Origin of the sequence: Marichromatium bheemlicum, from assembly GCF_012276755.1 — a bacterium.
Taxonomy (GTDB): domain Bacteria; phylum Pseudomonadota; class Gammaproteobacteria; order Chromatiales; family Chromatiaceae; genus Marichromatium; species Marichromatium bheemlicum.
The window spans coordinates 1-57,671 of the sequence record NZ_JAAXKX010000013.1 but is presented as its reverse complement, the minus strand read 5'-3'; the positions used below and the strand labels follow the sequence as shown (position 1 = coordinate 57,671).

The 57,671-nt window shown below is 68.3% G+C and carries 42 protein-coding genes, 3 tRNA genes and 1 pseudogene (1 of these 46 running past the window's edge); 24 read left to right on the top strand and 22 right to left on the bottom strand.

Annotated features, from left to right (window positions below; genetic code table 11):
* The 10 genes from HF203_RS10145 to HF203_RS10100 form a co-directional block, all read left to right on the top strand.
* Positions 1-490, top strand: the end of a protein-coding gene (locus HF203_RS10145) for a WecB/TagA/CpsF family glycosyltransferase (RefSeq protein WP_168669273.1). It extends 1,100 nt beyond the left edge of the window; only the last 490 of its 1,590 coding nucleotides appear in the window; the start codon falls outside the window, past its left edge; its stop codon occupies positions 488-490.
* The gene (locus HF203_RS10140; protein ID WP_168669271.1) at positions 487-996 is read left to right on the top strand and encodes an NUDIX hydrolase; all 510 of its coding nucleotides are present in this window, start codon (positions 487-489) and stop codon (positions 994-996) included. Before HF203_RS10145 ends, HF203_RS10140 begins: the two co-directional genes overlap by 4 nt.
* A gap of 4 nt (positions 997-1,000) precedes the next feature.
* Positions 1,001-2,296 (top strand): PP2C family protein-serine/threonine phosphatase, encoded by a 1,296-nt coding sequence (locus tag HF203_RS10135; protein ID WP_168669269.1) that lies wholly within the window; start codon positions 1,001-1,003, stop codon positions 2,294-2,296.
* Between the two features lie 5 nt (positions 2,297-2,301).
* A complete protein-coding gene (locus tag HF203_RS10130) occupies positions 2,302-2,676 on the top strand; it encodes an STAS domain-containing protein (protein ID WP_168669267.1) in 375 nt (124 codons plus the stop codon).
* Complete coding sequence (locus tag HF203_RS10125; RefSeq protein ID WP_168669265.1) at positions 2,666-3,076, top strand: ATP-binding protein; 411 nt, start codon at positions 2,666-2,668, stop codon at positions 3,074-3,076. The genes HF203_RS10130 and HF203_RS10125 overlap by 11 nt, the downstream gene beginning before the upstream one ends.
* A 361-nt stretch (positions 3,077-3,437) precedes the next feature.
* Entirely contained in the window at positions 3,438-6,965 is a 3,528-nt protein-coding gene (locus tag HF203_RS10120; protein ID WP_168669263.1) for a PAS domain S-box protein, read from the top strand.
* Between the two features lie 231 nt (positions 6,966-7,196).
* Positions 7,197-9,818: a CHASE domain-containing protein gene (locus HF203_RS10115; RefSeq protein WP_168669261.1), complete on the top strand. Its 2,622-nt coding sequence runs from the start codon at positions 7,197-7,199 to the stop codon at positions 9,816-9,818.
* A complete protein-coding gene (locus tag HF203_RS10110) occupies positions 9,815-10,189 on the top strand; it encodes a response regulator (RefSeq protein WP_168669259.1) in 375 nt (124 codons plus the stop codon). The genes HF203_RS10115 and HF203_RS10110 overlap by 4 nt, the downstream gene beginning before the upstream one ends.
* Before the next feature lie 78 nt (positions 10,190-10,267).
* Complete coding sequence (locus tag HF203_RS10105; RefSeq protein WP_246221731.1) at positions 10,268-11,932, top strand: diguanylate cyclase; 1,665 nt, start codon at positions 10,268-10,270, stop codon at positions 11,930-11,932.
* A gap of 631 nt (positions 11,933-12,563) precedes the next feature.
* Positions 12,564-12,983: a 3-phosphoshikimate 1-carboxyvinyltransferase gene (locus HF203_RS10100; protein ID WP_168669255.1), complete on the top strand. Its 420-nt coding sequence runs from the start codon at positions 12,564-12,566 to the stop codon at positions 12,981-12,983.
* Positions 12,984-12,990: 7 nt separating this feature from the next.
* Here the strand turns inward: HF203_RS10100 and HF203_RS10095 are convergent.
* Positions 12,991-13,199, bottom strand: a pseudogene (locus HF203_RS10095) (transposase); the annotation flags it as partial.
* Positions 13,200-13,437: 238 nt separating this feature from the next.
* Between HF203_RS10095 and HF203_RS10090 the strand changes: the two are divergent.
* The 4 genes from HF203_RS10090 to HF203_RS10070 all read left to right on the top strand — a co-directional run bounded on the left by HF203_RS10090 (position 13,438) and on the right by HF203_RS10070 (position 20,544).
* Positions 13,438-13,788 carry a S24 family peptidase gene (locus tag HF203_RS10090; protein WP_062271196.1) on the top strand — a complete coding sequence of 117 codons (351 nt, stop codon included), beginning with the start codon at positions 13,438-13,440 and terminating at the stop codon, positions 13,786-13,788.
* On the top strand, positions 13,788-15,497 hold the full coding sequence (locus HF203_RS16190) for an efflux RND transporter periplasmic adaptor subunit (RefSeq protein WP_246221730.1): 1,710 nt from the start codon (positions 13,788-13,790) through the stop codon (positions 15,495-15,497). The genes HF203_RS10090 and HF203_RS16190 overlap by 1 nt, the downstream gene beginning before the upstream one ends.
* A 36-nt stretch (positions 15,498-15,533) precedes the next feature.
* Complete coding sequence (locus HF203_RS10075) at positions 15,534-18,587, top strand: efflux RND transporter permease subunit (RefSeq protein WP_343043906.1); 3,054 nt, start codon at positions 15,534-15,536, stop codon at positions 18,585-18,587.
* 148 nt (positions 18,588-18,735) lie between these two features.
* Positions 18,736-20,544, top strand: coding sequence for an oxygen-binding di-iron domain-containing protein (locus HF203_RS10070; protein ID WP_168669251.1), 1,809 nt, complete (start codon positions 18,736-18,738; stop codon positions 20,542-20,544).
* A gap of 13 nt (positions 20,545-20,557) precedes the next feature.
* Here the strand turns inward: HF203_RS10070 and HF203_RS10065 are convergent, their stop codons facing one another.
* Positions 20,558-21,337: a c-type cytochrome gene (locus HF203_RS10065; protein ID WP_168669249.1), complete on the bottom strand. Its 780-nt coding sequence runs from the start codon at positions 21,335-21,337 to the stop codon at positions 20,558-20,560.
* 246 nt (positions 21,338-21,583) lie between these two features.
* Between HF203_RS10065 and HF203_RS10060 the strand changes: the two genes are divergently transcribed.
* The 5 genes from HF203_RS10060 (at position 21,584) to HF203_RS10040 (ending at position 27,804) form a co-directional block, all read left to right on the top strand.
* On the top strand, positions 21,584-24,448 hold the full coding sequence (locus HF203_RS10060; protein WP_425483209.1) for a ribonucleoside-diphosphate reductase subunit alpha: 2,865 nt from the start codon (positions 21,584-21,586) through the stop codon (positions 24,446-24,448).
* 111 nt (positions 24,449-24,559) lie between these two features.
* Positions 24,560-24,763: a tautomerase family protein gene (locus HF203_RS10055; RefSeq protein ID WP_168669247.1), complete on the top strand. Its 204-nt coding sequence runs from the start codon at positions 24,560-24,562 to the stop codon at positions 24,761-24,763.
* 50 nt (positions 24,764-24,813) lie between these two features.
* Complete coding sequence (locus tag HF203_RS10050) at positions 24,814-25,755, top strand: zinc metalloprotease HtpX (protein ID WP_168669245.1); 942 nt, start codon at positions 24,814-24,816, stop codon at positions 25,753-25,755.
* Positions 25,756-25,916: 161 nt separating this feature from the next.
* Positions 25,917-26,096, top strand: a complete 180-nt coding sequence (locus HF203_RS10045; RefSeq protein WP_168669244.1) for a PLDc N-terminal domain-containing protein — start codon at positions 25,917-25,919, stop codon at positions 26,094-26,096.
* Between the two features lie 46 nt (positions 26,097-26,142).
* Entirely contained in the window at positions 26,143-27,804 is a 1,662-nt protein-coding gene (locus HF203_RS10040) for a GGDEF domain-containing protein (protein WP_168669241.1), read from the top strand.
* Positions 27,805-27,810: 6 nt separating this feature from the next.
* Here HF203_RS10040 and HF203_RS10035 read toward each other — a convergent pair whose 3' ends face one another.
* From HF203_RS10035 to HF203_RS09990, 10 genes are all read right to left on the bottom strand, one after another.
* Positions 27,811-28,680: an aminoacyltransferase gene (locus tag HF203_RS10035; RefSeq protein WP_168669239.1), complete on the bottom strand. Its 870-nt coding sequence runs from the start codon at positions 28,678-28,680 to the stop codon at positions 27,811-27,813.
* 19 nt (positions 28,681-28,699) lie between these two features.
* Complete coding sequence (locus HF203_RS10030) at positions 28,700-30,460, bottom strand: vWA domain-containing protein (protein WP_343043905.1); 1,761 nt, start codon at positions 30,458-30,460, stop codon at positions 28,700-28,702.
* Positions 30,457-31,149: a sensor histidine kinase gene (locus tag HF203_RS10025; protein ID WP_168669237.1), complete on the bottom strand. Its 693-nt coding sequence runs from the start codon at positions 31,147-31,149 to the stop codon at positions 30,457-30,459. The genes HF203_RS10030 and HF203_RS10025 overlap by 4 nt, the downstream gene beginning before the upstream one ends.
* A gap of 47 nt (positions 31,150-31,196) precedes the next feature.
* On the bottom strand, positions 31,197-32,816 hold the full coding sequence (locus tag HF203_RS10020; protein WP_168669235.1) for a tetratricopeptide repeat-containing response regulator: 1,620 nt from the start codon (positions 32,814-32,816) through the stop codon (positions 31,197-31,199).
* Between the two features lie 263 nt (positions 32,817-33,079).
* A tRNA-Met gene (locus tag HF203_RS10015) sits at positions 33,080-33,156 on the bottom strand.
* A gap of 71 nt (positions 33,157-33,227) precedes the next feature.
* Positions 33,228-33,304 (bottom strand) — tRNA-Met (locus HF203_RS10010).
* A 74-nt stretch (positions 33,305-33,378) separates the two neighbouring features.
* Positions 33,379-33,455, bottom strand: a tRNA-Met gene (locus tag HF203_RS10005).
* Positions 33,456-33,563: 108 nt separating this feature from the next.
* Positions 33,564-34,976 (bottom strand): c-type cytochrome, encoded by a 1,413-nt coding sequence (locus HF203_RS10000; RefSeq protein WP_246221729.1) that lies wholly within the window; start codon positions 34,974-34,976, stop codon positions 33,564-33,566.
* Positions 34,973-36,085 carry a carotenoid 1,2-hydratase gene (locus HF203_RS09995; protein WP_168669233.1) on the bottom strand — a complete coding sequence of 371 codons (1,113 nt, stop codon included), beginning with the start codon at positions 36,083-36,085 and terminating at the stop codon, positions 34,973-34,975. The genes HF203_RS10000 and HF203_RS09995 overlap by 4 nt, the downstream gene beginning before the upstream one ends.
* Positions 36,085-36,873: a M48 family metallopeptidase gene (locus HF203_RS09990; protein ID WP_168669232.1), complete on the bottom strand. Its 789-nt coding sequence runs from the start codon at positions 36,871-36,873 to the stop codon at positions 36,085-36,087. The genes HF203_RS09995 and HF203_RS09990 overlap by 1 nt, the downstream gene beginning before the upstream one ends.
* A gap of 141 nt (positions 36,874-37,014) precedes the next feature.
* On the opposite strand from HF203_RS09990, the gene HF203_RS09985 reads away from it, so the two are divergent.
* Positions 37,015-37,407 (top strand): DUF3775 domain-containing protein, encoded by a 393-nt coding sequence (locus HF203_RS09985; protein ID WP_168669230.1) that lies wholly within the window; start codon positions 37,015-37,017, stop codon positions 37,405-37,407.
* A gap of 40 nt (positions 37,408-37,447) precedes the next feature.
* Here the strand turns inward: HF203_RS09985 and dapB are convergent, their stop codons facing one another.
* The 5 genes from dapB to hrcA all read right to left on the bottom strand — a co-directional run bounded on the left by dapB (position 37,448) and on the right by hrcA (position 43,439).
* A complete protein-coding gene (gene dapB, locus HF203_RS09980; RefSeq protein WP_168669228.1) occupies positions 37,448-38,263 on the bottom strand; it encodes a 4-hydroxy-tetrahydrodipicolinate reductase in 816 nt (271 codons plus the stop codon).
* A gap of 63 nt (positions 38,264-38,326) precedes the next feature.
* Positions 38,327-39,466: a molecular chaperone DnaJ gene (dnaJ, locus tag HF203_RS09975; RefSeq protein WP_168669226.1), complete on the bottom strand. Its 1,140-nt coding sequence runs from the start codon at positions 39,464-39,466 to the stop codon at positions 38,327-38,329.
* A gap of 124 nt (positions 39,467-39,590) precedes the next feature.
* Entirely contained in the window at positions 39,591-41,531 is a 1,941-nt protein-coding gene (gene dnaK, locus HF203_RS09970) for a molecular chaperone DnaK (protein ID WP_168669224.1), read from the bottom strand.
* Between the two features lie 89 nt (positions 41,532-41,620).
* Positions 41,621-42,301: a nucleotide exchange factor GrpE gene (grpE, locus tag HF203_RS09965; protein ID WP_168669222.1), complete on the bottom strand. Its 681-nt coding sequence runs from the start codon at positions 42,299-42,301 to the stop codon at positions 41,621-41,623.
* 82 nt (positions 42,302-42,383) lie between these two features.
* Positions 42,384-43,439: a heat-inducible transcriptional repressor HrcA gene (hrcA, locus tag HF203_RS09960; protein WP_168669220.1), complete on the bottom strand. Its 1,056-nt coding sequence runs from the start codon at positions 43,437-43,439 to the stop codon at positions 42,384-42,386.
* Between the two features lie 247 nt (positions 43,440-43,686).
* Between hrcA and HF203_RS09955 the strand changes: the two genes are divergently transcribed.
* From HF203_RS09955 to HF203_RS09945, 3 genes are read left to right on the top strand one after another with little or no spacing between them, the layout of a single operon-like run.
* Positions 43,687-44,580, top strand: a complete 894-nt coding sequence (locus HF203_RS09955) for an NAD(+) kinase (protein WP_168669218.1) — start codon at positions 43,687-43,689, stop codon at positions 44,578-44,580.
* Between the two features lie 34 nt (positions 44,581-44,614).
* Positions 44,615-46,306, top strand: coding sequence for a DNA repair protein RecN (gene recN / locus HF203_RS09950; RefSeq protein WP_168669216.1), 1,692 nt, complete (start codon positions 44,615-44,617; stop codon positions 46,304-46,306).
* Positions 46,307-46,366: 60 nt separating this feature from the next.
* Positions 46,367-48,808, top strand: coding sequence for a response regulator (locus HF203_RS09945; RefSeq protein WP_168669214.1), 2,442 nt, complete (start codon positions 46,367-46,369; stop codon positions 48,806-48,808).
* Between the two features lie 10 nt (positions 48,809-48,818).
* Here HF203_RS09945 and HF203_RS09940 read toward each other — a convergent pair whose 3' ends face one another.
* The gene (locus tag HF203_RS09940) at positions 48,819-50,465 is read right to left on the bottom strand and encodes a diguanylate cyclase domain-containing protein (protein WP_343043904.1); all 1,647 of its coding nucleotides are present in this window, start codon (positions 50,463-50,465) and stop codon (positions 48,819-48,821) included.
* A gap of 135 nt (positions 50,466-50,600) precedes the next feature.
* Positions 50,601-52,610: a methyl-accepting chemotaxis protein gene (locus HF203_RS09935; protein WP_246221728.1), complete on the bottom strand. Its 2,010-nt coding sequence runs from the start codon at positions 52,608-52,610 to the stop codon at positions 50,601-50,603.
* Positions 52,611-52,796: 186 nt separating this feature from the next.
* On the opposite strand from HF203_RS09935, the gene folK reads away from it, so the two are divergent.
* On the top strand, positions 52,797-53,318 hold the full coding sequence (gene folK / locus HF203_RS09930) for a 2-amino-4-hydroxy-6-hydroxymethyldihydropteridine diphosphokinase (protein WP_168669210.1): 522 nt from the start codon (positions 52,797-52,799) through the stop codon (positions 53,316-53,318).
* Between the two features lie 4 nt (positions 53,319-53,322).
* Here the strand turns inward: folK and HF203_RS09925 are convergent, their stop codons facing one another.
* The 3 genes from HF203_RS09925 to HF203_RS09915 all read right to left on the bottom strand — a co-directional run.
* The gene (locus HF203_RS09925; RefSeq protein ID WP_168669208.1) at positions 53,323-55,062 is read right to left on the bottom strand and encodes a BatD family protein; all 1,740 of its coding nucleotides are present in this window, start codon (positions 55,060-55,062) and stop codon (positions 53,323-53,325) included.
* Positions 55,059-56,840: a VWA domain-containing protein gene (locus tag HF203_RS09920; protein WP_168669206.1), complete on the bottom strand. Its 1,782-nt coding sequence runs from the start codon at positions 56,838-56,840 to the stop codon at positions 55,059-55,061. Before HF203_RS09920 ends, HF203_RS09925 begins: the two co-directional genes overlap by 4 nt.
* Positions 56,833-57,671, bottom strand: an 839-nt coding sequence (locus HF203_RS09915) for a VWA domain-containing protein (RefSeq protein WP_168669204.1), incomplete at its 5' end; no start/stop codon positions are given. The genes HF203_RS09915 and HF203_RS09920, both read right to left, overlap by 8 nt.

Genomic DNA, 57,671 nt, shown 5'->3' with positions numbered 1-57,671 from the left:
GCGCGCCGAGGGGCTAGAGCACACGCCGGTCGCGAGCCTGCTCAAGATGACGCGCACCTGGGACCTCTTCACCGAGCGCCATGACCAGCCGCCGCCCGCCCCCCAAGGCGCCGCCCGCTCGCAGGGCGCCGTGCTGCTCGAACCGGAGCGCCCGATCGACGGGATCGGCGTCGCCCGCCTGAGCGGCCGGCTGGACGCCGATCGCGCCGCCCGGCTCGACCTCGACGCCCTCGGCGCCGAGCTGGACGGGGCGGACCTGCTACTCGACCTGAGCGACCTGCAGTTCATCGACAGCACCGGGCTCGGGCTGCTGTTCAAGCTGCAGCGCCGTTTCGCCAGCCAGGGCAGACGCCTGGCCCTCTGCGGGATGCAACCGCCCGTGCGCCAGCTGATGGAGATCACCCGGCTCACGACCCTGTTCCTGCACGCCCGGACCCGCCAGGAGGCGCTCGCGCTGCTCGCCCAACCCGAGACGGATGCGATGCGATGAACCGCCCGGACGACATCCACGCCGCCGCCAGGCCGCTGGACCTCGCGATCCGAGCACTGTACTGGGTCGGCTACCGGCTCATGCTGGGGGTCGACTTCGTGCGCAGGCCCCGCACCGAGGGGGCCTATGTCGCCGTCTGGCTCGACGGGCGGCTGCTGCTGATCCGCAACAGCTACAAGGGGCTCCATACGCTGCCGGCGGGGGGCATCAAGCGCGGCGAGCGCGCCGTCGAGGCGGCGAGACGCGAGCTGTGCGAAGAGGTCGGCATCGCTGTCCCGATCGACGACCTGCGCGAGTCGTTCCAAACGCTGAGCCTGACCGAGTACAAGCGGGACCATATCCGGGTCTTCGATCTGCGCCTGGACAGCCCGCCGCCCCTCCGCCTGGACGGACGCGAGGTGATCTGGGCCGGGTTTCGCACCCCCGAGGAGGCCCTCCAGCTACCGCTGCACGCCCCGGTCGCGGCCTATGTGCGGGCAACCCAAAGCCAGGACCGCGAGGACTGAGCCGATGAAGATACTGGTCGTCGACGACGAGGCCTGGATGCGACGCACGCTGAGCGTCATGCTGCAGAAATGGGGACACGAGGTCCTCGAGGCCGCCGACGGAGAGGAGGCCTGGACACGGCTCCAGCACGAGCCCATCGGCATGGCGATCTGCGACTGGGTGATGCCGCGTCTGAGCGGGCTAGAACTCTGTCACCGGCTCAGGGCGGCCGGCTTTTCGCACTATGTCTATCTCATCCTGCTCACGGGCAAGGATCAGACCGAGGACATCTATACCGCCTTCGACGCCGGGGCGGACGACTTCATCAACAAGCCGGTCAATGCCAAGGAGCTGCAGGTCCGCATCAAGGCGGGCGAGCGCGTGCTGCAACTGGAGCAGGCGCTCAAGACCAAGAACGCAGAGCTCAGTCGGGTCAACGAGGCGCTGCAGGCCAGCCAGGCCCACGTCCAGCGCGACCTGGATGCCGCGGCCGCCGTGCAGCGCAGCCTGCTGCCCGCCTCCAGCGAGACCGGCCTGCCGCTGCGCCTGGCCTGGGCCATGGCGCCGGCCGAGCAACTGGCCGGGGACATCTTCAATTTCTTCAGGCTCGACGAACATCATCTCGCCCTCTATCTGATCGACGTCTCCGGTCACGGGGTACCGGCCGCGATGTTCTCGGTCCACCTGACGCAGCTGCTCTCCCCGCACCCGGGCACCAGCGGCAAGGCGCAGCTCCAGCCGCCGACCGATTCTCACCCTGCCATGACCGTCTCCTCGGGGTTCGCAACGGCCAAGGCCATCGCGCCCCAGGAAACCCTCACCGACCCGGTCGCCGTCGTCACCCGGCTCAACCAGGGCTTCCAGGTCCATGATCGGAATATGATCTACTGCACCATGGTCTATGCCGTCATCGACACCCACACCGGCAAGGGGTCGCTGTGCCAGGCCGGACACCCCTACCCCCTGCTCTACCGGCGCGAAGGCCGCGTCGAGACCCTGGGCGGGGGCGGACTCCCCGTCGGGCTCATCCCCGACGCGGATTACGAGGCCGTCGATTTCCAGCTCCAGCCCGGCGACCGGCTCCTGCTCTACTCCGACGGCGTCACCGAGTGCTTCGCCCCGGACCGCTCGCCATTCGGACTCGAACGGCTGGCAGAGACGCTGCGGCTCGCCCGAGGCGCCAGCCTGGACGAGGCCATCGACCAGATCCAGGAGGCACTCGAGCGCTGGAGACGACCGGCGAATGGAGAGAGCCCGACACTCGCTGACGACATCTCCATGCTGGCCGCCGAGCTGGATGCGCCCCAATCATCGAGGTGAACGACGTGAGATATTGGCTCGAGCAAGAAGACGACCGCGGCGACCTGCTCCAGCTGCAGGTCAAGCAACTGACCGCCGCATCGGCGCCCCAGGCCTTCGAGGAGGTCCGCCAGCGGATGCACGCCGCCCGCCCTCTAGTGATGGACATGCGCCAGCTCGACTTCATCGACAGCTCCGCGATCGGCGAACTCGTCCTGCTCGGGCGCCAGTTCAGGACGCGCGCGGCCGCGTTCGTCATCAGCGGACTCAGCCCGCCGCTCATGGGGCTAGTCGAGATGATGCGACTGAATCAAGTCATGGACTTCAGCCCCGACGTGGACGGGGCCTTCGCCAAGATGGCGACAGACACATCCGGGGCGGACTCGCATCATGGCCGATAGCGCAAAGACCCTCCTCGTGCAGATCGACAGCCGGCTGGAGATGACCTCTCTCGTCGGCACCTGTATCCGCGCACTCTGTCTGGACGCCGGGCTCGACGAGATGGCCGCCTATCAGGTCCAGACCTGCACCATCGAGGCGGTGAACAACGCCATCATCCATGCCTATGGGGGCCAATCGGGCCACAGCGTCGAGATCCGCTGGAGGCTCGATGACGCGGGCCTGAGCATCCAGGTCGGCGACCACGGCAAGACCATGGCCGAGATGCCCCCGGAGATCGCGCCCGACCCGCTGGCCGAGAGCGGACGCGGCTGGTGGATCATGCGCCAATGGATGGACAGCGTCGACTACGAGACGGATGGCACCGGCAACAGGGTCATACTGAGAAAGCTCCTCGCCTGAGCCCGCCAGCGGCGCGACGCCACTGTCGATAACACCGAAGGTGCCGCCGCCGATGACGGGGCCTGACCCGACCGGTCGCACCCCAGGGGTGCGCTGAATGTGCGTACTAGGAGATCAGCATGCGATCGATCGGCACCCTCGCCTTACCCTCGCCCGAGCCCTTGGTCGCACCCCCACGCCTCGCGGCGCACTGCACCGCCACGGTCGTCTCGGCCCGCGCGGGCATGGACTCGGATGAGACGAGCAGGACCCTGCTTGTGGCCGTCGACGTCGAAGGCGTCACACCCGCGCGGGACACGGACCGGGGCGACATCCGCGCCCTCAGCATCGGGGCCCTCGAGGACCTGGCGGGAGACGCACCTTGAGCTTTCGCCTCAAGACCATCCTCGGCATCGCGCTCATCGAGACCATTCTGCTGGTCATCCTCATCGTCAGTGGATTGGGCTTCCTGCGCTCGTCCAACGAGGCCCAGCTTGCCCAACGCGCCTTCACCCTCACGCAGTTCTTCGCGGCGACCATCAAGGATGCCGTCATCACCACCGACCTGGCGACCATCGAGTCCGCACTGCAAGAGATCCTCGACACCCCGGAAGTGGTCTACGTGCGGGTATACGGCCAGGGCATGGTGCTTGCCGAAGGCGGGGCGCCGAGCGCCTTGGAGCACGCCACCCCCGACCACCATCAACTGCAGGCCGACGACCCGGTGTTCGATGCCAGGGCGGAGATTCGGGTCGGCACGCAGCCGATCGGACAGGTCGAGATGGGCTTCTCGACCGAACATATCCTCGAGGTCCTGGCGAGCGCGCAACGCTGGTCCAGCGCCATCGCCGCGATCGAGGTGGTCCTGGTCGCGATCTTCTCCTTCGTCCTGGGGACCATCCTGACGCGTCGACTCCAGCGGCTCCACGACGGCGCAGAGGAGGTGACCCGCCGCGGCCCCGGCGTCCAGATCCCGGTGCAAGGGCGCGATGAGGTCGCCCGCCTGACCCGATCGTTCAATCGCATGTCCGGGCGGCTGGCGGAGACCTACGAGCAACTCAGCGCGGCGCTCCAGGACTCGCGCGAACTGGCCCGTGCCACGACGCAGGGCGAGGCGAAGAACGCGGCGACGCTGGCGGCCTCGCTCGACGCCATCGTCACCGTCGATGCCGATGGGCGCATCATCGAATTCAACGGCCACGCCGAGCACATCTTCGGCTATGCCGCACGCGAGGCGATCGGCGCCTCGATGTCGGAGCTGCTCATCCCGCCGGCCTACCGCGCGGCACATGAGCAGGGCATGGAGCGCTATCTCGCCAGTGGCGTTGGCCGGGTGATCAACCGCCGGATCGAACTCAGCGCGCTGCACAAGGACGGCCACACCTTTCCGATCGAGCTCAACATCGCGCCCATCGAGACCGAGGACGACCTGATCTTCACCTCCTTCATCCGCGACATCACCGACCGACAGCGCGTCGAGCAGGAACTCAAGCTCGCCGCCCAGGCGCTGGAGGCCGACGAGGCGATCTTCATCACCAACCGGGACGGCGAGATCCTGCGCATCAACGAGGCCTTCACCCGCATCACCGGCTACTCGGAGGCCGAGGTCCTGGGGCGCAACCCGCGCATCCTCTCCTCCGGGCGGCATGACCGCGCCTTCTATCAGGCGATGTGGGCAAGCATCGCGCAGCGCGGCGGCTGGCGCGGCGAGCTCTACAACAGGCGCAAGGACGGCACCATCTACCCGGAATCGCTCAGCATCACCGCGGTCAAGGACGCCGCAGGCGCGACGACCAACTATGTCGCGCACTTCGTCGACATCACCGAGCGCAGGCGCAACGAGGAGTCGCTCAAGACAGCCCGGCGCCAGGCCGAGGCCGCCAGCGAGGCGAAGAGCCGTTTCCTGGCCACCATGAGCCATGAGATCCGCACCCCGCTGAACTCCATCATCAACATGAACAACCTGCTGCTGGAGTCCGACCTCGACGCCGAGCAGCGCCAGTTCGCAACCGCAGCGGTCAACGGCGGACAGCTCCTGCTCGCGCTGCTGAACAACGTCCTGGATTTCTCCAAGATCGAGGCGGGCAAGCTAACCCTCGAGCGCCAATGGTTCCGTGCCATCGATATCGTCAACACCGTTGCCTCACTGTTCAGCGCGGAGGCCCAGGGCAAGGGGATCGAGGTCGTCGTGGTCGCCGCGTCCGGGATACCGTCCGAATACCACGGGGACATCCTGAGGACCAAGCAGGTCCTCACCAACCTGGTCGGCAACGCCATCAAGTTCACGGACTCGGGCGGTATCAGGATCGGGCTGGATTACCGCCGCTCGACCGACGCGTCTCGGGGGACGCTGCTGCTGGAGGTCGAGGACACCGGCATCGGCATCTCCGAGGCGCAGCAGCGCACCCTGTTCGAAGAGTTCGTGCAGGCCGACAACAGCCCGACCCGACGCTATCAGGGAAGCGGCCTGGGCCTGACGATCAGCCTGCGTCTGGTCGAACTGATGGGCGGCCACCTCGAGTGCCGAAGCCGCGAGGGCGAAGGCGCGCACTTCACCGCCGCATTTCCCGTCTCCGGACGCGGTGCTCACGACACCGACCTCGCCGAGATCCTCGGACACCTGCGCCACTGCAAGGTTGACGTCTTCTCGGCAAATCCCGTGCTGCTCAAGGGGATCGTCGAGCAGCTCGAGCACTACGGCATCGCCAGCCAATCCTTCGACCAGGCACCCGACCTCGAGGCGGCGCTACAGCGACTCGATCCCGAGGCCGCATCCCTGGTGCTCCTGGACACGCCCTCGGGGGCCGCCCAGGCCACTGACGTCGACTATGTGAAGCGGCTCCCGAGTAGATACCCGCTGCTGCGTTTCGTCCGCCTCGCCCCCATGGGCGAGGTCGGGGCCATCGATGTCTCGAAGCGTCTGGGCTTCCGCTCCGTCGTCCGCAAGCCCGCCCGTCTCTACAGCCTCCTCGCCTATCTGGCCGAGGCCCTGGGGGGCGTGGCGTCCGCGACCCTTCCCTCCACAGAGGCGGTACCGCGCCCCAGAGCCCCAGATCCACAGGGGACGCGACCGGCACGTATCCTCCTGGTCGAAGACAGCGCGAGCAACGTCGCGGTCGCCACAGCGATCCTGCAGAAGTCGAAACACGAGGTCGTGGTCGCCTGGAGCGGAGAGGAGGCGATCGAGTGTGCCGAGGAGTCGAGGTTCGATCTCATCCTCATGGACATCTCGATGCCTCTGATGGACGGGCTCGAGGCAACGCGCCGGATTCGCGCAGGGGGTTCGCCAAACCGCGAGACCACGATCATCGCCATGACCGCCAACGCCTTCGCCGAGGACAGGGAACGCTGTTTCAGCGCCGGGATGAACGACTTCCTCTCCAAGCCGATCGACATCGGCAATCTGCGTCGAATGATCGCCAAGTGGTTGTCCCTACAGCCCACCAAGCGTCCCCCCTCACCGCCCGAGGATCCCGGCGCCATGCCCACCGCCCCGGGCGTAAAGCCCCCCGTCCCCGATCTCGATCCACGCATCCTCGATCAGCTCGCCGACAATACCGCCCCGGAGCTGGTACCCGAGCTCATCGGCATGTTCCTGGAGGAGAGCGCCGGGCGTGTTGCGACCCTGATCGATCAGCAGGCCAGCGAGGATATCGGCCGAATACAAACCGAGGCGCATAGCCTGAAGAGCGGCGCAGGCAGCTTTGGCGCACTGCGGCTCCAACGACTGGCACAGGAGATCGAGAAGGCCGCCAAGGAGAAGGATCGCGAGGCGCTCGCAACCAGCCTGCTCGCGCTGCCGAGCGTCGCCGAGACTAGCTTCCAGCTGCTGCGCCAGGCCTGCGCGCAATGGCGCGGGAAGTCCGCCGCTGCTCAGGGCAGGGAGCCATCGCGCCCGCTTGGGCCGTAGGTCGCGCGGAGCGCTTCAGCGCTTCAGCGCCTCAGCGACGATCACGGCGACAAGCCGCTGCCCCCGTCGAGACGCGACCTGCCGAGCCTTGCGATCGGCACCTTCCATCCGCATTCCGTACTGATGGAACGCGGCCCGGGGATGCGAACCCGATGGGGATCGGCATCCTTGCCCGAAGACCGCGAAGCGCTGTTCGTCTGGAACGGATCACCGCAACGTGCGGACACCAGGATGCGAGACAGAACCCGCCCTCCCCCGAAGCGCCTCACCCGCCCCGCTCGCGCCAGGGGCACGAACAGTCGCCGCTATCTCGCCTGGATCGTGCTGCTGGCGGCGCTGCTGCCGGTCCTGCTGGCCTGGCAGGGGCTGGTGGAACAGCGCCAGCTCATCGCCGACCGGCAGTTTGATCTGCTTAGCCAAGAGATCCGCGAGGCGATCGACGAGCGCCTGCACGACCACGAGCAGATCCTGCTCGGCGGCGCCGGACTCTTCGACGCCAGCGAGACGGTGTCCCGCCAGGAGTGGCACACCTATGTGGAGCGCCTGCGCCTGACGGAGAATTATCCCGGCATCCTCGGCGTCGGCTACAGCCAGGCCGTCCGACCCGACCAGTTAGCCGCCCATGTCGCCGCCGTGCGCGCCGAGGGCTTCCCGGACTATCGGCTCAAGCCCTCCGGCGAGCGCGCACTCTATACCGCCATCGTCTATCTGGAGCCCTTCTCCGGGCGCAACCTGGCGGCCTTCGGCTATGACATGTTCTCGCAGGAGACCCGCCGCGCGGCCATGCAGGCGGCCGTCGACACCGACGCCACCACCATCTCTGGCAAGGTTCGACTGGTGCAGGAGACCCACGGCAAGGAGCAGGCCGGATTCCTCATGTACGTCCCCATCTATCGGCCCGGCCTGCCCCTCGACACGGCGGCGGAGCGCTGGGCGGCGCTGCGGGGGTTCGTCTACAGCCCCTATCGGGTCGACGACCTCATGGCCGGGATCCTCGGCAAGCGTAGCCTGACGATCGACTTCAGGATCTACGATGGCGATGGCACCGATCCGGACGCCCTCATGTACGACTCCGCCGAGCAGCGCGACCCTGAGCCGAACCCGAGCCACACGGGCCTGCAGCGGATTCAGGCCTACGGTCGCACCTGGACCCTGACCCTCTACAGCCGGCCCGGCTTCGCCGCCGAGACCGATATGGCGACCATCTGGCTGGTGCTGGGGCTGGGTATCGGTATCAGTCTGGCCCTGTTCGCCGTGACCCGGCTGCTGCTGGACCGCCGCGCTCAGGCGCTAGCGCTAGCCGAGGAGATGACGGCGCGGCGCCAGGAGTCCGAGGAGCGCTTCCGCTCGGTCTTCCTGCACCTGGGTCAGGGTGTGATCATCCATGGCGCCGAGGGCCGGATCCTGGATGCCAATCCGGCCGCCCAGCGCATCCTCGACACCACCCTGGAGCAGATGCGCGAACTCACCTCGATCGACTCGCTCTGGCAGGTCGTTCGCGAGGACGGGCGCGCCTTTTCCAGCACCGATCACCCGGTCATCCAGGCCCTGCGTCTCGGCGCGCCCGTCACCGGCGTGGTGATGGGGATTCGTCACGCCCGCGCCACCCCCTGGCGCTGGGTCCAGGTCGACGCCTACCCCAGACAGGACGCCTCCGGCGCCGGGGTGTACCAGGTCTACGCGGTCTTCACCGACATCACCGCACGCAGGCGGGCGGTGTTCGCGCTCAGGGACCAGTCGCAGCACACCCAGGCCATCCTCGACAATGTGATCGACGGCATCGTCACCGCCGGTCCCGACGGCAGGGTGACCTCCTTCAACCCGGCCGCCGAGCGCATCTTCGGCTATACCGCCGCCGAGGTGGTGGGCAGCAACCTCAGCATGCTGATGCCAGAGCCCTATCGCAGCGGCCACGACGGCTACATGAGCCATTACCTGCGCACCGGGGACGAACGGGTCATCGGCGTCACCCGCGAACTCAAGGGGCGGCGCAAGGACGGCACCGTCTTCCCCATGGAACTGGCGGTCTCGCGCATCGAGCGCGGCGACCGGCCCTTCTTCATCGGCATGATCCGCGACATCACCGAGCGCAAGCAGCTCGAACGCATGAAGAGCGAGCTGATCTCGACCGTCAGTCACGAGCTGCGCACGCCCGTCACCTCCATCCGCGGCGCGCTCGGACTGGTGGTCGGTCGCTACGCCGAGGCCCTGCCCGAGAAGGTTCGCGCCATGCTCGAGATGGCCGAGCGCAACAGCGCGCGCCTGACCCTGCTCATCGACGACATCCTCGACCTCGAGAAGATCGCCTCCGGGCGCATGCACTTCGATCTCCACCCCACCGACCTCGCCGCCCTCGCCCGCCAGGCAGTGGAGGCCAACGAGGGTTACGCCCGCCAGCTCCAGGTGCAGCTCTCGGATCGTCTGGAACTCGAGCGCGCCCCGGTGCTGGCCGACGACAATCGTATGCTGCAGGTCTTCGCCAACCTCATCTCCAACGCGGTCAAATACTCGCCCCGAGGCGGGGAGGTCCAGATCGGGCTGCGGCGTCACGGACAAGGATTCCGCGCCCTGGTCGAGGACCAGGGTCCTGGCATTCCCGAGTCCTTCAAGGAGCACATCTTCCAGCGCTTCGCCCAGGCCGACAGCTCTGATACCCGCGAAAAGGGCGGAACGGGTCTGGGCCTGTCGATCACCAAGGCGATCCTGGAGCGACACCATGGACACATCGGCTATACCTCACGGGAAGGCGGTGGCACGACCTTCTACTTCGACCTGCCCGAGTGGAGCGGAGACCACGCCGATGCCCTCCCACCGACAAACGAGGACGATCCGAGCCTCAGGAGCACGTCATGACACTGCATATTCTGCACATCGAGGACGAGCCCGATATCCGGCAGATCGCCGAGTTCGCGCTGGAGGAGGATTTTCGGCTGACCCAGTGCGCATCCGGGGACGAGGCGCTGGGGCGCGCGCCCGAACTCGCGCCGGACCTCATCCTGCTCGACGTCATGATGCCGGGCATGGACGGTCCGACCACGCTCCAACGGCTGCGCCAGCTACCCCATCTGGCCCAAACCCCGGTCATCTTCATGACCGCCAAGGTCCAGCCCAAAGAGTGCGAGCAGCTCGAGGCGATGGGGGCGCTCGGGGTGATCTCCAAGCCATTCGACCCGATGCGCCTGGGCGATGAGATTCGCGCCCTCCTGGGACATTCGGCAGCCTGACCCCACCGCTTGCCAAGCGCCATCGCGGAGCCACTCATGTCGACATCTCGAACGAGTCGTGGCGAGAGACTGCGTCGAATGCGGGAGCACTTCATCGGGGCGCTCCCGGAACGTCTCGAGGAGCTGGAGCGCAGCTGGTCGCATGTGCTCGAGACAGCAGGTCGACCGGCCGCCCTGGAGGCCTTTCACCGGTCGGTGCACAGCCTGGCCGGGAGCGCAGGAACATTCGGGCAGCCGGGACTCGGCGACCAAGCCAAGGAGATCGAGCACTTGGTCGAGTGCCTCGGCCGGGGCGAAGAAGAAGCGATCCGAATCGAGCTGTTCGAGCGCATCAGCGCTCGCCTCAAGACCTTGAGACAGGACGCACTGCAGATCAGGCCGGAGACCGTCGAGACCGCCGCAGCGATCGAGCCGACACGCCTCGAACCGGCCCCGTCGGAGACCAGGGTGGAGGCCCCGTCCTGCCTGCTGCTGATCGAAGAGGATCGGGCGAGCGCCGAAGACCTGGTGGAGCAGCTTGGCTACTACGGCTGGAATGTCATCTGGTGCGCGTCATCATCGCGCGCTCGAGCGGTGTTGGAGACGCAGCGGATTCGGGCGGTCGTCTCCGAGTCTTCGACCCTTCCCGAAGGGGGGGAATCCGGCCCCCCATCCAGCGCGTCGCCAAACCGCGCCGGGCTTCCCCTCATCATGGTCTCCAGCCACTGGAGCTGGGACAGCCGTCTGGCCGCGGTGCGCAGCGGCGCCGATGCCTGTCTATCCAAGCCGATCGACGTCCATGGCCTGGCCGACCTGCTCGACAAGCTGACCTGCACGCGCCCCTCAGATCCCTATCGAGTGCTGATCCTCGACGATGCCGTGCCCCTGGGGGACTACTACGTGGCGGTGCTCAGGGACGCAGGCATGCTGGCATACGCGATCAGCGAGCCGAGCGCATTGCTCGACAGCATCGCCACGCTCGACCCCGAGCTGATCCTGCTGGATCTCTACATGCCCGGCTGCAATGGCATCGAGGCCGCGCGCGTCGTACGGCAGGAGGAGCGCTATGCAGGTATCCCCATCGTCTTTCTGTCCGGCGAATCCGATCGCCAGCAGCAACTGTCCGCGATGGGGACGGGCGCCGACGACTTCCTCACCAAGCCCATCCCGGACGTCGATCTGGTCAGGGCGGTCGAGCTGCGCGTCTCACGCTTCCGCTCGCTCACCGCGCTCATCCGTCAGGACAGCCTGACGGGACTGCTGAACCGCATCGCCTTCGACCTGCATCTCGAGACCGAGGTCGCCCGCTCGAGCAGGAGCGATGCTCCACTTGTGCTCGCCATACTCGACATCGATCATTTCAAACGGGTCAACGACACCTATGGCCACCCCGTTGGCGACCGGGTCATCAGAAGTCTGGCGCAGATGTTGCTCAAGCGTCTGCGGCGCCACGACGTCATCGGTCGCTATGGCGGCGAGGAGTTCTCGGTGCTGATGCCCGACACCACGATCGCCGCGGCCGAGAAGGTCATGAACGCCCTGCGCGAGCAATTCGCCCTGCTTCCTCAACCCAACGCCAGCGGCCACTTCCACTGCACCTTCAGTGCCGGACTCGCCGAGCTTGAGGGACATTATTCCGGCACCGTCTTGACATCAACCGCCGACGCGGCGCTCTACCAGGCCAAGCGAATCGGGCGCAATCGCGTCGTGTGCGCCAACGCAGACAGCGGAGCAGCGACGCCGCCTCGGATGCACAAGGCCTGAAAGCGATTGCCCGAAGGGTCTCGGGGACGATGACAGCGACGCTGTTGATCAGCGCGCCCACCGAACGGCATGCGGGTGTCACCGAAGTCGGTCGCGAACCCTCGCTCCCCGCCCTCGACATCGAGACGCCTTGACGCGCACCCGGGGCCTCTGCGCCCAGAACCGCCGTCAACTCGCCAATTCGGTCGATGCCATTCAATCGCCAATCGGCGGAGATCGGGTTCCGAGCAGGGCTATCGCATCAAGGATCTCTAATATTATAAGATGCCAATATCTTTTGATATCAGTCTATTGTCGCCATCGTGCATCGAAACTCCGTCCTTATTCCCACGAAAGATCTCGGACTGTGCAAGACAAGATCCGCAACTGGAGCGAGGCTTCGTCTTGATCATGGCGCCAAGAAGCGAGCCCTCGGCGAAACCTCGTCTTAAGCAACGAGTGCAGAACCCCCTATCGCTTTGAATTATATGCAATATTAGCGTAATCGAATATTAGGGGTGCTTGATGCGATAGCCCTGGGGTTCCGAGGTGCCGGTGCTCCGCTTGGCCACGACCTGAGCACAATGGCCACCGTCGTCCGCGCAAAGGAATGAGCGCTGAAACACCAAACAGACCGCAACAGGGATCGCGCATGAATCAAACCGCATCCGACCAGCAGCGACGAGAGGAACTGCGTCAAGACGCAGCGTTGCAGCACCTCCTGGCCCGAATGCCGCAGAAGATACAGACGAGCTTCTCCGAGGAACAGCTCTCCTATCTCAAACTGGCGCTTGTCGACCGCAAATGGGGCAATCACTCGATCGATTGGCGCGGCACCCTGAAGTTCATCCACTACCGCTATTACTTCGTCCTGCTATTGGGCCGCAACCGTCGTGAGCTGTCGCGAGGCGAACGCCAGATCGGACTGTTGTTTCAGACGGTTTTTCTCGCCATCTTTCTGATCTTCAGCGTCCTAATGGGGCTGCTGGTGCTCTATCTCGCTAAGTCGGCAGCAGGGATCGACCTCATTCCAGGGTTTTCCCTGGGGATTTGGGATTGGTTTAAGTCGTAGCCTGCCCCAGGGCTGTCTCAATGCGCTCGACCTCGGCCAGCGGCAGCACTTCGACGCGACAGCCCTCCTTGAGCACGCGGAAGAACAGCTCGATCTCCCAGCGGGCGCGATACCAGTCGATGAGTTCGGCAGCGCTCTCGGCATTGCTCACCTCGCGACGGCTCAGCAGGCGCCAGGCGATCGGGCGGACCCGCTCGGGGCACCGATCTCGGTAGCACAGCCAGGCAGGTCACGTGTTCTGCTCTGCTGATGACGACAAGGCGCTCAGGATAGCTGGTGGCGGGAGATATGTGTAAGGAGATGGGTTGAATCCTCTCTTAGCCACATGATTGGTGTGGCACTGCGGGTGTGTCAGATACATCTTTAAAGCAAGAGATTCTGATCTTATCGAAACCTGTCGGTCAGGGCAGTACCCTAAAAAGAAAGCTACGAGCACTACAACCAAGGAGCCCCCATGTCCCTTCCCGAACAATCCGGCTGCGCCCTGCACGAGCCGTTCGCGCTTCAGGTGCTGGGTGAGGAGATGGAACCCGAGTTTCCCGATCGTTGCATCGTGGTGATCGAGCCGACGCCGCAGTGTGTCGACGGGGCCTATGTGTTTGCCGAGGTCGAGGGGGTGCGGTGGTTCCGGCAGTATCGGCGCGACGCGGCGGGCGAGCGGTTGGTGGCGCTCAATCCGCGCTATCCCGAGATCCGGCTCGACGGACTGGAGTGGGCGGTGCTGGGGGTGATCATCCAGCGCAACATCCGCCGTCAGGTCAAGCACTACGATTACAGCCTCGCCACCGATCTCACCGGCCAGTGATGTCCCCTTCTCTCCGCGCGGCGCTGTCGTTGCCGCTGGTGTTGGCGCTGCTGCTCGGCGGCTGTGGTGAGGAGACGCCGTCCCAGGCTCGCGCGGCGCGGCCCGCGCCCCAGGCGCATCTGGTCGCGGCGCTGCAGGTGGCGCCGAGCGCGGTGCCGATCACCCACGAGCGCCCGGGTTCGCTGCGTTATCGTCGGCTGGTGCGGGTGTTCAATCAGGAGGAGGGGCGGATCACCGCGCTCGATCTCTACGAGGGCGACCGGGTCGAGCGCGGTCAGTTGCTGGTGGCGCTCGACGATCGGCTGCTGGAGGCCGAGATCGCCGCGGCGCACGCCACCCTCGAACAGGCCGAACTCGACCTGAAGCGGCTCGAGGACCTGCGCGCGCGCCGCGCCGTCTCCGAGTCGGAGGTGAGCCTCGCGCGCACCGCGCTGCGGGTGGCGCGCGCCGAGCTGGAGCTGCTGGAGACGCGCCGCTCCTTCACCCGGATCGAGGCGCCCTTCGCCGGGGTGATCACCGAGCGGCTGGTCGAACCGGGCGACTTCGTCTCCAAGAACACCCAGTTGCTCGCCCTCGCCGACCCGGACTCGCTGGTCGCCGAGGTCGCCGCCTCCGAGCTGCTGCTGCCGCACCTGGCCGTCGGCGACGCGGCGAGCCTGCGCATCGACGCGCTCGGCGCGCAACGCTTCCCGGCGCGGGTGCTGCGCATCCACCCCAGTCTGGAGCGGCGCACCCGCCAGGGCATCGTCGAGTTGGCGCTCGATCCCATCCCCGCCGGGGCGCGCGCCGGGCAGTTCGTGCGCGCGCGGCTCGAGAGCGCGCCGGTCGCGCGGCTGCTGATCCCCTTCAACGCGCTGCGGCGCGATCGCCAGGGCGAGTTCGTCTGGCTGATCGACGCGCAAGGTCGCGCGGCGCGGCGCGCGGTGCGCAGCGGTCTGCAGGTGGAGGACCGGGTGGAGATCCGCGACGGGCTCGCCCCCGGCGAGCGGGTGATCACCCGGGGCTTCCTCGGGCTGCGCGCGGGCAAGGCGGTGGATGTCGTGTCAGACTGGGTGATCCCACCGCCACTGACGACAGCCATGCCTATTGCACCGATGCACATCGAACGTCTCTATCAGGCCGTCGAGCTGGTCAGCGCCGGCCGGCTGCGCGCCAACGCCCCCGCGCTCACCCGGCTACACAGCTACCCGGCGCTACTCGGCGCCGCCCAGGCGTCGGCGAGCGACACCACCGAGGCCTTCCTGCGCTGCGCCGCCCTCGCCCACGCCTGGAGCACGCAGGCGCTGCGCCTCGACACCGCCGAGCTGAGCGCGGCGATCGCCGCCTTCGACGCCGCGCGCGCGCCCGAGGCGGTGGTCGGCAGCGGCCTGATCGACCCGGTGGCGGCCTGTCTCGGCTCGCTGGAGAACGCCGCGACCCTGCTCCACCTGGCCAACCCCGCGCGCTTCTCGCTGTGGGACCGCGAGTTGGAGGCGGTACACCTCGGCGAGCCGCCCTCGGAGTATCACATGGGGCAGGCGCGCAGCTATCTGCGCTTCCTCGCCACGGCGCAGGAGGTGATCGCCCACCCGCTGTTCCTCACCTTCCACCATGCCTTCTGTACCGCGCACCAGGCGCGGTTGCAGCGCCTCGGTATCCCGCCCTACCCGCTCAGCGAGCTGCGGGTGGTGGAATCGGCCGCCGCCGAGCTGGCCCGCGCCGGGCGCTGAGGGGCGGCGGTGGTCGCGGCGCTGTCGAGCTGGTCGGTGCGCCACCCCATCGGGGTGGTGGCGCTGACGCTCGCGGTGATGGTGCTCGGCGCGCTCTCGCTGAGCCGGCTCAACATCGACCTGTTGCCACAGATCGTCTATCCCGACGTGCGCGTGCGGGTGCTCGACCCCGGCGTGCCGGCGGAGGTGATGGAGGACGAGTTCACCCGTCAGCTCGAGGAGCAATTGGCGATCACCGAGGGGGCGATCGCCATCCAGTCGCAGACCAGCGAGGGGCGCAGCGCGGTCGATCTCTCCTTCCGCTACGGCACCGACATCGATCAGGCGTTGCAGGACGCCAGCGCCCGGCTCGATCGCGCCAAGCGTTTCATCCCCGACACCGACGAACCGCCGATCATCTACAAGCGCGACCCCTTCCAGTTGCCGGTGGCCGAGTACGTGGTCGGCTCCGACAGCCGCGACCCGGTGGCGCTGCGCGCCTGGGTCGACTACCGTCTCGCCCCGGCGCTGCTCAACCTGCCGGGGGTGGCCGCCGCCGAGGTCGGCGGCGGGCTCGAACGCGAGGTGCAGGTGATCGCCGATCAGTACCGTCTCGCCGCGCTCGGGCTGGACGCGCGCGACCTGGAGGCGCGGCTGCGCGAGACCAACCAGGACGTCGCCGGGGGACGGCTGCGGATGCCCGAGGGCGAGATCAGCGCCCGCGCCCAGGGGCGTTTCGAGTCGGTGGCCGAGATCGCCGCGCTGCCGCTGCGCCTCACCGAGACCGAGCGCCCGACGGCGCTGCTGCGCCTCGACGAGGTGGCGCGGGTGATCGACGGCGCGGCCGAGGAGCGGCTGCGCATCCGGCTCGACGACCGCCCCGGGGTCAAGCTCTCGATCCAGAAACAGCCGCTGGCCAACACCGTCGCCGTGGTCGATGCCGTCGACCGGGAACTCGAACGTCTCGCCACCCAGCGGCGCATCCCCGAGGACATCGCCATCGAGCGCGTCGACGATCAGGCGCGCTACATCCGCCAGTCCCTGGCCAACGCCATCGGCGCGGCGGGCAGCGGCGCGCTGCTGGCGATGGCGGTGGTCTATCTGTTCCTCGGCAGCCTGCGCCGCACCCTGATCATCGGCTCAGCGATCCCGATCGCGGTGCTGGTGACCTTCATCCTGATGGCCGCCAACGGGCTGACCTTCAACATCATGACCCTCGGGGGGCTGGCGCTCGGCATCGGCATGCTGGTCGACAGCACCATCGTGATGCTGGAGAACATCCAGCGCCACCAGCGCGCCGGGCGCGCCCCGGCGGCGGCGGCCGACGCCGCTGCGCGCGAGGTGACCAGCGCAATCGTCGCCTCGACCTCGACCAACCTCGCCGCGGTGCTGCCCTTCCTGTTCATCGGCGGGCTGGTGGGGCTGCTGTTCGAGGAGCTGATCTTCACCATCTCGGCGGCGATCCTCGCCGCCATGGTGGTCGCGCTGACGCTGGTGCCGGCGCTCGCCGGACGCGTCCCGGCGGCCGCCGAGGGGCGCGTGCGCGCGGCCATCGACGCCGCCGTCGCGGCCCTGCAGCAGGGCTACGCGCGGCTGCTCGGGCGGCTGCTCGGCTGGCGCTGGGCGGTGCTCGGGGGGTTCGTCGTCGCGCTCGCCGCGAGCCTGCCGTGGTTGCTCGCCGCGCCACAGAGCTTCCTCCCCGAACTCGACGAGGGCGATGTGCGCATCAGCCTCACCGCCGACGACTGGGTCGACATCGAGCACATGGACGCGCTCACCCGCGCCGTCGAGTCGGTGGTGGCCGAGCAGCCGGGGGTGCGCGCCGTCTTCACCACCGTCGGCGGCTTCGTCTTCGGCCGTTCGAGCTTCGAGAGCCCCAACCGCGCCAGCCTCCAGGTGCTGCTCGACCCGCTCGCCGAGCGCGCGCTCGACACCCCCGCCTGGATCGCCGCCACCCGCGCAGCGATCGCCGAGCGCGCGCTGCCGGGGCTGCGGGTGAACCTCTACACCCGCGGTATCCGCGGCATCCGCTTCAACCGCGGCGACGACGACCTCAGCCTGCGCATCCAGGGGCCGGACCTGGCCGAGCTGGGGCGGCTCGCCGACCGGGTGGTCGAGCGGCTGGGCAGCGTCGAGGGGCTGAGCAACCTGCAACACAGCTACGAGGAGGTCGACCAGGAGATCGCCATCCGCCTCGACCCCGAGCGCGCGGCGAGCTTCGGGCTCGATGTCGAGTCGGTCGGCACCCTGCTGCGCTATGCGCTCGAGGGGCGACTGGTGGGCGAGTACCTCGACGGCGACCGCGCCATCGACCTGCGGCTGCGCCTCGATCGCGAGCAGCTCGACACCCCCGGCGATCTGGAGTCGATGATCCTGTTCAGCGCCACCGAGCCGCGTCGCGCGCTGCGCCTGGGGGATCTCGCCGAGGTCGCCTTCCTGCCCCAGCCCTCGACCATCCTGCGCGAGCGCCAGCAGCGCATGGTCGAGATCAGCGCCTCGGTCGACCCCGCGCTCGGGCTGGAGCGGGCGATCGGCGCGGCGCTAGCCGCCGCCGCCACGATCGAGCTACCGCCGGGCTACAGCCTCTACGAGGGCGGCACCCTGGAGACCCTGCAACAGGGCCGCGAGATGGGCCGCATCCTGCTCGCCCTGGCGCTGCTGCTGGTGCTGGTGGCGATGGCGGTGCAGTACGAGTCGGTGCGCAACCCGCTGATCATCCTCTTCTCGGTGCCCTTCGCGCTGATCGGGGTGGTGCTGGGGCTGTGGCTCACTGGGCTGGGGGTGTCGATGCCGGTGTGGCTGGGGCTGATCATGCTCGCCGGCATCGTCGTCAACAACGCCATCGTGCTGGTCGAGTTCATCGAGCTGGAGCGACGCGCCGGGCGTGCGCTGGAGCCGGCGATCCTCACCGCCGCGCGGCTGCGCCTGCGCCCGATCCTGATGACCACGCTGACCACGGTGGTCGGCATGCTGCCGCTGGCGCTCGCCCTCGGCGAGGGCGCCGAGATGCTCCAGCCACTGGCGGTGACCATGGTCGCCGGGCTGGCCTTCTCCACCCTGGTCTCGCTGCTGCTGGTGCCGGTGGTCTACCGGCTCGCCGCGCGCGGCTGATCACACCGGGCTTGTCGCCGTGCATCTCGCAGGGGATGATGTCGTTCAAGGGATTGAGCCTGGACGGGCGGGTCTCCGCTTGGAGTGTCGCTCAGGGTCGCGGAACCGATCCACGCGGACATGTCCGGTTCCGGAGTCAAGCCACCTCATGCACCAGCCCGATCCCAACCAACGCAGCTTCGACACCGACCACGCGATCGAGATCGCCCCGCGGGTCTGGTGGGTGGGGCACGTACTCGCCGACGATCCCTTCCAGTGCCACGTCTATCTCATCGAGCAGGGCGACCAGTCGGTACTGCTCGACCCCGGCTCGCGGCTGACCTTCGCCACCACGCTGCGCAAGATCGAGGAGATCATTCCCGTCTCAGCGATCCGCTACTTCGTCTGTCACCATCAGGACCCGGACATCACCGCCTGCCTGCCGCTGATCGACGCGCTCGTCGACCGCCCCGACGCCGTGCTGGTGACCCACTGGCGGGCCAGCGCGCTGTTGCGCCACTACGCCCTGGAGCGGCTGCCCTTCTGGCTGGTCGACGAGCACGACTGGCGGCTCGCCCTGCCCGATCGCGAACTGCGCTTCGTGTTCACGCCCTATGCCCACTTCCCCGGCGCCTTCTGTACCTTCGACGCCGAGACCGGGGTGCTGTTCTCCAGCGATCTGTTCGGCGGCTTCACCGAGACACCGGCGCTGATGGCCGAGGACATCGGTTACTTCGAGGCGATGCGCCCCTTCCACGAGCACTACATCCCCAGCCGCGACATCCTCGTCCACGCCCTCGACCAGATCGCCCGTCACCCGGTCAGGCTGATCGCCCCGCAACACGGCTCGATCATCCCCGCGCCGCTGGTCGGGCCGATCATCGAGCAACTGCGCGAACTCGACTGCGGGATCTATCTCTTCGCCGGCGGCGTCGACACCGACATCCGCCGGCTCTCGCGGCTCAATCGGACGCTCGGCGAGATCACCCGCACCATGCTCTACTGCCGCGATTTCCACGACATCGCCGCGCGGCTGCTGGAGGTGATGCGCCGCAGCCTGCCGGTGGCGCGGATCGACTACTATCTCAAACTCGCCGACGGCGAGATGCTCGGCCTGGTCGCCGACGGGCAGGAGCAGCAGCGTGCCGAGCAGGTCCCGGCGTGGCTGCATGCGCTGCTCGGCATCAGCCGCACGCACTGGCTCGGCAACAGCGCCGGACGCTGCCTGCACGGCCACCCCATGCACGACGAGCGCTTCTGCTGTCACACCGGTGACGAGGGCGCGATGAGCCTGCTGCTGCCGCTGTTCGCCCGTGAGGGCGAGCGCCTGGAGGCGATCGCCCACATCCATCTGGAACACCCGATCGAGATCGGCGCGCATGAGCGCCAGCTCATCGCCCAGCTGATGGTGCCGCTGCAGGTGGTGCTCGAGCGCGAGGCGATCTACCGCTCGATCGAGGCCGAGCGTACCCGTACCTACCAGCGCTCGATCCGTGATTCGCTCACCGGGCTGTTCAACCGTTTCTACATGCAGGACATCATCGAGCGCCAGTGCCACGCCCGGGACCGCGGCGGTCCCCAGGTCGTCGCACTGATGCTCGATCTCGATCATTTCAAGCGGATCAACGACCACCACGGCCACCCCACCGGCGACGCGCTGCTGCGCCTGGTCGCGACCCTGCTCCACGGCTCCATCCGCGACGGCGACGTGCCGGTGCGCTTCGGCGGCGAGGAGTTCCTCCTGTTCCTGATGGACGCCTCGGCCGAGCAGGGACGGGCCCTCGCCGAACGGCTGCGCGCCCGCATCGCCGCCCACCAATTCGTCCTCGACGACGGGCTCGAACTCCGTCTGACGGTGAGCATCGGCGGCGCCCTGCGCCGCCCGGGCGAGCCGCTCGACGCCCTGGTCGAGCGTGCCGACAAGGCGCTCTACACCGCCAAGCAGGCCGGACGCGACCGCGCGGTGTTCGCCGATTGACGCCGGCGCAGACTCAGCGCGGGGGCAGCGGCGGTGGAGGCGGTGGCGGGGGCGGCGCCACGCCGAGCGGCTCGCGCACATAGGCCGGGAAGTCGGGGTTGCTCCACTCGACCGGTGCGGTCTTCTCGACCGGCAGCGGCAACCGCGCGCTGTAGTCGAGCACCGCCATCTGCTCGCGCGGGCTGAAACCGGCAAGCTGCTTGGTCATCGCCGGATCGGAGTTGCGTCGCCGACCACTGGCGATCGCCTCGAACTGACGCATCAGATAGGGGAAGTGCTGACCGGCGAGCTGGGGGGCGAGGTGTTCGACACTGCCCTCGCCATCGGCCCCATGGCACTCGGCGCACTGAGTCTCGTAGAGCGTACGCCCGAGCGCGAGATCGGTCCCCGGCCCCTTGGCATTGTTCGCGGTCATCGGTAACCGCGCGACATAGGCGGCGACATCGACGATGTTCTGCGGTCCGCCAAGGATGCGCGGCAGCGCGAAGGGATACATCAGCGGGTTGTCACGATTGCCGGCACGGATATCAGCGAGTTGCTTGACGATCACCTCGGGGAGCTGACCGGCGATCTGCGGGTAGGCGCCATCGGGACTGCCCCACCCCTCGGGGCGGTGGCACACCGCACAGATCAGATAGACCTGACGACCATTGGCGAGATCAGGGGTCAGCGTACTGGCCACCTCGAACTCGGCCCGCGCACGCGTCTGCGCATCCTGCTGCGCGACGGCCAACGACGTGGTGAGCAGCATGAGCGCGCAGAGCATCGAACGCGCGAACACTGGCTGGGACATGGCATCTCCTTGCGAGTCATGAGCGGTCGCGACGACCAGGGCACCGGGCCGACTTGAGCTTATGGGAGCCGCCCCCGAATTGGCAAGTGAGACCGTGCGAGCCGGCGACAGGGAGGCGTCCGCGGCGAAAAACAAACCAGATATTGTGGTTGATAGATTTCAAAACACCACATATTGTACCGCCTTTCTTTCCTCACCTAGCTTCGCACCCCATGCTCGCGAAGCACGATTCCAAGACAGGAGACGATGATGCCCACCGACAACCCCGCCGGGTCGGAACAGGAGACGCTGGTGTCGGCCACGATCAGCCCGACCCCGGGCCGGTTGCAGGTGATCCGGCGCAACGGCAAGGTCACCGGGTTCGACCCGAGCAAGATCACGGTGGCCATGACCAAGGCCTTCCTCGCCGTCGAGGGCGGTAGCGCGGCCGGCTCGACCCGCGTCCACGAACGCGTCGAGGCGCTCACCGAGCAGGTCGTCGCCGCCCTCACCCGCCGTCTGCCCGGCGGCGGCACGGTGCACATCGAGGACATCCAGGATCAGGTCGAGCTGGCGCTGATGCGCGCCGGCGAGCACCCGGTGGCGCGCGCCTATGTGCTCTATCGCGAGCAGCACGCCCGCGCTCGCGACCAGCGCCGCGAGCCGGTCCCGGCGACGAGCGACACCCGCCCGGCGCTCACCATCACCGGCGACGACGGCACCCCCCGCCCGCTCGATCTGGCGCGGATGACCCGACTGGTCGACGAGGCCTGTCGCGGGCTCGACTGGGTCGACCCCCAGGCGATCGTCGACGAGACCCTGCGCAACCTCTTCGACGGCGTGGCCGAGCGCGACGTGCGCCAGGCGCTGGTGATGGCCGCGCGCACCCAGATCGAGCGCGAACCCGAGTACAATCAGGTCGCCGCGCGACTGCTGCTCGACATCCTCCGCCGCGAGGCGCTGGGCGCGCTGGGGCTGGCCGAGGGGGTCGAGACCCAGGCCGACCTCGGCGAGCGCTACAGCGCCTATCTCGCGGCCTATGTGGCGCGCGCCATCGAACTCGAACTGCTCGACCCCGAGCTTGCCCGCTTCGATCTCGACCGGCTGGGCGCGGCGCTGCGCCCCGAGCGCGATCTGCAGTTCGGCTATCTCGGGCTGCAGACGCTCTACGACCGCTACTTCATCCGCACCCGCGACGCGGTGCGCCTGGAGCTGCCGCAGGCCTTCTTCATGCGCGTGGCGATGGGGCTGGCGATCAACGAGTCCGATCGCGAGACGCGCGCCATCGAGTTCTACGAACTGCTGTCGAGCTTCGACTTCATGAGTTCGACCCCGACGCTGTTCAACTCCGCCACCCTGCGCCCGCAGCTGAGTTCGTGCTACCTGACCACGGTGGCCGACGACCTCGACGGCATCTACAGCGCGATCAAGGACAACGCCCTGCTCTCCAAGTTCGCCGGCGGGCTGGGCAACGACTGGAGCCGGGTGCGCGGCATGGGCGCGCACATCAAGGGCACCAACGGCAAGAGCCAGGGCGTGGTGCCCTTCCTCAAGGTCGCCAACGACACCGCCGTGGCGGTCAACCAGGGCGGCAAGCGCAAGGGCGCGGTGTGCGCCTATCTCGAGACCTGGCACATCGACATCGAGGAGTTCCTCGACCTGCGCAAGAACACCGGCGACGATCGCCGCCGCACCCACGACATGAACACCGCCAACTGGGTGCCGGACCTGTTCATGAAGCGGGTGGCCGAGGACGGCCCCTGGACGCTGTTCTCACCCGACGAGACCCCCGACCTGCACGATCTCAGCGGCGCGGCATTCGAGCGCGCCTACTGCGACTACGAGGCGCGCGCCGCGCGCGGCGAGCTGCGGGTGAGCAAGACCCTCCGGGCGGTCGATCTGTGGCGCAAGATGCTCGGCATGCTGTTCGAGACCGGCCATCCCTGGATCGCCTTCAAAGACCCCTGCAACCTGCGCTACACCAACCAGCACGCCGGGGTGGTGCACAGCTCCAACCTGTGCACCGAGATCACCCTGCACACCAGCGACGCGGAGATCGCGGTGTGCAACCTCGGCTCGGTCAACCTCGCCGCCCACGTCACCGCCAAGGGGCTCGACCTCGAGCGGCTGCGCCGGACCGTGCGCACCGCCATGCGGATGCTCGACAACGTCATCGACTACAACTTCTACAACGTCCCCCAGGCGCGTGAGGCCAATCGGCGCCACCGCCCGGTGGGGCTCGGCATCATGGGCTTCCAGGACGCGCTCCACCGTCTCGGGCTGTCCTACGCCAGCCCCGAGGCGGTGCAGTTCGCCGATCGCAGCATGGAGGTGCTGAGCTACTACGCGATCGAGGCGAGCTGCGAGCTGGCCGCCGAGCGCGGGCGCTACCCGAGCTTCGAGGGCTCGCTGTGGAGCCGGGGCATCCTGCCGATCGACAGCATCGCCCTGCTCGCCGAGTCGCGCGGCGAGTATCTCCAGGTCGACACCACCACCACCCTCGACTGGGAGGCGCTGCGCGCGCGGGTGCGCGAGGTCGGGATGCGCAACTCCAACTGTCTGGCGATCGCGCCGACGGCGACCATCAGCAATATCGTCGGGGTCAGTCAGTCGATCGAACCGACCTACCAAAACCTGTTCGTGAAATCGAACCTCTCGGGCGAGTTCACCGTGGTCAACCCCTATCTGATCGCCGAACTCAAGGCGCTCGGGCTGTGGGACGAGGTGATGGTTAACGACCTCAAGTACTACGACGGCTCGCTGCAACCGATCGAGCGCATCCCCGAGACGCTCAAGCAGCGCTATGCCACCGCCTTCGAGATCGACCCGCGCTGGCTGATCGAGGCCGCCGCGCGCCGCCAGAAGTGGCTCGACCAGGCACAGAGCCTCAACCTCTACATGGCCGAGCCGAGCGGCAAGAAGCTCGACAACCTCTACAAGCTCGCCTGGGTGCGGGGGCTGAAGACCACCTATTACCTGCGCTCGCAGGGCGCCACCCATGTCGAGAAATCAACCCTCGCCGACCACCAGCGCGCCAACCGCCTGAGCGCGGTCGGCGGCAGCTACGGCGCCGCCGAGCAGACGCCACGCGCCTGCGCCATCGACGACCCCGAGTGCGAGGCCTGTCAGTAGCAACCCGCACGGACGGCGCAGCAGCGCCGTCCGCGCCTACGACTCAAGTCAGCGCGAAGCGCAGTGGATTAAGAGACCCCTGCTCGATCAATAGCGGCCCAGGAGACCACCATGCCCTACGTCAACATCAAGATCACCCGCGAGGGGGCGAGTGCCGAGCAGAAGGCCGAGCTGATCAGCGGGGTCACGGAGCTGCTGGCCCGGGTGCTCGGTAAGAACCCGCAGACCACGGTGGTGGTGATCGACGAGGTCGAGACCGACAACTGGGGGATCGGCGGCGAGACTGTCACCGTGCGGCGCGCCAGCGGGCGCTGAGGCCGCACTCGCTTGCCAAGCACGGCGATCGCCGCCATCATCGAGCGGTGATGGATACGCGACGTCTTGCCGCGCACCGCCGGCTCAATCTGCTACATACCGCCGCCCTGTTGGCCGTGCTCGCCACCCTGTTGTCGACACTGGCCTGGATCCTCGGCGGCCCCAACCTAGCGCTGGCTGCCCTGGTGGCGGTGGTGGCGCTCTATCTATTCACCCCCCTGGCCTCACCGCGCCTAGCCCTTTCGCTCTATCGCGGCCAGCTGCTGGCGCCGCATCAGGCCCCGGCGCTCTACCGGGTACTCGAGGCCCTGGCCGCGCGCGCCGGGCTACCACGGGTACCGCTGCTCTATTACATCCCCTCGCGGGTGGTCAACGCCTTCGCCACCGGCGGTCCCTGGTCGTCAGTGATCGCCGTCTCGGAGATGACCCTGCGCCGACTCGACGAGCGCGAGCTGATCGCGGTACTCGCCCACGAGGTCGGACACATCGCCAACGACGACCTGCGGGTGATGGCCTTCGCCGATCTGGTCAGTCGGCTCACCAGTCTGCTCAGCCTGATCGGCCAGCTATTGGTGTTGATCGCCCTGCCATTGGCCCTGCTCACCGGCATCGACGTACCCTGGCTGGCGCTCCTGGTGTTGGTCTTCGCCCCGACCTTGAGCACCCTGGCGCAGTTCGCACTCTCGCGCAGCCGCGAGTTCGAGGCCGACCGGCGCGCCGTCGAACTCACCGGTGACCCCGAGGGGCTGGCCCGCGCCCTAGCGCGCATCGAGCGCCTGCAGGGGCGTGGCTGGGAGCGCTTGCTCGCACCCCATTGGCGCCTGCCGGAACCCTCGCTGCTGCGAACCCATCCCTCCACCGAGGCACGGATCGAGCGCCTGCTCGCACTCTCGGCGCCCCCCCGCCGACCGCTGCACCTCACCCCCTGGACCCTACACCTGGCGCCAGCCCCACCACCACGCCGCTCGCACCTCTGGGGGCTGTGGTCCTGATCGAACGCAGGCGACCGAGACCAATAACCAGACGCCGATCAAGGAAAACAGTGCCATCGCTTGACGCCCCTAGGTCAGGCGTCAACCATCATTCAAGGGGATCGGTCAGCCGGTGCGTCGACACCTGAGTCTGTCACCCCTGGTCATTGAGGAAGCCATCGATGTCGATAGAAGTCAGTGGATTGTTCGGACTCGTACTGCTGGTGCTGTGCGTGTGGGCGGTCGTCAGCACGGTGCAGAGCCGCGCCGGTACCCTTTCCAAGGTGCTGTGGATCGTGCTGATCCTGCTGCTACCATTGCTTGGGTTCCTGCTCTGGCTGCTGCTCGGCCCCAAGCGCTGAACCGACCCCGCCTCCCGCGCCCACCAACCCCGAGGACCGCCTCGACATGGCCTCGCAAGACACCAATCGCTGGAAAGAGAAGTACTACGGGACGCTCGATGCACTGGAGGCCAAGGAGAAGGCGTGGGCGCAGATCGAGAAGACGCTGCGCTATGCGTTGTCGCGCCTGAGTCTGGCGGTGGAGACCCCGGATCAGACCCTCGACGAGCAGCTCGAGGCGCTGCGCCAGGCGATCCGTAAGAACGCCACCGCCAAGCAGATCGGCCTGCTGATGGAGGAGATCTCCGAGTCGATGCTGCGCCTCGACGAGCAGCGCGCCCAGCCCAACGACCTCGACCGCGCACTCGCCCGGCTCGACGAGCTGCTCGAACAACACCGCCTCCCCAGCGCACTCAAGAAGGAGACCAAGACACTGCGCAAGCGGCTGCGCGAGGCCCGCGATGAGCCTGGGCTGGGTGGGGCGCTCGCCGCCTACTCGGATTATTCGCGGACCCTCGCCGGCTGGCTGGCCAGCTCCGAGCAGGGCAATGAGGGCCTGTTCGGGCGGTTGTTCGGGGGCCGCCGCGAGGTCGAGGACACCCCCGAGGTCAGCGTCCCCGACGATGAGGCGCTCGAGCCCCCCTCCTCGGGGGTCGAGACCGAGGGCGGTCTACCCGCCTTCAACCAGGTGTTGCTCGATCTGCTCCACCGCCTCGATCTCCCCGAGGCCTTCGCCGAACCGTTCGGCGCCATCACCACGCTGCTGCGTGATGAACCCAGCGCCGAGACCGCCGAGCGCGCCGTCACCGAGATCGCTGACCTGCTCGCGCGCGCGCGCCACCATCTCGAGCAGGAGAAGAAGGACATCGAGCACTTTCTCTCCCAGCTCACCGGGCGCCTGGAGGCCCTCGATCGCTATCTCGAGACCACGGTCGGCCAACGCGAGGAGACGGCCCGACAGGGCGAGTCGATCGACGCTGACATGTCCGCCGAGGTCGCCAATATCCGCCGCTCGGTCGATGCCGCCCAGGATGTTGACCAGCTCAAGCTCTCGATCCAGGGCCACCTGAGCAACATCCAGCAGCACATGGACGCCCGGCGCAGCCTGGAGCAGGAGCAGCTACGCCGGGCACGCGCCGAGATCGATCATCTCAAACAGGAGTTGGGGAAGGTCCAGGAGGAGAGCGGCGAGCTGCGTCAACGGCTCCACGAGGCCCGTGAGCGCGCGCTGTTCGATAGCCTCACCGGACTCAACAACCGACTCGCCTACGATGAGCGCATCACCCAGGAGTGCGAGCGCTGGGCGCGCTATGGCCGCCCGGCGGTACTGAGCATCTGGGATGTCGACTTCTTCAAGCGCATCAACGACCGCTTCGGCCACACCGCCGGCGACAACGTCCTCAAGATCCTCGGCAAGCTGCTACGCAGCTCGATCCGCAAGAGCGACTTCGTCGCCCGCTTCGGTGGCGAGGAGTTCATGATGCTGTTGCCCGAGACCACCATCGAGACCGCCTTCGAGGTCGCCGAGAAGCTCCGCGAGCAGGTCGCCTCGTCGCGCTTCCAGTACCGCGGTCAGCCGGTGCCGGTGACCATGTCCTGCGGGCTGGCGCCCTTTATCGACAACGATACCCCGGAGGACATCTATCGCCGCGCCGATGCTGCGCTCTACGCGGCCAAGCATGCCGGGCGCAATCGCTGTCACGTCTACGACACGGCGGCGCACGACTGAACCCGCTCAGCCCTTGCCGCCCTTGTCCTCGTCCTCAGGGGTCTCAAAGAGATCGCTGAGTTCCTCGAGCTTCTCCTGCCAGATCTCCTCGTCGTCCTCGTCGAGTGTCTGGGCCTCCTCCTCGACATCGATCTCGTCGGCGAGTTCGAAGCGACGCGGCTCATCGGCCTCAGGTGACGCGGGCGCGTCCGCCTCGGGATCGGCGGCAGTCTCTGCCGGGGCCTCGGGTTCGGGCGTGGGATCCGGCGCCGCGGGCTCGACATTGGCACCCGCCTCGGCGAGCAAGGCATCGATGTCATCGATCACGTCCGCATCCTCGGGCTCTGTCGACGCCTCGGGCGCTGGTGCAGCGGCTGCGGCGGCCGCCTCCTGCTGCTGGGCGCTGAAGGCGGCGTTGTACTCGTCCATGAGCTGGTTGAGGGTCTTCTTGGTATCACCGAGTTCGGCCTCGAGCTGCGCCTTGGCATCCTCGAGATCGGAGAGCTGCTCGATGTCGATCATGTTGGTCGGGGTCATGTGCACCAGGGGCGCGAGCACCTTGGTCAGCTCCTTGGGCAGGTCCTGGAGCTTCTCGCCGCTACGCTCGAGATAGATGTCGAGCATCGCGTTGTAAAAGGCGCGCTCACGTTCCAGATACTCGTCGACGGTCGACTGCAGCTCATCGCCTTCGAGCTGATAGGTGGCGGCGAAGACACCGGCGAGCGCCTCGCGGCGTGCCTCCTCGCTGGTGTCGACCTGTTCGAGCACGGCACTGGCATCGGCCTGGGCCTGCTTGGTGCCCTGGCGCTGGCGCCTGAGCATGAAAAACAGCACGCCCCAGGCGACCAAGGCGAACTCGATGCTGAGGATGAGACCGCCGATCTCGAGTGCGCTCATGTCGTCTCCCCCATGCAGATCACTCGGCGGCCGCCGCCCGCTTGGCCGTGGCGCGCTTGAACAGCCACCAGGTCAGGCCGAGCGCGCCGGCGAGCAGCAGGTTACCACCGAGCAGATAGAGCGTAAGCGTCAGCCAGGAGAAGGTCTGCGGTGGTGGCGGTGGTGGCGCCTCGGCCGGCGCGGTGAAGGCAAAGCTCAGGGTCTCGACCGGCGGTTCGAGCAGGATCGAGCTGCCGTTGACGGTACGCGCGGCCAGACGGGCGCTGACCTGATACTCACCGGGCCGCTCGACCGGCAGCTCGTAGAGCATCGGCAGGGAGGTCGGCGCGGTGATCTCGAGCAGCGATTCCTTGCCCGCGCCGGCCAGTCGCACATAGCCGAACAGGCTCTCGGGGTCGACTTGATCGCGCTCGAGATTGAGCACCACTCGCAGCCATGCCGGGGGCTGGTCGGGGCCCTGCTCGGTGGTGGCGCCATCGGCCTCAGGGGCCACTGCGGCCGCATCGGCCACCCGCGCCTGGTAGTCGATGGTCAATGGCGTCGGGGTGACACGGATGCGCCGCTGCAGCTGACGCTTGAAGGTCTCGCCGTCGATCAGCAGGCTGAGCTCGTAGACCCCGGCGCTCAGGGCATTGGCCTTGATCGTCGCGGTGAAGCGGTTGCGCACGGGATCGAGTACGAGCGGTTGATCGATGCGCTGGGTCGGGTCATCGGCCAGGGTCAACACCGCTTTGGCCGAGAGCAGCTTGAGGAAGTCGGTGCGGGTGACCGGTGCGCCGTGATCGGTGATCCAGGTCTCGAGGCTCAGGGTGTCGCCCGAGTGCAGCGCCGCGGGCACCGGCGCGGCGTCGATACCGAGATCGGTGACCACCGCCACCCGATTGTCGGGGTCGAGCCCTCCATCGAGGATCCAGCGTCCGGGGGCCGGCTGTTCGATGGTGACCAGGTCATAGCCGGGCTCGCCACGCCACTGCACCATGGGGCCGTGCGCGGTGGCCGAGAGGGTCTGGCCATCGGGGCTGACCAGCCGGGTCTCGCCGCCGGGGGCGCGGAACACCAGCAGGGTGAACTCCCCGACCTGGCTGTCGATCTCGAAACGATTGCCCTCGATCGGGACCGTGGTCGGCGCCGCCGACTGCTCGAGCATATGCAGAAACACCCGCTGCAACTGCTCGGCATCGTCGGCCGACTCCAGCCAGCCGCCGGTGCGCTCGGTGAGCGCCTCGAGCAGCTCGGTGTCGACATTGTCGGAGAGCGCCACCGCGTGCACCTTCACCCCCAGCTCGCGCAGCCGCTCGAGTTGCTCGGAGAGGATGCGCCGACGCGAGGCGGCATCACGGTTATCGTCCTTGGCGACATCGACCAACCCGTCGGTGAGTAGGATGACATGACGCTCGCCGGCGCGCGCCGGACCGTCCCAATCGGCGATGGCGGTCTCGAGTGCGGTCTCGATATCGGTGAACAGCCCACGTGAGTGCACCCGCCCGAGGTTTGCGGTGGTCCGGCGCCGCCAGTCGTCGTCGACCTCGCCGGGCGCGGCCAGCGTCTCGGTGCGCTCGGCAAAGGTCCAGACCCCGGCGCGCGCACCGGCCGGGAGTAACGCATTGACCAGCCGCAGCGCCGGGACCCGGAGGTTGTTGGGGTCGTTCTGGCGCATGCTCCCGGAGACGTCGATCAGCAAGCGCACGTCCCCCGGCGCCGCCGCCAACACCCCCGGCAGGAGCAACAGACCGAGCAACAGCGGCCACCACGCGCGCAACAGAGAGGGCCGACGGCTCACGGCAACCACAGCTCGAAGCAGCCACCCGGGAGATGGTGGGCGTTGGTCAAGCGGATCCGGCCGGTCGCCTGCGGGGTCTGATGCAATCGCGCCACCTGCTGGGCGAAGTAGAGCCCGAGCCGGGTGCGACTACTGGCCGCGGCAGCGGGCTCCGCGGGCGACGGGTCGGTCTGGCCGCCGTGCTCGGGCAGCAGTCCGAGCACGGCGGCGGGAAACCCGGCGCCGTCGTCCTCGAGCCGGATCACCAGCATCCCCTGCTCTTCGGCAGCGCTGAGACGGATGCGGGTGCGTGCATAACGTTGGGCATTGCCGATGCTGCTGGTCAACACCCCGCGTACCAGTTCCGAGTCGAAGTAACCACTCAGCTCGGGATCGCAGTCGTAGTCGAGTTCGAGACCGAGCGCTTGGCAGACGGCCAGGCTCTCGGCGACCACCTCCTCGCAAAATTCCTCGAGGTTGTACTCGGCGATACGCACGGCGAGCTGCTCCTTACCGAGCTTGTAGAGGGTGAGCAGCTGCAACAGGTTGCTGTTGGCGCGCTGCACCTCGTGCTTGAGCAGGCTCGCCTGGCGTGGATCGGCAAGCTGGTTGCCAGGGTCTTCGACCAGCTCGTCGAGGCTGTTGAGGATCAGCCCGAGCGAGTTTTTGATGTCGTGGATCGAGGAGGCGAGGATGTCGGAGAAGTCCATGGGGTATGAGCCATCCGGTTCAGCAACGGGGCGCACGGGGGGCACGCTCAGGCCTCGGTCGCCAGTCGTTTCAGGCGGGTCTGTACGTCATTGAGGCGCCAGTCCCCGGGGGCGACGTGCTGGACGCGCTCGATATAACGGCGCACCAGCTGGATCTCGTCGGGCGAGGCACCGTTGCGCTCCATCTTGATGATACAGGCCTTGGCGGCGTTGAGGTTGATCGTCTTGTTGGCCGGCATCTCGTCGGCGGCCTGGCGCAGCAGCTCGATCGCGGCGGCGAAATCCCCCTGCTTGATCAGACGGACGCCGCGGTTATTGGTGCGCACCACGTCCTGTTGGATGGCGCGGATGGCCGCATCGGCCTCCTCGGCGATCCCACTCTCCTCGCAGACGTGCATCACCTCGGCGAGGAAGGCGTGATCGTCGTGGTTGTTGGCGATGGCCGAGCGCAGATAACGGGTGGCCTGTTCCGGCTCTCCCATCTCGGAGCAGGTCTTGACCATCTCCAGGGCCAGCTGCGAGGGCACCATCTCGCCGAGGCCGGCGATCGCCTCATTGGCGGCGGCAAAGGCCTTGGCCGCGCCCTGGGGGTCGCCCTGGCGCTGTTTGATCAGCGCCGTCGTGCTGGCCTTGTAGACAGATGCCTCAGCGGTCTCACCGAAGGTCTTGTCGATCTCACCGAGCACCTTCAGCGCCTCGGCATGCTTGTCGTTGGCGCTCTTGGCCTTGGCCAGGCCGGCATAGATCGCGGGGTGGTTGTGCACCGAATACTTGGCGAACCCCACCGCGCGATCGAAGGCGGCCTCGGCGACCTCGCGATCGTCGTTGCTTAGCGCCAGCTCACCGAGGCGTTGTTGGCGCTCGACGCTGCGCGGCGAGAGCTTGGCCCCCTTCTGCAGGGTGTGCTCGGCGTCGGTGAACGCCTTCTGCGCGAACTGGGCGCGCGAGAGCCAGTCGTAGCCGGGGATGAAGTTGGGATCGAGTTCGAGCAGGTGGGCGAACACCTCCTGCGCGGCGGCGTATTGCTTCTGCTGGAACAACACCCGCCCCTTGCCGAGGTGCGCCCAGTTGAGATCGCGCCCCTCGAGCACCTCGTCGTAGATGACCATCGCATCATCGTAACGATTGGCGGTGATGCAGGTGTCGGCCTTGAGTCGCAGCAACTCGGCGAGATTGCGGGGCTTACCGGCGATCAAGGTGTCGAGGGCGGCGATCGCCCCGCCGTAATCCTTGGACACCAGCGCACGATTGACCTGAGCGAGATCGGACTTGCGTTCGAACAGCTTGGCCAGCCGGGTCTTGAGCAACTCCTTGGTGAAGGGCTTGGCGAGATAGTTGTCGGGGGCGAACTCGACCGCCCCCATCACCATCTCGCGGGTGTTCTCGGCGGTGACCATGATGAAGATGGTATCGACCCCGATCAGCGCGCGATGACGCGCTTCCTCGAGTACCTGCTGGCCATCCTTGCCATTGCCAAGGTTGTAGTCGCAGAGCACCACGTCGTAGTGACGCCGCTCCATCAAGGAGATCGCCTCGTTGCCATCGCGCGCCTGGTCGAGCCGGGTGACACCGAGGGAATGGAGGATACTACGCATCACCGAGCGCATATCCGAGAAGTCATCGATGACCAGATAGGTTTTCTTGGAGAAGTCGGCTGGTGGCGCCATCTGGCAGGGTCCCCGGTGCTTGGCTAGCGAGAAGATGCCGATCGAACCGGCACCTTCCTGCACATGGATGCACCCTCGGCCTCGGGCAAGGGTCGAGCTGACCGCCAGCGGGCGGGAGCCACGGACGGGCCTGCACCGGGACGGCGAGATCGGAACCGGATCACAGTCGCGATGCTAACCCCGGCCCCGTCCGGCAGCAAGTGATCGATAGGGCGCGAGCAGAAACGCAAACGGCCCGCAGCACGGATGCTGCGGGCCGATATTGGTAGCGGGGGCAGGATTTGAACCTACGACCTTCGGGTTATGAGCCCGACGAGCTGCCTGACTGCTCCACCCCGCAACTGAACTGTCGTGCCCCGAGGGGCTTGGTCTCCAAGAGACCACTCGACCGGAGAACCGGATCGAGGAATGTGGTAGCGGGGGCAGGATTTGAACCTACGACCTTCGGGTTATGAGCCCGACGAGCTGCCTGACTGCTCCACCCCGCAACTGAACTGTCGTGCCCCGAGGGCGCTTGGTCTCCGAAGAGACCGCTCGACCGGAGAACCGGATCGAGGAAATGTGGTAGCGGGGGCAGGATTTGAACCTACGACCTTCGGGTTATGAGCCCGACGAGCTGCCTGACTGCTCCACCCCGCAATCGAGACCGAGAATTATAGGGACGACTGCGGAGGGGCGCAAGTCTTTTTTCCGTCAAGGTCTTTCACCCCGCCGGACACGGCACCGCGCGCACCGATACGGGGACGCTCACAGGGTCTTGAGGTACTCGAGCAGCGCGCGGCGCGCCGCCGGGTCGAGCCGGTCGCCGAAGTCGTGCCCCTGGTTGCCATAGCCGTGGAGACTGGTGTCGTAGATGTGCTTGCGCTCCTCCCAGCTCATCGCCGCCGACTTGCCCGCGGCGAGACGCCGATAGCGCCAGCCGAGGCGCTCGGTGTCGTACTCGGGCAGCGCCTGGCCGCTGCGCTGGTGGCGCCAGAAGGCCGGGCGCGCGCCGCTCTCGAGCAGATCGGCGAGGGTCGGCACCGCGCCGTTGTGCAGATAGGGCGCGGTCGCCCAGATACCGTCGAGCGGCGGCGCGACATAGCCCAGGCCGGGGCGCGAGCGCCCCAGCTCGCCATAGAAGGAGTCGTGGAACCAGTCGAGGAAACGATCGGCATCGGCGAAGGCCGCGCGTGCCAGCGCCGGATCGGTGCCGACCTTGCCGAGGGCGACGAGCTTGTTCGGATAGCGCCCATCCGCACCCTGGGTGCCGTGACAGCTCGCGCAGCGATCGGCGAACACCCGCGCGCCGACGCGCGCCAGCTCGGTATCGATCGGGTAGGGATAGGGCGGCGGACGCAGGGTGGCGAGATAGGCGCGCACGTCAACGAACCAGGCATCGATCGCGCGCGCCTCGGCGACGCTGTCGGTACAGGTGGTCGAGGCCAGCATCATGTAGCGCACATGGTCGCCGCGTCCCTCGCCGTTGTAGAAGAGCGCGTGCTTCTTGGCCAGGTGCCACCAGGGCGGCACGCTCACCGGCAGCGGGCGTGTGGGCGGCGGCGCGATCAGCGGCGCGTCGGACCAGGCCAGGGTCTGCGGGTCGCGATGGGCCATTAGCGCCAGGGTGAGGTTGTTGGCCGAGTTCACCCCGACGGTGTCGGTCATCATGTAGTCGGCGACGCGCCCGACACGATCGGCCCAACGCCGCCAGGCCGCACGCTCAGGGCCGGGGGCGAGCCCGGCGCCGAGGGCCTCGATCGCCACCAGCGGGTCCTCGGTCAGATCAAGGAACTCGTTGCCCAGCCCGATCACCAGCTCGCCCTCGAGCGGCGCGGCATGACAGCCGAGACAGTTCGAGGTCACCAGCTCGACCCCAGCAGGATCGACGTGGGCGGTGAGCATATAGGGCAGCTCGGCGTTGCGCCCGGTACGCCCGGCGGGATTGAGCGCCGGGGCCTCCGCTGCCGCGGCGCGCGCGGCATAAGCGGCATGGGGCGGGCCACAGGTCACCACCGCGCGATTGAGCAGGGCATCACGCCCGCGCACCGGATCGCCCGGACGCTGCTCGGCGGCGGCGATACGCCCGGCCTCGGCCTTCTCCCCCGGACGATCGCAGCCGGCGAGCACCAACGCGAGCAGCCCCCAGGTCCACCATCGACGATCACGCCAGTGCATCATTCACCCTCCCCGCGTCTCCGTTGTCCCGGCCCGATGGATTCGACCCAGCCCCAGCCCTCGATCACACGCCCCTCGGCGCGGCCGGCGACCCGCACCGCCACACCCGGCGCGATCGTCTCCAGGGCGTCGTCCCAGGGCGTCAGCTCCACGGCCAGCGCCACGGCGGGGATCTCGAGCCGCCAGCGTGCGGGACGCGCACCGCCCTCCAGGGGCTCGAGCCGCAGCTCGCGCCGCCGGAATCTATGCACCTGTGCGGCGGCATCGACCAGGACGCAGCCCGGGATCGGTCGCCCGCCGGCCTCGGCGCGGCGCAGCTCGACACAGGCCAGGGTCCGGGCGTCGTCGAGCTGGAGCGTTAACCGCGTCAACCGCAGTCCGGCGCCGGCCCCCGTCCCACCCTCGCCCCCACCCCACAGGTGTTCGAACCAGGCCTGGCCGGTGACCGGGCGCGCCCGACCAGCGACGACCAACCGCCCGGCCACGGTCAATCCCGACAGCAGATAGCCCTGTAGCCCGGCCGTCGTTGCCTCGACCCCGAGGGTCTCACCGAGCCGCGCCAGACCAAGCGCCGGGCGGGATCCACCGAGCACCAGCCGCGTCCCCTCGGCGTCCTCGAAGACCAAGCGCCAGGGTGGGCGCCCTGGCCCGAGCGCCAGCCCCCAGTCACGCACCCACACCCGCGCCGGACTCAGCGCCGCGCCGGCCAGCCCGAGGGTGGCGCGGGCGCGGCGTTGCGCGAGCCCCGGGCCATCGGGCCCGAGCCGGGCCGACCAGCCCCACAGCAGCGCATCGCTCGACCAGGCCGAGGACTGCGGCCGGCTCGGTCGCCCCAGGTTCAGCCGGACGATCCCCAGGGTGAACAACTGGGGGCGGTCGCCGGCCACCTCGAGCTTGGCCTGGAGCCGCCACAGCTCGCCCCCCTGGCGCGGATGGGCGGCGTGATCGTCCGGCAGACGCAGGGCCCCAGGCGCCACCCCGGTGGCCACCAACGCTACGCCTTCGACGAGGGCGTCGGCGGTCGGCGCAGGCGGTGCTGACGGGGCCTCACAACCGCCTAGCAGCCAAGCCGCGGCGAGCGCCATCAGTCGGTGGCGGCCGCGCCCGCCCATCAGCGACGCGCCCGCGCGTAGATCGCCTCGGCCTCAGGCAACAGCGCGCGCAGTTGTTCGATACGGGCACCGTCGAGCGGATGGGTGCTGAGAAACGCCGGTGGCGCCCTCCCCCCTCGGTTGGCGGCCTCGAAGCGCTGCCAGAAGGCGATCGCCTCGCGCGGGTCGTAACCGGCACGGGCCATGTAGATCAGCCCGAGTCGGTCGGCCTCGAGTTCGTGGGCACGCGAATAGGGCAGCATCACCCCAAGCTGTGCGCCGACCCCATAGGCCCGCACCGCCAGATCACTATTGGGCACGCCGCGCGCACCGAGTACCGCCGAGAGCACCCCGGCACCGATCTCGGCGAGCATCTCCTGGGAGCGCTGCTCGGCGCTGTGACGAGCCATCACGTGGGCGATCTCATGGGCCATCACCGTGGCCAGTCCGGCATCGTTGCGAGTGATCGGCAGGATCCCGGTATTGACGCCGACCTTACCGCCCGGCAGGGCGAAGGCATTGGGCGTGTCGTCGGCGAACAGGACGAATTCCCACTGCGCCTCGGGCAGGTCGACGACCCGAGCGATACGCCGCCCGATCCGCTCGACCCGCGCCTGGGCGGCACGATCGCGGGCGCGCGGGAGTTTGCGCTTGATCTGCTCGAAACCCCGGGCGCCGAGCCTGGCCTCCTCGGCATGATCGATCAGCATCAACTGGCTGCGCCCGGTCTCCGGGGCACTGACGCACCCCCACAGCAGCGGCAACAGACAGCCGGGCAGCAGCCAACGCATCGTGGTGAATACAGACATCCGGATCCTCTCCAGGGCAAGGGATGATTGCTGGCGAGATGGGGGCGAGAGACCTGCGCCACGACCCCGGCGGCAGTGTACACTGGCGCCGACGGCAGCTCGCCCAATCAGCGGCGGCTGCGTCCGATAGCGAGGAGATCGATGAGCAAGCTTCATATCCAACCCGAAACCCTGTGCCAGATCATCGCCAAGGTGCGTGAGTTCCAGGCCAAGGAAGAGGTGGTGCTACCCGATGTGCCCTCGGGCCCGGCCGAGGACTGGGCGCTGCAGATGCTCGCCGATCACAGCGACGATCTCGGGCTGCAGGCGATGAACGAGGCCATCGCCGAGATGAGCCAGCGCCAGCGTGCCGAACTGGTGGCGTTGATGTGGCTGGGGCGCGGTGACTACGAGCTGGAGGATTGGGAGACGGCGGTCGATGACGCCATTGGGGAGTACTCGTTGCGCGCGGGCGCCTATCTGCTCGCGCACCCGATGGTGGTCGACGACCTGGAGGAGGGGTTGATCGCCTTCGGCTACTCCTGCGAGGACTGAGCCGGGACGCCGCCCCACCGGCGGTGGGGCGGCGGGCGACTCAGTAGTCGCGCAGTCCGAGCACGTCCTGCATGTCGAACTGACCGCGCGCACGCGCGCCGATCCAGCCGGCGGCACGCACCGCGCCACGGGCGAAGGTCATGCGGCTGGAGGCCTTGTGGGCGATCTCCACGCGCTCGCCCTCGGCGGCGAACCAGACGCTGTGTTCGCCGACCACGTCGCCGGCACGGATGGTCTCGAAGCCGATGGTACGGCGCTCGCGCGCGCCGGTATGGCCCTCGCGCCCGTAGACGGCGACCTCGGCGAGATCGCGCCCGAGCGCCTCGGCCACCACCTCGCCCATGCGCAGCGCGGTGCCCGAGGGGGCATCGACCTTGTGGCGATGGTGGGCCTCGATGATCTCGATGTCGACCTCGTCGCCGAGCACCCGCGCGGCGATGTCGAGCAGCTTGAAGGTCAGGTTGACGCCGACGCTCATGTTCGGCGCGAAGACGATGCCGATCGACTCGGCGGCCGCGGCGATCGCCGCGCGTCCGGCCTCGTCGAAGCCTGTGGTGCCGATCACCATGCGCTTGCCGGCGTCGCGGCAGACGTTGAGATGGGCGAGCGTGGCCGCCGGCGCGGTGAAGTCGATGAGCACGTCGAAGTCGTCGAGCACCGTCGCCAGCTCGGCAACGAGGGTCACGCCGAGCGCGCCGACCCCGGCCAGCTCACCGGCATCGGTGCCGAGCAGCGAACTGCCCGCGCGCTCGGTGGCGGCGCCGAGCACCACGCCCTCGGCCTCGGTGACGGCCTGTACCAGCGCGCGTCCCATGCGCCCGCCGGCCCCGGCCACTGCGATCCTGATGTCTGTCATGTGAAGGATGTCCTTGTTGGCGGATGACGCACCGCGCGCGGCGCGGTGCGGCGAGGGCCGGGCCTAGAGCCCCATCTTCTCGAAGAAGCTCTTGACCCCGTCGAGCCAAGAATGTGATTGCGGGTTGTGGCGCGAGCCACCCTCGCGGACGCTCTCCTCGAAGTCCCGCAGCAGCTGCTGCTGACGCTCGGTGAGGTTGACCGGGGTCTCGATCACCACCTTGCAGATGAGATCGCCGACCGGACCGCCGCGGACCGGCTTCACCCCCTTGCCGCGGACCCGGAACATCTTGCCGGTCTGGGTGCCGGCGGGGATCTTCAGCATCACCTTGCCGTCGAGCGTCGGCACCTCCAGCTCACCGCCGAGTGCGGCGGCGACGAAACCGATGGGCACCTGACAGTAGAGATTGCTGTCCTCGCGGGTGAAGATCGGGTGCGGCTGCACCTGCACCTGGACGTAGAGATCGCCGGGCGGGCCGCCGAGTTCGCCGCGATCGCCCTCGCCGGCGAGGCGGATGCGATCACCGGTGTCGACCCCGGCGGGGATCTTCACCGACAGCGTCTTCTCCTCTTGCACCCGACCCTGGCCACGACAGTGCGAGCAGGGTTCCTCGATCACGTGCCCGGTGCCGCGGCACTCGGGACAGGTCTGCTGGATGGAGAAAAAGCCCTGCTGCATCCGCACCTGACCGACACCCCCACAGGTGGGACAGGTCTTGGGCTGGGTGCCGGGCTTGGCACCGCTGCCACCGCAGAACTGACAGTCGACCTGGGTGGGGATGCGGATGCTGACGTCCTTGCCGTTGACCGCCTCCTCGAGGGTCAATGACAGGTCATAGCGCAGGTCGACGCCACGCTGGGCACGGCGCCCACCCCCTCCGGCACGGCCGCCGAAGATGTCGCCGAAGACGTCGCCGAAGATATCGGAGAAGGAGCCGGCACCACCGAAATCGCCCGGCCCGCCGAAGCCGCCGGCGGCGCCGTCGACCCCGGCATGGCCGAACTGGTCGTAGGCCGAGCGTTTCTTGGCGTCGCTGAGGACGTCGTAGGCCTCCTTGGCCTCTTTGAACTTGGTCTCGGCATCCGGGCCGCCATTGCGGTCGGGATGGTACTTCATCGCCAACCGGCGAAAGGCCTTCTTGATGTCGGCCTCGCTGGCGTTGCGCTGAACACCGAGGACTTCGTAGTAGTCGCGTTTTGACATTGATTCATTCCAGCCGCAGCACGCCAGCCTCGGACGTGTTCATTAAGCAGAAAGCGCACGGACGCACGGACGTCAGTACGCTTTCGCCAAGCAGGTCGAGGCGGCCGCCTAGCGGCCGCTCACCTCACTTCTTGTCGTCTTTGACCTCTTCGAACTCAGCGTCGACCACATCGTCGGCACCGCCCTTGGCACCGGACTGGGCGCCAGCGCTCCCCTCGGCACCGGCCTCGCCACCGGCGGCCTCGGCGTTCTGGGCGTAGAGCCGCTCGGCCATCTTCGCCGAGGACTCGCTGAGGGTGTTGGTCAGCGACTCGATGCGCTCCTTGTCCTCGCCCTTCATCGCCTCCTCAAGCTCCTTGATGGCGCTCTCGATCGACTCGCGCTCGCCGCTCTCGACCTTGTCACCGAGCTGTTCCATCGACTTGCGGGTCGCGTGGATCATGGTGTCGGCCTGGTTGCGCGCGGCCACCAGCTCCTGGAAGTGGCGGTCGTCGTCAGCGTGGGCCTCGGCGTCCTTGACCATACGATCGATCTCGTCGTCGGACAGACCGGAGGAGGCCTTGATGACGATCGACTGCTCCTTACCGGTGGCCTTGTCCTTGGCCGAGACGTTGAGAATGCCGTTGGCGTCGATGTCGAACTTGACCTCGATCTGCGGCACGCCACGCGGCGCCGGCGGGATGTCGGAGAGGTCGAAGCGACCCAGCGACTTGTTGCTCGCGGCGCGCTCACGCTCGCCCTGGAGCACGTGCACGGTGACCGCAGTCTGGTTGTCGTCGGCGGTAGAGAACACCTGGCTCGCCGAGGTCGGGATGGTGGTGTTCTTCTCGATGAGCTTGGTCATCACGCCGCCGAGGGTCTCGATGCCGAGCGACAGCGGGGTGACGTCGAGCAGCAGCACGTCCTTGACCTCGCCGCCGAGCACGCCGCCCTGGATCGAGGCGCCGATGGCCACCGCCTCGTCGGGGTTGACGTCACGGCGCGGGGTCTTGCCGAAGAACTCCTCGACCTTGGCCTGGACCTTGGGCATGCGGGTCTGACCACCGACCAGGATCACCTCGTCGATCTCGCCGGCGGTGAGACCGGCGTCCTTGAGCGCGGTGCGGCAGGGCGCGATGGTGCGATCGACCAGCTCCTCGACCAGCGACTCGAGCTTGGCGCGGGTGAGCTTGAGGTTGAGGTGCTTGGGACCGCTTTGGTCGGCGGTGATGTAGGGCAGGTTGATGTCAGTCTGCTGGCTCGAGGACAGCTCGATCTTGGCCTTCTCGGCGGCCTCCTTGAGACGCTGCAGCGCCAGCGGATCGTTGCGCAGATCGACGCCCTGCTCCTTCTTGAAGGAGTCGACCAGGTGGTCGATGATGCGCAGGTCGAAGTCCTCACCGCCGAGGAAGGTGTCACCATTGGTCGAGAGCACCTCGAACTGGTGCTCGCCCTCGATCTCGGCGATCTCGATGATGGAGATGTCGAAGGTACCGCCACCGAGGTCGTAGACGGCGATCTTCTGATCGCCGCGCTGCTTGTCCATGCCGTAGGCCAGGGCCGCGGCGGTCGGCTCGTTGATGATGCGCTTGACGTCGAGCCCGGCGATGCGACCGGCATCCTTGGTGGCCTGACGCTGCGAGTCGTTGAAGTAGGCCGGGACGGTGATCACCGCCTCGGTGACCTCGGCGCCGAGATAGTCCTCGGCGGTCTTCTTCATCTTCTGCAGCACCTTGGCCGAGATCTCCGGCGGTGCCATCTTCTTGCCGTTGACCTCGACCCAGGCGTCGCCGTTGTCGGCCTTGACGATCTTGTAGGCGACCATGTCCTTGTCCTTGCTGACGACCGTGTCGTCGAAGCGGCGGCCGATCAGACGCTTGACCGCGAACAGGGTGTTGGTCGGGTTGGTGACCGACTGACGTTTGGCCGACTGGCCGACGAGCACCTCGCCGTCGTTGGTGTAGGCGATGATCGAGGGGGTGGTGCGGTCACCCTCGGCGTTCTCGATGACCTTGACGTTGTCGCCCTCCATCACCGCCACGCAGGAGTTGGTGGTGCCGAGGTCGATACCGATGATTTTTCCCATGACTATGGTCTCCGAATGGTGTCGTATGGCGCCTTGGCGCCTGGCTGTTCGATCAGTTGGGGAGAGGCCCGAGGGCGTTCAAGCCGCGCTCAGGCAGGCTGCTGCGAGACCAGCACCAGGGCTGGACGCACCAGGCGGCCATTGAGCGTGTAGCCCTTCTGGATCACCTCCACCACGGTGTTCGGGGCGACGTCCTCGCGCGGCTGCATCGACATCGCCTGATGGAACTCGGGATCGAAGGGCTGATCGATGGGATCGACCTGCCCCACCCCGAACTTGTCCATCACGTCGCCGAGCAGTTTCAGCGTCAGCGCGGTGCCCTCGCGCAGCTTGGCGACGTCGGCGCCCTCGTCCTGCGCCGCGAGATAGCCCAGTTCGAGGCTGTCGCGCACCCCCAGCAGCTCACGCACGAAGCCGTCGAGGGCGAACTTGTGCGCCTTCTCCAGCTCGTTGGCGTGACGCCGCTTGAGGTTCTCGGCCTCGGCGCGGGCACGCAGCAGCTGGTCGCGCAGTTGCTCGCGCAGGGCCTCGGCCTCGGCACGCGCCTCGGTCAGCGCGGCACTGAGTTCCTCGATGCTCGGTGCTGCTGCTTGCTCCTCGGGCGTGGCCGTGGCCTCCTGCTCGTCCTCGGGCATCGGCTCGGCGGCGCGCGGTTCGCTCTCGGCGGCGGTCTCGGCATAGGCCGAGACCGCGGCGCGATGCACCGCGTCCTCGCCACCCTGCGCCGGCTGCTCGGGCTGTTCCTCGGGGCGCTTCTGCTCTGGGTTCATTGTGACCTCACAAATTCCGCAAATGACCGCGCCGCCACGCCGGACCCGGACGCGACAGCACGCGATGAAACCTTGTTCCGCGCTAGCTCTGGCGCAGTGCCGCAGCCAATAGCCGCGCGGTGACGTCGACGATCGGGATCACCCGTTGGTAATCCATCCGCGTGGGACCGATCACCCCCAACACACCGACCACCTCACCCTCGACCCGGTAGGTGTTGGTGACCACGCTACAGTCACCGAGCAGCGCGTAACCCGACTCCTCGCCGATGAAGATCTGCACCCCGTCGGCGGCGATGCAGCGATCGAGGATATGGAGGATCTCGTGCTTCTCGTTGAAGGCCTCGAACAACTGCTTGAGTCGGTCCATACTGGAGAGCTCACCGAACTCCATCAGATTGGTTTGCCCGGCGATGTAGCAGTCGTCCTTGCGGTCGGCGTCCTCGACCACGCGATGGGCGAGCACCGCCGCGTGCATCATCAACTGGTCCATGTTCTCGTGGGTGCGCTTGAGATCCTCGAGCAGCCGGCGACGCACCTCGTTGATGTCCTGCCCGGTGAACATCTGATTGAGATAGTTGGCCGCCTGCTCGAGCTGCCCCGGGGTGAAGCGCCGGTCGGTGTTGATGATACGGTTGTGGACCTCACCCTCGGTGGTGATCAGGATCGCCAGCACCCGCGAGTCGGACAGCGGCACCAGCTCGATCTGACGAAAGGCGTTGCGCTCGTGACGCGGCAACATCACCACCCCGGCCAGGTGGGTGATCCCGGAGAGCAGGTTGGAGGCGGTCTCGACCAGTGACTTGGCATCCATCCCCGGCTCGAAGGTGCTGCGCAGCGAGGCGATGTCGTGCTCCGAGGGCGGGCTGACCGTCAACAGCGAGTCGACGAACAGCCGATACCCGGCCGCCGTCGGCACCCGTCCGGCCGAGGTGTGCGGCGAGATCAGCAACCCCAGGTCCTCGAGGTCGGCCATCACGTTGCGCACCGTCGCCGGGCTGAGATCGAGGCCGGTGTCCTTGGCCAGGGTCCGCGAGCCGACCGGCTGGCCATCCCTGATATAGCGCTCGACCAGCGCCTTCAGAAACAGCAGCGCCCGCTCGCTCACCGGGGGATCGAACTGTCGCGTCTCGCCTGCCAAGGTTTCAGCCGTCTACATCACTGGATCGCGCGGATGGACCATCGCCGAACCCCGCCTGCGCCTGCCTTGCGGCCTTGGACATCAGAGGGGTCGACCCCGTTAGCACTCACCGTCAGAGAGTGCTAACACAGGAATTTAGGGATTTGCTCCTACCCTGTCAAGGCTGCCCCCGGACGCCTATTGGCGTGTCTGGCCGCCCATGCTAACGTTTATCGGTCCTGCCGTCCCCAACCCCACACAGAACTCCATGGCGCACTTCCAGACCATCGGCATCATCGGCAAGCAGGGTGATCCCGACAAGGCACGCAGCACCCTCCAGGCCCTCTGCAGCTATCTGCGCGCCCACGCGCTCGAGGTGCTGCTCGATGCCGAGAGTGCGCACCTGCTCGATGCCGCCGTCGGCTGCGCACTCCCGCTCGAGGCGCTCGGCGAGCGCTGCGACCTGGTGATCGTGGTCGGCGGCGACGGCACCCTGTTGCACGCGGCGCGAACCCTAGCCGCGCACGACGTCCCCCTGGTCGGCATCAATCTCGGTCGACTCGGCTTTCTCGCCGATGTCTCGCCCGAGGAGATCGGCTCAGTGCTCGAGCGCATCCTCGAGGGCGAGTACAAGACCGACTCGCGCTCCATGCTCGCGGCCTCGGTGCACTGCGACCAGGCCCCATCGCGCCACTCCAGCGCACTCAACGACGTCGTCATCCACAAGTGGAACACCGCGCGGATGATCGAGTTCGAGACCTATGTCGACGGCGTCTTCGTCAACGCCCAACGCTCCGACGGGTTGATCATCGCCACCCCCACCGGCTCGACCGCCTATGCCCTCTCCGGGGGCGGTCCACTGATCGATCCCGGACTCGATGCCATCGTGCTGGTCCCGATCTGCCCCCACGACCTCGCCCACCGCCCGCTGGTACTGCCCGCCAGCCGACACATCGAGGTCCGGGTCGGGCCGCTCGAGCTGGGACACGTCCAGGTCACTTGTGACGGACAAGACGAGCTGCAACTCCCCCCCGGGGCACGCATCGAGATCCGCCGCCACCCCGAGCGCGTCACCCTGCTCCACCCGCTCGGTCAGGACCACTACCAAATCCTCCGCGCCAAACTCGGCTGGGGTGGGCGGACCCAGCACCGCCAGTCATGAGCGCACCGCAGACCGTGCACGGAGGCAACGGCGCATGCTGACCCACCTCGTGGTCCACGACCTGGCCATCGTCAGTGCCGTCGAGCTGGAGTTCGATGGCGCGATGAGTGCGCTCACCGGCGAGACCGGCGCCGGCAAGTCGATCCTCATCGACGCCCTCGGCCTGGCCCTCGGCGACAAGGCCGACGCCACCCTGGTGCGTCCTGGTCAAGAACGCGCCGAGATCGTCGCCGGCTTCGACCTCAGCGCCAACCCGGCGGCGCGCGACTGGCTGCGCGAGCACGAACTCGAGGGGGATGAGGACACCTGCATCCTGCGCCGCCTACTGGTGGCCAAGGGGCGCTCGCGGGCCTATGTCAACGGCCACCCCACGACCGCCGCGCAGCTGCGCGAACTCGGCGAACTGCTGGTCGACATCCACGGTCAGCACGCCCACCAGTCGCTGCTGCGCGGCGAGGCCCAGCGCGACCTGCTCGACGCCTACGGCGGACACCGCGCGCTCGCCGAACAGGTCGCCACCGATTTCCGCGCCTATCGCGACCACGCCCGCGCCCTCGAACACGCCGAACAGGCGGCGCAGAGCCGCGCCGAGCGCCTCGAGCTGTTGCGCTTCCAGGTCGAGGAGTTGGAGACGGCGGTGATCGACGCCGAGGAACTCGAACAGCTCGACGGCGAGCAGCGCCGTCTCAGTCATCTCGAACAACTCCAGAGCGGCGCGGCCACCATCCTCCAGGAATTGGCCGAGGGCGAGCCGACGGTCTGCGACCGGCTCAACGGCGCCCTCGCCGAACTCGACGACCTCGCCGCCATCGACCCGACACTGGGAGAGGCCCGCGAGCTACTGGAGACGGCCAGCATCCATGCCGGCGAGGCGGCTGCGGCGCTACGCCATTATCTCGACGGGCTCGAACTCGATCCCGCGGCCCTGAGCAGGGTCGAGGACCGGCTCGAACAACTGCAGACCCTGGCGCGTAAGCATCGCATCTTCCTCGCCCAGCTGCCCGAGTATCTCCATGAGCGCCGCACCGAACTCGACGCCCTCGAGCAGGCATCGGTCGCGCTCGCCGGGCTGGCCGAGGCGCGTGATGCGGCCTGGGGGCGCTATCTGCAGGGCGCCGAGGCGCTGAGCGCGGCGCGCGCCGCCGCCGCCACGCGCCTGGCGCAGACCCTGAGCACCGCGATGGGCGAACTCGGCATGGCCGGCGGGCGCTTCGCCGTCACCCTCGACCCCCTGCCCACGGAACGGGCCGGTGGCGGCGGGCTGGAGCGGGTCACCTTCATGGTCACCGCCAACCCCGGTCAACCGTTACAGCCCCTCGCCCGGGTCGCCTCCGGCGGCGAACTCTCGCGCATCGGGCTGGCCATCCAGGTCGCCACCGCCGCCTGCGGGCGCATCCCCACGTTGGTCTTCGACGAGGTCGACGTCGGCATCGGTGGCGGCGTGGCCGAGATCGTCGGCCGACTGCTGCGGCGTCTCGGCGCCGAACGCCAGGTGCTCTGCGTCACCCACCTCCCCCAGGTCGCCGCCCAGGCCCATCGTCAGCTCCGGGTCTGCAAGGAACGCCACAACGGCGAGACCTACACCCGGATCGAACCGCTCGACGAACAGGCCCGGGTCGAGGAGATCGCGCGCATGCTCGGCGGCACCGAGATCACCCAGCGCACCCGCGCGCACGCCAGCGAGATGCTGGCACGCGCCCACGCTACCGCCCCCTCCACCTCCTGACCCCGCCTGCCTCGGAGATCGCCATCGCACGGGCACCCGGCCCGCCCCGACGGATCGCACATGAACGTACGCACACGCTTCGCCGGCGGACTCATCGCCATTCTCATCGTCGACCTGGTGGTCGGACTCTACGGCTTCCACCTCCACAAACAGGCGGCCGATCGCGAGTCCGAGATCCGGGCGCGCAGCTCACAGGTCGTCACCACCGCGCTAGCCGCCCAGGTCAGCTTCAAGACCCAGGTCCAGGAGTGGAAGAACATCCTGCTGCGCGGCCAGGATCCCAGCCTCTACCAACGCTATCTCGCGCAGTTCGAGCAGGAGGAGGCCGAGACCCGCGCCGCCGTCGCCCGATTGATCGCGCTACTGCGTGACCACGACCCCCAGGTCCGCGCCAGCGCCGAGCGTTTCCTCGCCGCCCACCTGAGACTCGGCACGGCCTACCGCGCCGCGCTCGATCACTACCAGCTCGAGGACCCCGCAGCCCAGATCGCCGTCGACCGCGACGTGCGCGGCATCGACCGTGAACCCACCGAGTTGATCGACCGCTTGGTGAGCGCCGCGCGCGACCACGAGCGCGCGCAGATCGCCAGCATCGACCGCCAGACCCGCAGCGCCGAGTTCAAGGTCCTGGCGTTGGTGCTCGGGGTGATGAGCCTGGCCGTGGCGGCGCTGATCTGGCTACTCGATCGCACCATCGGCCAGCCGATCGCCACCGCCACGGCGATCGCGCGGCGGGTAAGCGCCGGCGACTTCTCCACCCAGATCCAGGTCGATGGTGACGATGAGCACGCGCAGATGCTCCACGCCCTCAAACACATGCAGGAGAACCTCGCCAACTCCCAGGAGCACCTGCGCCAGAGCGAGGCGCGCTTTCGCCTGTTACTCGAATCCACCGGCGAGGGCATCTACGGCGTCGACACCCAGGGCCGTTGTACCTTCTGCAACCCCGCCGCCGCGCGCATGCTCGGTTATGCGCACCCCGAGGCGCTGCGCGGGCGCGACATGCACCAGACCCTGCACCACGCCCGCGCCGACGCCAGCCCTTACGACGTCTGCGACTGCAAGGCCGCGCGCACCCATCGCGACGGCACCCCGGCGCGGGTCGACGACGAGGTGTTCTGGCGTGCCGATGGCACTAGCTTCCCGGTCGAGTACCACGCCAACCCCATCTATCGCGACGGCAGCCTGGTCGGCGCGGTGATCACCTTCGCCGACATCTCCGCACGCAAGCGTGCCGAACGGGCACTGCACAGCGCCCACCAGGCGCTCGCCGAGGAGCGCGCGCTGCTTGCCGAGCGGGTGCGCGAGCGCACCGCCGAACTCGATCGCGCCAATGTCGAGCTGGCCCGCAGCGCGCGCGCCAAGGACGAATTCCTGGCGGCGATGAGCCACGAGCTGCGCACCCCGCTGACCTCCATCCTCGGGCTCTCCGAGACCATCGGCGACACCCTGCTCGGGCCACTCACCGCGCAGCAGGCACGCGCCATCCATACCATCCACGACAACGGCGCCCACCTGCTCGAGCTGATCAACGACATCCTCGACATGTCGCGCGTGGCCTCCGGGCAGATGCAGCTGCGCTGGGACCAGATCCCGGTTAATCAGCTCTGGGAGGCGAGCCTGCGGCTGATCGGTCCGGCGGCCAAACGCAAGTCGATCGCCATCGCCACCGACATCGACCCGACGGTGCGATTGGTCCAGGGAGACAGCCGCCGGCTCAAGCAGATGCTGGTCAACCTTCTCGGCAATGCCGTCAAGTTCACTCCCGAGGGTGGGCGCATCGGGCTCGAGGTCCGCGGCGATACCGCCAGCGGCGAGGTCCACATCTGCGTCTGGGACACCGGCGTAGGCATCGACGCCGAACAGTACGAACGCCTGTTCCAGCCCTTCGTCCAGCTCGACAGTCGACCCTCACGCCAGTACGACGGCACCGGGCTGGGGCTGGCGCTGGCCGCAGGCATGGCCGAGCTGCACCATGGCCGCATCGAGGTCGAGAGCGAGCCCGGTGCCGGCAGCCGCTTCGACATCGTATTGCCCTGGGATCCGGCCGCGCAGCAGGCCAGCGACGAACCAGGGGCCCACGCCGCGGGTGACGATGAGGTCCCGGAGCCAGGCACGCTCGAACAGGTCCAGGTCCTGCTGGTCGAGGACAACGAGAGCAATCAGGAGATGATCGCCACCTATCTGCGCATCCGCGGCTGCGTGGTCGAGACCGCGCGCAGCGGTAAAGCAGCGTTGGCACTGGCTCGCACACACCACCCCGACGTGATCCTGATGGACGTCCAGATCCCCGGCATGGACGGACTCGAGACCACCCGGCGGATGCGCGAGGAACCGGCACTCAGGCGTACCCCCATCATCGCCCTGACCGCGCTGGCGATGCCCGGTGATCGCGAGCAGTGTCTCGACGCCGGCATGGACGACTATCTGAGCAAGCCGCTCGGGCTCAAGGAGCTCTACAACACCCTCACCGGTTGGGTGCGCCGCACCCGTGCAGACTGAGGCCCCGCGCTCAGGACACCACCAGGCGCCGGCACACCACGCACTTGTTCTTGCCGCGCTTCTTGGCCGCATACATCGCCTGATCGGCGCGACGCACCAGCAGCTCCGGCGAGCTGGCATGGTCGGGATAGAGGGCGACGCCGGCACTGGCACCGACCCGCACCCCCTGATAGTGAAGCTGTTCGGCATCGCGGATCAGCGCGATCAGCTTGTCGCCGAATTGGTGCGCGGCGTGCGCGTCGCCGACCTCGGAGAGCAGGATGGCGAACTCGTCGCCGCCGAGTCGGGCGACGGTATCGGCGCGCCGTACCCCTTGACGCAGCAACAACGCGACCTGTTCGAGCAGGCGATCACCGGCATGATGGCCGAAGGTGTCGTTGACCTGCTTGAAACCGTCGAGATCGAGGTAGAGCAAGCCGTAGCGACGCCCATAGCGCGTTGCCGACTCGTGGAGTTGTTCGAGTCGGTCGAAGAACAGGGTGCGGTTGGGCAACCCGGTCAGACGGTCGTAGTGCGCCAGCGCGACCAGCTGCGCCTTGTAGAGACGCCGCCGGGTGACGCCGAGCGCCAGCAACCAGGAACCGACCGCGATCACCACCAACACCCCGGCACCGAGCATCAGCAACCGCATCAGTAGGCCCCGGGTGTGACGCTCGATCACCGTCGCCGGCACCTGCGAGACCAGGTACCAGACATAGCGCTCGGTGCCGGGGGCGGTGTGCGCCAAGTGGCCGACGCCGAGATGGCGCCCCGGCTCCAGCGGATGGAGTTCGACGAAGGTGAACAAGCCGTTGTCGGTACGGACCTGGCCCTGGGCACGCGTTTGCAGCAGCGACCACTCGTGCGGATAATCGTGACCGAAGCGCCGCTCGGCACGCTCCGGGATCATGAAGCCCCAGGTGTCCTCCTGACGCGGGCTGAGCATCCAGTAACCGTCGGCGTTGAGCAGCATGACCTCGCCGCGCATCGCCGCGCTGGCCGTCCCCAGACGCTCGAGCAGATTGCGCCCGAGATAGTTGATCAACACCACCCCACGCTTGTTGCCGACGGCGTCGAACACCGGGGTGCCGATCCGGATCATCGGCTTGAGCGGGCGCTTGAGCCGACCGTGCTCGATGTTGAGATCGAAGGGCGAGACATAGACCTGGCCTCGCCGCAGCCCCAGGGTCGCGGTGAAGTAGTAGCGCTGGTGCTTGTCCTGCAAGGCAGGATCGCGAACCACCGTGGGGGCACCGGCGTTGTAGTTCACCCGTACCTGCTCGCGTCCCTCGAGATCGAGGAAGCGTAGTTGGTCGTAAGTGCCCTTGAGGGTGGCGAAGGCGAGATACTCGTCGGCGATGGCCGAGCGCAGCCGCTGGCGATCGCCGCCACCGAGCAGCAGCCGTTCAAGTTCATTCTGGCCGGCGAGGACGAAGAGGTCACCGATGACGTCGTCGAAGGTACCATGGACCAGGTAGCGCAACAGCTCGATGCGGTAGCGCTCCTGTTCGGCGGTATTGTCGAGATAGTTCTCGACCTCGGACTGATAGAAGATGGCGCCGAAGCCACCGATCACCGCCCCGATGGCCAGGAAGATCGCAAAGAACAGGGTCAGTGAATGGCCGATCAGCCGTTCCGACCCACCACCATCACCTCCAACATCGTATCCCGCTTGCACCAGGGTCTCGTCCTACCACACCGCCACACCATTGACGCCGCCCCCCAGCGGGGGCGGCGCTGGCGCGATGGTACGCTCACCCACCGCCGGGTTCCAGCGCGCGGCGAGGCGATGGGCCCTGCCGCACGCCGCGCCTCAGACCTTGAACTGCCCGACCATCTCTTGTAGCTCGGCGGCGAGCTTGGCCAGTTCGTCACTGGCCGAGGCGATCTGCCCCGAGGTCTGCGAGGTGGTATCGACCGACTGGGCGATGTTGGCAATGTTGCGGTCGATCTCCTCTGCCACCGCACTCTGCTCCTCGGCGGCGCTGGCGATCTGGGTGTTCATGTCGTTGATCTGCCCGATCGCCCCGGCAATGGTCGTCAGTGACTGACCCGCGCGGGTCGCCTGTTCAACCGTCTCGGTGGAGCGCGTGCGCCCCTGTTCCATCGCACTGACGGCGCTGTTGGCCCCCTCCTGCAACCGCTCGATCATCGCCTGGATCTCCTTGGTCGAGGCCTGGGTACGACTGGCGAGGTTGCGCACCTCGTCGGCGACCACCGCGAAGCCGCGTCCCTGCTCACCGGCGCGCGCCGCCTCGATCGCGGCGTTGAGCGCGAGCAGATTGGTCTGCTCGGCAATACCACGGATCACGTCGAGGACCTTGCCGATCTCGTCGCTGTCGGTCTCGAGCCGGTGGATGACGCTGGCCGCTTCCTCGACCTCGCGCGCCAACAGACCGATCGCATCGATCGTCTCGCGCACCACGTTGCCACCCTGAGTGGCCTCTTGGTCGGCCTCGCGGGCGGCCTTGGCGGCATCGTTGGCGTGACGCGCGACCTCCTGCACCGTGGCGGTCATCTCGTTCATCGCCGTGGCCACCTGGTCGGTCTCGGCATGCTGGTGCTGGACCTGCTCGCGGGTCCCGTCACTGGTCACCGACAGCTCCTCGGCGGCCGAGGCGAGCTGACTGGTGGCGCCGCTGACCTGGCGCACCAGATCGTGGATCTTGCTGACGAAGGCGTTGAAGGCCGTGGCCACCATCGCCACCTCGTCGCGCCCACTGGTCGACAAACGCCGGGTGAGATCCCCCTCGCCGCTGGCGATGTCCTCGAGCGCCCTGACCACACCACGCAAAGGCCCCACCAGGCTGCGGCTGAGCAGCACGATCAGGACCGTCATCACCAGCACCCCGACCAGACCGATCAGCACCACCTTGGTGATCATGACGTTGACATGGGCCAGCACCACACTGACCGGCAAGGCCATGCCGATGGTCCAGTGCTGGTCGGTGCCCTCGAGCAAGAGCGGCTGGGAGAGGATCAGCGCCTCACCGCCGAGTTCATCACTACGCCCCTGGACGACGAAGGGCTCGGCCTTCTCGATCGAGGCGACGAAACGCTCCAGGTGCTCACCGAGCATATCGCCATCGCTCTGACGTACATCCTTACCGAGACGGCGCTCGTCGGGATGGGCGATGATCGTGCCCGTCCCGCTGAACAAGGCGGTCACACCGTCGAAGGGCCGGATCTTGGCGACCTGGGCCTGAAGATCGGAGATCAGCAGATCGACCCCGACCACGCCGACCACGCGTCCCTGCTCGAGGATCGGCACCGCGACCGAGGTCAGCAGCTGATCGACCCCACCGAGCGGGTAAATATAGGGATCGAGCACCACCGTCTTACCGCTCTGTTTGGCCAAGCGGTAGTAGTCGCGGGTCTCGTAGTCCTTGAGGATCTCGGTGCCGATGGTCTCGCCATCACGATACCAGTAGGGGATGAAGCGGCCGGTGGTATCGTGCGCCTCGGTGCCGGCGAAGCGCCCATCCATGCCGTCGAAGGCATCCGGCTCCCACACCATCCAGGTACCCACCAGGTTCGGGTGATCCTGCAGATAGGTCAGCAACAGCTTGGAGAAATAGTCACGCCGCACGTCGGCCGGCAATTCGTCGCGGGCATGGAGCACGCTCACCAGCGCAGTCACCCCTTCGAGCTCGGCGATCACCGAGCTGGCCAAGTCCACGCCCTGGGCGCGTGCGACCTCCTGGGCCAGGGAAATGGCCTGCTCGGTGGCCGAATCGCGCACCACGTCGCGCACGAACAAGATCACCCCGAGCAACACCACGATGGTCACCGGGATCAGGGTGACCAGTAATTTCTGCATCATCGTCAGTCGGTTAAGCATCACAGCAGGCCCTCGCTACAAACAGCGATCAATCGGTCGATTGTTATGAGAACGAAACGGATAGCGACTTGCCCGAAGCCGTTTTCACGGACATAACAGCGACGCAGGACCAGGCCGCTGAGCTACCATGCTCGTTTTGTCTCGGGCCACGACAGAGGAAGGCAGACCATGCCCCCGGAGATACCGGCATACATCTCGATCGGATCGAATATCGAACCGATCCGAAACATCATATGCAGTCTGGAGTTACTCCAAACAATCCCGAAAACGACACTCACGCACCGTTCGTCCTGGTATCGCACCCGGCCCTGGGGAATCGAGAACCAGGCCGAGTTTCTCAACCTGGTGGTCGAGGTCGAGACCGCGCTCGACCCCGAGACCCTGCTCGAACACACCCAGGCGATCGAGCAACGGCTCGACCGCCGACGCACCCTGCGCAACGGCCCGCGCACCATCGACCTCGACCTGCTGCTGCACGGCGACCGGGTGTTGAGCCTGCCACAGCTGGAACTCCCCCACCCCGGCCTGCACCTGCGCGACTTCATGTTGATCCCGCTGCTCGAGATCGCCCCCGAGGCCCATCACCCCACGCTCGGCCCGTTGCAGGCGTTGCGCGACGCGGTGAGCTACCGCCAGATCATCGAGCGGATCCCTCAGCCGGAGACCGAGAGGCTCGCCGAACCCGCCTGAGCCCTCAGCCCGCGCCGGGATAGAGCGGCGCGAGCGGCGTGGCACGCGCGCTCTCGGACCGCTCGTCGGTCAGCGCCGGCGCGAGCCGCGCCCAGCAGCCCGCCCCGTCCCAGGACTCACCCGTCGGGGCATAGAGCGCACGCTCGAGCGCGGCCAGGGTCGCGCCCAGCCCAGGGCGACCGAGTCGCCGCCCCAGCTCCACCGGCCCGGCCGGCGCCCGCGCGCCCCAACGCGCCCGCCCCCAGTCGAGCAGCGCGGCGCGCGCGGCGCGCGGGTCGTTGGCGCGACAGGCCGCCTCCACCCGGGTCCGCGCTGCGCCGAGATCCACCGTGGCGCTCGGCGCCGCCACCGGCGCCTCGCCCCCGGCGCGGCGGCGCCACCACAGCCCGATCAGCGTCGCCGCCCAACCGAGCCCGAGCACCAACGCGACCCAGGGCCAGGGCCCGGCCCCGGCCGAGCCCTGCCCACCCTCATCGGTCGCGACCGGTCCGTCCCCCGCCACCGTCTCGGCAACGGCCACCGAGGCCGGGCGCGAGGGCAGCGCCGTGCCGGGCGCCGGCGCGACCTCTAGGGTGCGCGCCGGGATCACCGCCTCGCGCGGACGGTCGTTGACCAGGTCCCACCAGGCCAGACGCACCTCGGGCAGGTGCAGCGGACCCGGGCGGGTCGGGATCAGCGCGATCTCGTGGCGCGCGCTGGCGCGCACCTCGCCGGCGGCGAGCCCGTCCTCGACCCGCGGCCGACCGGGATAGCGCTGCGCGCCCTCGACCTCGGGCAGCTCCAGCTCGGGGAGCTGGGTGGCACTCGCGCCCTCGGCCTCCAGCGTCAGCACCCGCGTCAGCGGCTCGCCGACCACCGCGCGCGGCGGGGTCTCGGCCCAGTCCTCGCGCAACCGCACCGCGCTCGCCGGCAGCCAGGGCGCGGCGGCGGCGTCCGGGCGCGCTCGCACCTGCAGGGTCAGGGTCTCGGCGCGCTCGACCAACCGCCGCTCGCCGCCGCCGGCGCCGAAGCCCGAGAGGCTGGGGAAGTCGCGATAGAGCGCCCCCGGACGGGGCGCGGCGGCGAAGATGACATCGAGCCGCGGCCCCTCGACCCGCAACGCCCCGCTGTGCTGGGGGATGAGCAGATAACGGCGTTCGACCCGGGTGTACTCGACGCCATCGACCACCGCGCGGGAACTCCGGTCCTCGCCCAGCGGCTCGACGATCGCGCCCTCGGCCACCGGCGCCGAGAGCGCCGCCTGCAGCGGGCGCTCGCGCAGCAGGATCGCCACCCGATAGACCAGCGCCTGCTGCACATAGGGGGCGGCGGTCTCGACCTCGGCCTCGATCCGGGCCAGGGGCGGCGCGCCCGGCTCGGCATCGCGCCGCGCCCCGGCCTCCAGCACCTCCACCCGACGCGGCTCGGTGCGCGCCGCACCGAGTGTGATCGGGGCGATCTCGATCACCCCGGGGTGACGCGGCGCGAGCACCAGGGTCCACACCCGCAGCCGCGAGATCGTGCCGTTGATGATCCGCATCTGCTCGGCATGAGCGCGGTCGAGGACCTCGAAGTCTTGCTCCAACCGACGCAGGTCGGGCTCGCCCTTGAGTCCGCCATCGGCGATCAGCCGCACCACCAGGGTCTCGTTGAGCGCCAGGCGCTGACGCTCGAGATCGAGCCGCAGCGGCGCCGACTGCGCCAAGGCATCGAGCGAGCAACCGACGAGCAGGAGGATGAGCAGGACAAGCGACCAGGGTCTCACGGCAGACGTCCCTCCCGACGCAGGTGTTGCAACAGAAAGCGTTCGCGCAGCAGCCCGCCGGGATCGTCCGGCACCCGCCGCAGCTGGGCCTCGAGGGCGCGGGCGCGCTCATCGCCGGGATCGGCGTCGGCGGCCTCGCGCGTACCCGCCGCCTCGGTCCCCGCCGCGTGCCCAGTCCCTCCATCCTTGGACTCGGACTCGGACTCGGACTCGAGATCGTCGCCCGCTCTGTCCTCACTGGCCGAGGGGGGCTCGGGGCGCGGCGCGGGCGGCTCATCATCGTGCTCATCGGGCGCGGCCTCGTCCTTCGCGGCGGGCGCCGCGTCCGCCGACCCGTCCGACGGCTCCCCGGACCGCTCGTCATCGGCTGTGCCCTCGTCATCCCCCGTGCCGTCGTCGTCACCGGGCTCACCGGCGTCCTCGGGCGGCGTCCGCTCACGCGCGGTCTCGACCAGCTCGAGGTTGTGACGGGCATCGGCATGGTCCGGGTCGCTCTCGAGCACCCGGCGATAGGCGGCGGCGGCCTCGTCGAGCCGACCGAGCCGGGCGAGCGCGTTACCCCGGTTGTACTCGGCCTCGACCCCGGGCACCCCGGCGAGCGCCGCCAGTGCCGCGGCCGGATCACCGGCGCGCTGCAGCGCAGTAGCACGCCAGGCCGGGTCGCGAAAACGCTCGGCCGCGCCGGCGGCGTCCCCCGCCGCGAGCGCCCGCGCGCCCTGCTGGTCGGGACGCCACCACAGCCAGTCCCAGCCATCGGCGCGCACCGGTGGCACGGGCCAGACCAGCACCACTACCAGCAACAGCCAGCCACGACGAAAGGCCAGCGCCGCCAGCGGCAGCAGCGCGAGCAGCAGCCAGGGACCCTGATCGCGCCAGCGCGCCACCAGTTGCTCGTGCTCGCCCGGACTCGGGTCGCCGAGGGCGAGCAGGCGCTCGGTATCGCGCCCATCGGCGCGCGCCTCCAGATAGCGCCCGCCACCGACCCGGGCGAGGCTGCGCAGCGCCTCCGGGGTGAAGGGGGCGAGGCGCACCGCGCCCTCGGCGTCGGTGGCCAACCCGCCCTCGGCCAACGGCAGCGGTGCGCCGCCGGGGCGACCCAGCGCCAACACCGAGAGCCGGTGCCCGGCCGCGCGCAGCGCGCGCGCTGCGGTCATTGCCGCCGCCGGGGCGTCGAGCGCGTCGGTCAGCAGTACCACCTCGCCGTGGCGTGCCCCGGCGCGATCGAGCAGGTCGCCGGCCTCGGCCAGCGCCAGATCGGTGCGACGCGCACCCTCGACCGGCAACAGAGCGGGTTCGAGCAGCGGCACCTGGGCGGCGATGGTGCGCGCGTCCGTGGTCAGCGGCGAGACCAGGAAGGGCGCGGCGCCGAACGCGATCAGCGCCACCGCACCGTCGCGCTGGCCGCGCAGCAGGTCGAGCAGCTCGAAGCGTGCGCGCGCCAGCCGCGAGGGCGCGAGATCGGCCGCGCCCATGCTCGGCGAGAGATCGAGCAGCAGCACCCGCGACACCCCGCCCTCGAGCAGCGGCTGCGGCGCGCGCTGCCAGGTCGGCCCGCTGAGCGCGAGCACCAGCAACACCCCGCCCAGCGCGGCGAGCGCCAGCGGCCAGCGCCGCGTCCCGCCGTGCCCGGGCACGAGCAGCGCCTCGAACAGCTCGGGATCGACCAGCGCACGCCAGCGCCCCGCCCCGCCCCGGGTCCGCGCCGCCGCGACCAACACCGCCAGCAGCGGGATCAGCGCCAACAGCCACCAGGGGCGCAACAGATGGAAATCAGCCATCCTCCGTCCTCCACGCACCCAGCCGCACCGCCGCGATCAGCAGCGCCAGCAACAGCGCGGCACCCGCCGGCCAGGGATACAAATCCACCCTCGGGCGCAGCGCGCGCGCCTCGCGCGCCTCGGGCTCGATGCGGTCGATCTCGTCATAGACCGCCTCGAGCGCCTCGCTCGCCCCGGCGACGAAGAAACGCCCGCCGGTACGCGCGGCGATCGCCTCCAGGGTCTCGGGGTCGAAGCCGCGCCCCTGGCGCAGCAGTCGCAGCCCGAGCCCACCGAGCCGACCGTCGGCGCCGCCGCCGATCCCGATCACGTGCACCCGCACCCCGGCCTCGGCGGCGAGCGCGGCGGCCTCCAGCGGGGCGATGTGGCCGACGGTGTTCTCGCCGTCGGTGAGCAGGATCAGCACCCGCTCGCCCGCGGGCGCCTCGCGCAGCCGCTTCACCGCCAGCGCGATCGCGTCCCCGATCGCCGTCTCCCGCCCGGCCAGCCCGACCACGCTCTCGGCGAGCAGGGTCGCCACCGTGGCGCGGTCGAAGGTCAGCGGGGTCTGCAGATAGGCGCGCGAGCCGAACAGGATCAGCCCCAGCCGGTCGCCCTCGCGCCGCTGCGCGAAGTCGCCGGCCAGTTGCTGTACCACCGCCAAACGCGACACCCGCCGTCCGGCGAGCAGATAGTCGCGCTCCTCCATGCTGCCGGAGATGTCGACCGCGAGCATCAGGTCGCGCCCGCTGCGCGGCACCCCGAGCGGGTCTCCGACCCACTGCGGGCGTGCGCTGGCGAGTACCAGCAGCACCCAGGCAAGCAGCGCCAGCCAACGCCAGGGCCGCGCGC

What these genes read in the sequence shown, in the direction of transcription:
- HF203_RS10140 (WP_168669271.1), top strand. Translation starts at nt 487, where the DNA reads ATGAACCGCCCGGACGACATCCACGCCGCCGCCAGGCCGCTGGACCTC.
- HF203_RS10135 (WP_168669269.1), top strand. Translation starts at nt 1,001, where the DNA reads ATGAAGATACTGGTCGTCGACGACGAGGCCTGGATGCGACGCACGCTG.
- HF203_RS10125 (WP_168669265.1), top strand. Translation starts at nt 2,666, where the DNA reads ATGGCCGATAGCGCAAAGACCCTCCTCGTGCAGATCGACAGCCGGCTG.
- HF203_RS10115 (WP_168669261.1), top strand. Translation starts at nt 7,197, where the DNA reads ATGCGAGACAGAACCCGCCCTCCCCCGAAGCGCCTCACCCGCCCCGCT.
- HF203_RS10110 (WP_168669259.1), top strand. Translation starts at nt 9,815, where the DNA reads ATGACACTGCATATTCTGCACATCGAGGACGAGCCCGATATCCGGCAG.
- HF203_RS10105 (WP_246221731.1), top strand. Translation starts at nt 10,268, where the DNA reads ATGCGGGAGCACTTCATCGGGGCGCTCCCGGAACGTCTCGAGGAGCTG.
- HF203_RS10100 (WP_168669255.1), top strand. Translation starts at nt 12,564, where the DNA reads ATGAATCAAACCGCATCCGACCAGCAGCGACGAGAGGAACTGCGTCAA.
- HF203_RS10090 (WP_062271196.1), top strand. Translation starts at nt 13,438, where the DNA reads ATGTCCCTTCCCGAACAATCCGGCTGCGCCCTGCACGAGCCGTTCGCG.
- HF203_RS16190 (WP_246221730.1), top strand. Translation starts at nt 13,788, where the DNA reads ATGTCCCCTTCTCTCCGCGCGGCGCTGTCGTTGCCGCTGGTGTTGGCG.
- HF203_RS10070 (WP_168669251.1), top strand. Translation starts at nt 18,736, where the DNA reads ATGCACCAGCCCGATCCCAACCAACGCAGCTTCGACACCGACCACGCG.
- HF203_RS10065 (WP_168669249.1), bottom strand. Translation starts at nt 21,337, where the DNA reads ATGTCCCAGCCAGTGTTCGCGCGTTCGATGCTCTGCGCGCTCATGCTG.
- HF203_RS10060 (WP_425483209.1), top strand. Translation starts at nt 21,584, where the DNA reads ATGATGCCCACCGACAACCCCGCCGGGTCGGAACAGGAGACGCTGGTG.
- HF203_RS10055 (WP_168669247.1), top strand. Translation starts at nt 24,560, where the DNA reads ATGCCCTACGTCAACATCAAGATCACCCGCGAGGGGGCGAGTGCCGAG.
- HF203_RS10050 (WP_168669245.1), top strand. Translation starts at nt 24,814, where the DNA reads ATGGATACGCGACGTCTTGCCGCGCACCGCCGGCTCAATCTGCTACAT.
- HF203_RS10045 (WP_168669244.1), top strand. Translation starts at nt 25,917, where the DNA reads ATGTCGATAGAAGTCAGTGGATTGTTCGGACTCGTACTGCTGGTGCTG.
- HF203_RS10040 (WP_168669241.1), top strand. Translation starts at nt 26,143, where the DNA reads ATGGCCTCGCAAGACACCAATCGCTGGAAAGAGAAGTACTACGGGACG.
- HF203_RS10035 (WP_168669239.1), bottom strand. Translation starts at nt 28,680, where the DNA reads ATGAGCGCACTCGAGATCGGCGGTCTCATCCTCAGCATCGAGTTCGCC.
- HF203_RS10025 (WP_168669237.1), bottom strand. Translation starts at nt 31,149, where the DNA reads ATGGACTTCTCCGACATCCTCGCCTCCTCGATCCACGACATCAAAAAC.
- HF203_RS10020 (WP_168669235.1), bottom strand. Translation starts at nt 32,816, where the DNA reads ATGGCGCCACCAGCCGACTTCTCCAAGAAAACCTATCTGGTCATCGAT.
- HF203_RS10000 (WP_246221729.1), bottom strand. Translation starts at nt 34,976, where the DNA reads ATGATGCACTGGCGTGATCGTCGATGGTGGACCTGGGGGCTGCTCGCG.
- HF203_RS09995 (WP_168669233.1), bottom strand. Translation starts at nt 36,085, where the DNA reads ATGGGCGGGCGCGGCCGCCACCGACTGATGGCGCTCGCCGCGGCTTGG.
- HF203_RS09990 (WP_168669232.1), bottom strand. Translation starts at nt 36,873, where the DNA reads ATGTCTGTATTCACCACGATGCGTTGGCTGCTGCCCGGCTGTCTGTTG.
- HF203_RS09985 (WP_168669230.1), top strand. Translation starts at nt 37,015, where the DNA reads ATGAGCAAGCTTCATATCCAACCCGAAACCCTGTGCCAGATCATCGCC.
- dapB (WP_168669228.1), bottom strand. Translation starts at nt 38,263, where the DNA reads ATGACAGACATCAGGATCGCAGTGGCCGGGGCCGGCGGGCGCATGGGA.
- dnaJ (WP_168669226.1), bottom strand. Translation starts at nt 39,466, where the DNA reads ATGTCAAAACGCGACTACTACGAAGTCCTCGGTGTTCAGCGCAACGCC.
- dnaK (WP_168669224.1), bottom strand. Translation starts at nt 41,531, where the DNA reads ATGGGAAAAATCATCGGTATCGACCTCGGCACCACCAACTCCTGCGTG.
- grpE (WP_168669222.1), bottom strand. Translation starts at nt 42,301, where the DNA reads ATGAACCCAGAGCAGAAGCGCCCCGAGGAACAGCCCGAGCAGCCGGCG.
- HF203_RS09955 (WP_168669218.1), top strand. Translation starts at nt 43,687, where the DNA reads ATGGCGCACTTCCAGACCATCGGCATCATCGGCAAGCAGGGTGATCCC.
- recN (WP_168669216.1), top strand. Translation starts at nt 44,615, where the DNA reads ATGCTGACCCACCTCGTGGTCCACGACCTGGCCATCGTCAGTGCCGTC.
- HF203_RS09945 (WP_168669214.1), top strand. Translation starts at nt 46,367, where the DNA reads ATGAACGTACGCACACGCTTCGCCGGCGGACTCATCGCCATTCTCATC.
- HF203_RS09935 (WP_246221728.1), bottom strand. Translation starts at nt 52,610, where the DNA reads ATGATGCAGAAATTACTGGTCACCCTGATCCCGGTGACCATCGTGGTG.
- folK (WP_168669210.1), top strand. Translation starts at nt 52,797, where the DNA reads ATGCCCCCGGAGATACCGGCATACATCTCGATCGGATCGAATATCGAA.
- HF203_RS09920 (WP_168669206.1), bottom strand. Translation starts at nt 56,840, where the DNA reads ATGGCTGATTTCCATCTGTTGCGCCCCTGGTGGCTGTTGGCGCTGATC.